The sequence below is a fragment of the Lysobacter sp. MMG2 genome (assembly GCF_016735495.2).
GTDB lineage: Bacteria > Pseudomonadota > Gammaproteobacteria > Xanthomonadales > Xanthomonadaceae > Lysobacter_J.
In genome coordinates, this window is sequence record NZ_JAERQY020000003.1 from 57,672 (window position 1) to 115,342 (window position 57,671).

The 57,671-nt window shown below is 69.4% G+C and carries 47 protein-coding genes (2 of these 47 cut by a window edge); 22 read left to right on the forward strand and 25 right to left on the reverse strand.

Features of this window, described 5'->3' with window-relative positions; all coding sequences use genetic code 11:
• Positions 1-1,411 carry the 3' portion of a PH domain-containing protein gene (locus tag JI752_RS12260; protein WP_216964448.1) on the forward strand. Its footprint begins 95 nt before the window's first position, so only the last 1,411 of its 1,506 coding nucleotides appear in the window; its start codon lies off the left edge, out of view; the stop codon is at positions 1,409-1,411.
• 4 nt (positions 1,412-1,415) lie between these two features.
• On the opposite strand, the gene JI752_RS12265 is transcribed toward JI752_RS12260, so the two are convergent.
• The gene (locus tag JI752_RS12265; RefSeq protein ID WP_254200808.1) at positions 1,416-2,477 is read right to left on the reverse strand and encodes a CDP-glycerol glycerophosphotransferase family protein; all 1,062 of its coding nucleotides are present in this window, start codon (positions 2,475-2,477) and stop codon (positions 1,416-1,418) included.
• Between the two features lie 40 nt (positions 2,478-2,517).
• Here JI752_RS12265 and JI752_RS12270 point away from each other — a divergent pair, with 40 nt between their 5' ends.
• Both JI752_RS12270 and JI752_RS12275 read left to right on the forward strand, forming a co-directional pair.
• The gene (locus JI752_RS12270) at positions 2,518-3,312 is read left to right on the forward strand and encodes a glycosyltransferase family 2 protein (protein ID WP_216964450.1); all 795 of its coding nucleotides are present in this window, start codon (positions 2,518-2,520) and stop codon (positions 3,310-3,312) included.
• Positions 3,309-4,184, forward strand: coding sequence for a glycosyltransferase family 2 protein (locus JI752_RS12275; protein WP_216964452.1), 876 nt, complete (start codon positions 3,309-3,311; stop codon positions 4,182-4,184). The genes JI752_RS12270 and JI752_RS12275 overlap by 4 nt, the downstream gene beginning before the upstream one ends.
• A 297-nt stretch (positions 4,185-4,481) precedes the next feature.
• Here the strand turns inward: JI752_RS12275 and JI752_RS12280 are convergent, their stop codons facing one another.
• The 4 genes from JI752_RS12280 to def form a co-directional block, all read right to left on the reverse strand.
• The gene (locus JI752_RS12280; RefSeq protein WP_216964454.1) at positions 4,482-6,167 is read right to left on the reverse strand and encodes a glycosyltransferase family 39 protein; all 1,686 of its coding nucleotides are present in this window, start codon (positions 6,165-6,167) and stop codon (positions 4,482-4,484) included.
• A gap of 62 nt (positions 6,168-6,229) precedes the next feature.
• The gene (gene rsmB / locus JI752_RS12285) at positions 6,230-7,537 is read right to left on the reverse strand and encodes a 16S rRNA (cytosine(967)-C(5))-methyltransferase RsmB (RefSeq protein ID WP_216964456.1); all 1,308 of its coding nucleotides are present in this window, start codon (positions 7,535-7,537) and stop codon (positions 6,230-6,232) included.
• Between the two features lie 7 nt (positions 7,538-7,544).
• Positions 7,545-8,462: a methionyl-tRNA formyltransferase gene (gene fmt / locus JI752_RS12290; protein WP_216964458.1), complete on the reverse strand. Its 918-nt coding sequence runs from the start codon at positions 8,460-8,462 to the stop codon at positions 7,545-7,547.
• Between the two features lie 104 nt (positions 8,463-8,566).
• A complete protein-coding gene (gene def / locus JI752_RS12295) occupies positions 8,567-9,082 on the reverse strand; it encodes a peptide deformylase (protein WP_216964460.1) in 516 nt (171 codons plus the stop codon).
• Between the two features lie 188 nt (positions 9,083-9,270).
• Here def and JI752_RS12300 point away from each other — a divergent pair, with 188 nt between their 5' ends.
• The 9 genes from JI752_RS12300 (at position 9,271) to JI752_RS12340 (ending at position 20,052) form a co-directional block, all read left to right on the forward strand.
• Positions 9,271-10,419, forward strand: coding sequence for a LysM domain-containing protein (locus tag JI752_RS12300; RefSeq protein ID WP_216965321.1), 1,149 nt, complete (start codon positions 9,271-9,273; stop codon positions 10,417-10,419).
• An 81-nt stretch (positions 10,420-10,500) separates the two neighbouring features.
• A complete protein-coding gene (gene dprA, locus JI752_RS12305; protein WP_216964461.1) occupies positions 10,501-11,640 on the forward strand; it encodes a DNA-processing protein DprA in 1,140 nt (379 codons plus the stop codon).
• Positions 11,641-11,727: 87 nt separating this feature from the next.
• Positions 11,728-12,216 carry a DUF494 family protein gene (locus JI752_RS12310; protein ID WP_216964463.1) on the forward strand — a complete coding sequence of 163 codons (489 nt, stop codon included), beginning with the start codon at positions 11,728-11,730 and terminating at the stop codon, positions 12,214-12,216.
• Between the two features lie 87 nt (positions 12,217-12,303).
• Entirely contained in the window at positions 12,304-13,236 is a 933-nt protein-coding gene (locus JI752_RS12315) for an RDD family protein (protein ID WP_216964465.1), read from the forward strand.
• Between the two features lie 199 nt (positions 13,237-13,435).
• Positions 13,436-15,934 (forward strand): DNA topoisomerase I, encoded by a 2,499-nt coding sequence (locus JI752_RS12320; RefSeq protein WP_216964467.1) that lies wholly within the window; start codon positions 13,436-13,438, stop codon positions 15,932-15,934.
• Between the two features lie 104 nt (positions 15,935-16,038).
• A complete protein-coding gene (locus JI752_RS12325) occupies positions 16,039-16,602 on the forward strand; it encodes a Sua5/YciO/YrdC/YwlC family protein (protein ID WP_216964469.1) in 564 nt (187 codons plus the stop codon).
• 55 nt (positions 16,603-16,657) lie between these two features.
• The gene (locus JI752_RS12330; RefSeq protein WP_216964471.1) at positions 16,658-17,392 is read left to right on the forward strand and encodes a DUF4124 domain-containing protein; all 735 of its coding nucleotides are present in this window, start codon (positions 16,658-16,660) and stop codon (positions 17,390-17,392) included.
• Entirely contained in the window at positions 17,392-18,030 is a 639-nt protein-coding gene (locus JI752_RS12335) for a DUF4124 domain-containing protein (protein WP_216964473.1), read from the forward strand. The genes JI752_RS12330 and JI752_RS12335 overlap by 1 nt, the downstream gene beginning before the upstream one ends.
• Positions 18,031-18,174: 144 nt before the next feature.
• On the forward strand, positions 18,175-20,052 hold the full coding sequence (locus tag JI752_RS12340; RefSeq protein ID WP_345777359.1) for a CocE/NonD family hydrolase: 1,878 nt from the start codon (positions 18,175-18,177) through the stop codon (positions 20,050-20,052).
• A 233-nt stretch (positions 20,053-20,285) separates the two neighbouring features.
• Here the strand turns inward: JI752_RS12340 and JI752_RS12345 are convergent, their stop codons facing one another.
• Positions 20,286-21,062 carry an SDR family oxidoreductase gene (locus tag JI752_RS12345; protein WP_216964477.1) on the reverse strand — a complete coding sequence of 259 codons (777 nt, stop codon included), beginning with the start codon at positions 21,060-21,062 and terminating at the stop codon, positions 20,286-20,288.
• A gap of 91 nt (positions 21,063-21,153) precedes the next feature.
• Between JI752_RS12345 and JI752_RS12350 the strand changes: the two genes are divergently transcribed.
• Positions 21,154-21,378, forward strand: coding sequence for a hypothetical protein (locus tag JI752_RS12350; RefSeq protein WP_216964479.1), 225 nt, complete (start codon positions 21,154-21,156; stop codon positions 21,376-21,378).
• A gap of 144 nt (positions 21,379-21,522) precedes the next feature.
• Here the strand turns inward: JI752_RS12350 and sppA are convergent, their stop codons facing one another.
• Together sppA and JI752_RS12360 are read right to left on the reverse strand one after the other, a co-directional pair.
• A complete protein-coding gene (gene sppA / locus JI752_RS12355) occupies positions 21,523-23,406 on the reverse strand; it encodes a signal peptide peptidase SppA (protein ID WP_216964481.1) in 1,884 nt (627 codons plus the stop codon).
• A 149-nt stretch (positions 23,407-23,555) separates the two neighbouring features.
• Complete coding sequence (locus JI752_RS12360; protein WP_216964483.1) at positions 23,556-24,932, reverse strand: MATE family efflux transporter; 1,377 nt, start codon at positions 24,930-24,932, stop codon at positions 23,556-23,558.
• A gap of 136 nt (positions 24,933-25,068) precedes the next feature.
• Here JI752_RS12360 and JI752_RS12365 point away from each other — a divergent pair, with 136 nt between their 5' ends.
• Together JI752_RS12365 and JI752_RS12370 are read left to right on the forward strand one after the other, a co-directional pair.
• Complete coding sequence (locus tag JI752_RS12365; protein WP_216964485.1) at positions 25,069-26,610, forward strand: DUF3667 domain-containing protein; 1,542 nt, start codon at positions 25,069-25,071, stop codon at positions 26,608-26,610.
• Positions 26,611-26,614: 4 nt separating this feature from the next.
• Positions 26,615-26,953 (forward strand): DUF4286 family protein, encoded by a 339-nt coding sequence (locus tag JI752_RS12370; RefSeq protein WP_216964487.1) that lies wholly within the window; start codon positions 26,615-26,617, stop codon positions 26,951-26,953.
• A 15-nt stretch (positions 26,954-26,968) separates the two neighbouring features.
• Here JI752_RS12370 and JI752_RS12375 read toward each other — a convergent pair whose 3' ends face one another.
• Together JI752_RS12375 and JI752_RS12380 are read right to left on the reverse strand one after the other, a co-directional pair.
• Positions 26,969-27,604, reverse strand: coding sequence for a DUF3106 domain-containing protein (locus JI752_RS12375; protein WP_216964489.1), 636 nt, complete (start codon positions 27,602-27,604; stop codon positions 26,969-26,971).
• Positions 27,594-28,583, reverse strand: coding sequence for a hypothetical protein (locus tag JI752_RS12380; protein ID WP_216964491.1), 990 nt, complete (start codon positions 28,581-28,583; stop codon positions 27,594-27,596). The genes JI752_RS12375 and JI752_RS12380 overlap by 11 nt, the downstream gene beginning before the upstream one ends.
• Before the next feature lie 444 nt (positions 28,584-29,027).
• On the opposite strand from JI752_RS12380, the gene JI752_RS12385 reads away from it, so the two are divergent.
• Positions 29,028-31,226 carry a primosomal protein N' gene (locus JI752_RS12385; RefSeq protein ID WP_216964493.1) on the forward strand — a complete coding sequence of 733 codons (2,199 nt, stop codon included), beginning with the start codon at positions 29,028-29,030 and terminating at the stop codon, positions 31,224-31,226.
• Positions 31,227-31,271: 45 nt separating this feature from the next.
• Here JI752_RS12385 and JI752_RS12390 read toward each other — a convergent pair whose 3' ends face one another.
• Genes JI752_RS12390 through JI752_RS12400 form a run of 3 tightly spaced genes read right to left on the reverse strand, consistent with a single transcriptional unit; the run spans position 31,272 to position 35,356 of the window.
• Positions 31,272-33,800: a hypothetical protein gene (locus JI752_RS12390; RefSeq protein ID WP_216964495.1), complete on the reverse strand. Its 2,529-nt coding sequence runs from the start codon at positions 33,798-33,800 to the stop codon at positions 31,272-31,274.
• A complete protein-coding gene (locus tag JI752_RS12395; protein WP_216964497.1) occupies positions 33,797-34,543 on the reverse strand; it encodes a protein-L-isoaspartate(D-aspartate) O-methyltransferase in 747 nt (248 codons plus the stop codon). The genes JI752_RS12390 and JI752_RS12395 overlap by 4 nt, the downstream gene beginning before the upstream one ends.
• Positions 34,544-34,594: 51 nt before the next feature.
• Complete coding sequence (locus JI752_RS12400) at positions 34,595-35,356, reverse strand: NYN domain-containing protein (protein WP_216964499.1); 762 nt, start codon at positions 35,354-35,356, stop codon at positions 34,595-34,597.
• Between the two features lie 167 nt (positions 35,357-35,523).
• Between JI752_RS12400 and tal the strand changes: the two genes are divergently transcribed.
• The 3 genes from tal to JI752_RS12415 all read left to right on the forward strand — a co-directional run bounded on the left by tal (position 35,524) and on the right by JI752_RS12415 (position 39,282).
• Positions 35,524-36,477 (forward strand): transaldolase, encoded by a 954-nt coding sequence (gene tal / locus JI752_RS12405; protein WP_216964501.1) that lies wholly within the window; start codon positions 35,524-35,526, stop codon positions 36,475-36,477.
• Positions 36,478-36,667: 190 nt separating this feature from the next.
• The gene (locus JI752_RS12410) at positions 36,668-38,014 is read left to right on the forward strand and encodes an MFS transporter (RefSeq protein ID WP_216964503.1); all 1,347 of its coding nucleotides are present in this window, start codon (positions 36,668-36,670) and stop codon (positions 38,012-38,014) included.
• Positions 38,011-39,282 (forward strand): NAD(P)/FAD-dependent oxidoreductase, encoded by a 1,272-nt coding sequence (locus JI752_RS12415; RefSeq protein WP_216964505.1) that lies wholly within the window; start codon positions 38,011-38,013, stop codon positions 39,280-39,282. The genes JI752_RS12410 and JI752_RS12415 overlap by 4 nt, the downstream gene beginning before the upstream one ends.
• Here JI752_RS12415 and JI752_RS12420 read toward each other — a convergent pair.
• The 7 genes from JI752_RS12420 to rhlB all read right to left on the reverse strand — a co-directional run bounded on the left by JI752_RS12420 (position 39,279) and on the right by rhlB (position 46,048).
• Complete coding sequence (locus tag JI752_RS12420) at positions 39,279-39,746, reverse strand: DUF1203 domain-containing protein (RefSeq protein ID WP_216964506.1); 468 nt, start codon at positions 39,744-39,746, stop codon at positions 39,279-39,281. The genes JI752_RS12415 and JI752_RS12420 overlap by 4 nt on opposite strands.
• Before the next feature lie 148 nt (positions 39,747-39,894).
• Positions 39,895-40,770, reverse strand: a complete 876-nt coding sequence (gene rpoH, locus JI752_RS12425) for an RNA polymerase sigma factor RpoH (RefSeq protein WP_216964515.1) — start codon at positions 40,768-40,770, stop codon at positions 39,895-39,897.
• A 226-nt stretch (positions 40,771-40,996) separates the two neighbouring features.
• Positions 40,997-41,716, reverse strand: coding sequence for a uracil-DNA glycosylase (ung, locus tag JI752_RS12430; RefSeq protein ID WP_216964517.1), 720 nt, complete (start codon positions 41,714-41,716; stop codon positions 40,997-40,999).
• Complete coding sequence (locus tag JI752_RS12435; RefSeq protein ID WP_216964519.1) at positions 41,713-42,552, reverse strand: response regulator; 840 nt, start codon at positions 42,550-42,552, stop codon at positions 41,713-41,715. The genes ung and JI752_RS12435 overlap by 4 nt, the downstream gene beginning before the upstream one ends.
• Complete coding sequence (gene ftsX / locus JI752_RS12440) at positions 42,549-43,502, reverse strand: permease-like cell division protein FtsX (protein ID WP_216964527.1); 954 nt, start codon at positions 43,500-43,502, stop codon at positions 42,549-42,551. The genes JI752_RS12435 and ftsX overlap by 4 nt, the downstream gene beginning before the upstream one ends.
• On the reverse strand, positions 43,499-44,185 hold the full coding sequence (ftsE, locus tag JI752_RS12445; RefSeq protein ID WP_216964529.1) for a cell division ATP-binding protein FtsE: 687 nt from the start codon (positions 44,183-44,185) through the stop codon (positions 43,499-43,501). Before ftsE ends, ftsX begins: the two co-directional genes overlap by 4 nt.
• Before the next feature lie 138 nt (positions 44,186-44,323).
• Complete coding sequence (rhlB, locus tag JI752_RS12450) at positions 44,324-46,048, reverse strand: ATP-dependent RNA helicase RhlB (RefSeq protein ID WP_216964532.1); 1,725 nt, start codon at positions 46,046-46,048, stop codon at positions 44,324-44,326.
• Between the two features lie 305 nt (positions 46,049-46,353).
• Here rhlB and trxA point away from each other — a divergent pair, with 305 nt between their 5' ends.
• Both trxA and rho read left to right on the forward strand, forming a co-directional pair.
• Positions 46,354-46,680 (forward strand): thioredoxin TrxA, encoded by a 327-nt coding sequence (gene trxA / locus JI752_RS12455; protein ID WP_216964534.1) that lies wholly within the window; start codon positions 46,354-46,356, stop codon positions 46,678-46,680.
• Between the two features lie 321 nt (positions 46,681-47,001).
• Positions 47,002-48,672 carry a transcription termination factor Rho gene (gene rho, locus JI752_RS12460; RefSeq protein WP_216964536.1) on the forward strand — a complete coding sequence of 557 codons (1,671 nt, stop codon included), beginning with the start codon at positions 47,002-47,004 and terminating at the stop codon, positions 48,670-48,672.
• A 127-nt stretch (positions 48,673-48,799) separates the two neighbouring features.
• Here rho and JI752_RS12465 read toward each other — a convergent pair whose 3' ends face one another.
• Positions 48,800-49,654 (reverse strand): energy transducer TonB, encoded by an 855-nt coding sequence (locus JI752_RS12465; protein ID WP_216964538.1) that lies wholly within the window; start codon positions 49,652-49,654, stop codon positions 48,800-48,802.
• 320 nt (positions 49,655-49,974) lie between these two features.
• Between JI752_RS12465 and JI752_RS12470 the strand changes: the two genes are divergently transcribed.
• Positions 49,975-51,810, forward strand: a complete 1,836-nt coding sequence (locus JI752_RS12470; RefSeq protein ID WP_216964541.1) for a monovalent cation:proton antiporter-2 (CPA2) family protein — start codon at positions 49,975-49,977, stop codon at positions 51,808-51,810.
• Positions 51,811-52,407: 597 nt separating this feature from the next.
• Here the strand turns inward: JI752_RS12470 and JI752_RS12475 are convergent.
• The 4 genes from JI752_RS12475 to JI752_RS12490 all read right to left on the reverse strand — a co-directional run.
• Positions 52,408-55,683: an ankyrin repeat domain-containing protein gene (locus JI752_RS12475; RefSeq protein ID WP_216965324.1), complete on the reverse strand. Its 3,276-nt coding sequence runs from the start codon at positions 55,681-55,683 to the stop codon at positions 52,408-52,410.
• 43 nt (positions 55,684-55,726) lie between these two features.
• Positions 55,727-55,996: a YcgL domain-containing protein gene (locus JI752_RS12480; protein WP_216964542.1), complete on the reverse strand. Its 270-nt coding sequence runs from the start codon at positions 55,994-55,996 to the stop codon at positions 55,727-55,729.
• A gap of 270 nt (positions 55,997-56,266) precedes the next feature.
• Positions 56,267-57,280: a cytochrome d ubiquinol oxidase subunit II gene (gene cydB, locus JI752_RS12485; protein WP_216964544.1), complete on the reverse strand. Its 1,014-nt coding sequence runs from the start codon at positions 57,278-57,280 to the stop codon at positions 56,267-56,269.
• Positions 57,280-57,671, reverse strand: partial view of a cytochrome ubiquinol oxidase subunit I gene (locus JI752_RS12490; RefSeq protein WP_216964546.1) — the 3' end only. Its footprint extends 1,012 nt past the window's final position; 392 of the gene's 1,404 nt are visible here — the last part of the coding sequence; its start codon lies beyond the right edge, outside the window — the gene reads right to left on this strand; the stop codon is at positions 57,280-57,282. The genes cydB and JI752_RS12490 overlap by 1 nt, the downstream gene beginning before the upstream one ends.

The window sequence follows — 57,671 nt, forward strand, 5'->3', positions numbered from 1 at the left end:
GGTGCAGCAGCTCAAGCAGTTCATCGTGCCGCTGGTCGTGCTGCTGGCCTTCGGCCGCGGCGACCGCAACGAACTGTGGCCGCTGATCGGCGTGGGCGTGCTGGTCGTGCTCTCGCTGTGGCAGTACTTCACCTACCGCTACGGCGTGGCCGGCGACCGGCTGGTGATCCGCAGCGGCCTGTTCGAGCGCAGCCTGCGGGTGATCCCGTTCGCGCGCATCCACAACGTCGCGCTGCAGCAGTCGGTGCTGCACCGCCTGTTCGGCGTGGCCGAAGTACGGCTGGAATCGGCCGGCGGGCAGAAGCCCGAAGCGCAGATGCGCGTGTTGAAGCTGGACGACGCGCTGGCCCTGGAAGCACTGGTGCGCCATCGCGGCGCCGCGCCCGGCGCGGCGGCGGTGGAGCCGGAAACCACCACGCTGTTGTCGTTGCCGTCCGGCGAAGTCCTGCGGCTGGGCCTGGTTTCCAATCGCGGCATGATCGTCGTCGGCGCGACCGCCGCGGCCGTCGCGCAGATCAGCCCGCGCGCCCTGCCCAACGCGTTCGAGACCGTCGGCAAGTGGCTGTTCGGCTACGCCGGCGAACACCAGTTCGGCCCGATGGAATACGGGGCGTCCGCGCTGACGCTGCTGGTGTTCGCCATCGGCCTGCTGCGCGCCTTCTCGATCCTGCTCGCCCTGCTGCAGTACCACGGCTTCCGCCTGAGCGAGATCGGCCGCCGCCTCACCGTCGAACGCGGCCTGCTGCAGCGTTGGCGCACCAGCGCTTCGCGCCGTCGCATCCAGGCCTGGACGCTGCGCGAGGGCATGCTGCACCGCCTGCTCAAGCGCCGCAGCCTCGAAGTCGACACCGCCGTCGCCGAGGAGAACCAACAGCAGCGGGCCCTGCGCGAGATCGCGCCGATCGCCACGCCCGCCGCCTGCGACGCGTTGATCGAACACCTGCTGCCGCAGGCGCAGTGGTCGACGCTCGAATGGCGTCCGGTGCCGGCGTCGAACTGGTGGCGGCTGGTGCTGCCTTCGCTCCCGTTCGTCCTGATCGCCACGGCCGTCGCGACGTGGCGCCTGGACGCATGGGGACTGCTCGTGCTGGCGTGGTTGCCATGGGCCGCGTTCGCCGCGCACCGCCGCGCGCAGCGCATGGCCTATGCGACGAGCGCCGAATTGATCGCCGTGCGCGAAGGCTGGTGGTCACGCCATTGGCGCTTCGCCGAACTCGACAAGCTGCAGGCGTTGCAGATCACGCGATCGCCGCTGGATCGCCGCTGCGGCACCGCCACGCTGTGGCTGGACACGGCCGGCGCCGGCGCGATGACGCCGCCGCTGCGCATGCGATTCCTGCCCGATGATCAGGCGCAGGCGTTGTACGGCGCGTTGTCGCGCACATTGGCGCAGCGACCGCTGCGCTGGTGACGGCTCAGCCGCCCGGACCCCAGTAGCCCAGGTCGCGGCGGATCTGCAGCCCACGCAGCCACGACGACAGCGGCTTGCGGCGCAGCGTTCCGAGCTCACCGCGCAACAGCGATTGCGTCGCAGCGATCACGCGCTCGGACGAATGCCCGTCGCGATACGGATGGATCGCATCGGCATACGCCGCGATCGCCGCCTTCAGTCCCTCGTCCGGCGCGAAGGCGCGCGCCAGCATGTCCGGCAGACGCGCGGGATCGTCGAAATCGATCATGTGCGGCTTGGGCGCACGGTTGCGCAACGTCACCACGGGCTTGCGCTGCACGACGAACTCCGACACCACCGACGTCGTGTCGGCCACCAGCACATCGGCGGCGCGCTGTGCGGTGACGAGCTGTTCGGTTTCGAAGAAGGTCGCATTCGGACCGGCCAGCGCGCGGTAGCGGGCGAACAATTCCGGCGGGCATTTGGGATGCAGCGTGAGCAGCCAGTAGCGGTCGCCGCGTGCGATGTCCGCGGCGATCGCGTCGTACAGGTGCGGGGCCGCGCTCAGGCGCTCGGTGAAGGTGGAGGCGAACATCACCACCGGACGCGCACCGGCCGGCGCGCGCATCGCCGCGGCGGCGCCGTGGTCGTCGCGGAACAGTGGATCGAGCTTGGGCCAGCCGGTTTCCACCACCGCGAAATGCCCGGCCTGCGCGGCCAGCGCCTGGAACGGGGCGGTCGTCGCCGGCCCCTGCGTGCAGTACAGGTCGAACAGGCCGCGCACGCGGAAGTGGCCGCGCTCGTCGGACCGCTTCTCGACGTTGAACCCGTGGAAAAGCTGGACCTTGGCGCCGGACACGAAGCCCGGCACCCAGTTGGCGGCGCTGAACACGGCGCTGGGCTTGAGCGCGACGGCGTCACGCGGCCGGCCTATCATGCGCACCGGCGACGGCAGCGCGGCGCCCGCGGCGCCATCGACGAACCACGCGTGAACACCGTGCCCCGCGGCTTGCAGCGCCTGCGCCAGCGGTTGCAGGATGGGCAGCGCGTACCGCTCGCTCGCGAACAACAGGTAGTCGGCCATCAACGCTTCCTCGAATCCATCGCTGCAGGGCAGGCCGCCGTCCGTGAACGGCGACGGCGCGGTCACGCCGATCTCGGCGTGCATTATCGCGTTCAACGAAGCCGACCGCATCGGTGAATGCATCGCCTCGCTGGCGTTTTGCGACGAAGTGGTCGTGGTGGACTCGTATTCCAGCGACGCCACCGTGCAGATCGCCACCGACCTGGGCGCGCGCGTGCTCCAGCGACCCTTCGACGGATTCCGCAGCCAGAAGCAGTTCGCCATCGAACAGGCCACGCACGACTGGGTGCTGTGCCTGGACGCCGATGAACGCGTCGGCGATGCACTGCGCACCGCCATCGAAACCGAACGGGCACGCGGATTCGCGCAAGCCGCCGGCTACCGTTTCGCGCGGCTGAGCGAGTACTTCGGCAAGTTCCTGCGCCACGGCAACGCCTACCCCGACCGCGTGCTGCGCCTGTTCGACCGCCGCCGCGGCGGCTGGCGCGGCAAGCGCGAAGTGCACGAAGCCGCCAGCGTCGACGGCCCGGTGCGCACGCTGGCAGGCGACCTCATCCATTACCCGTACCGCTCGCTCGAGCAGCAACTGCACAAGACACAGCGCTACGCGCGCATGATGGCCGAACACGATTTCGCCCGCGGCAAGCGCGCCACGCTCGCCAAACTGGTGCTGTCGCCGGCTTGGCGCTTCTGGCGCGGCTACGTCTTCCGCGGCGGCTTCCTCGACGGCTGGAACGGCCTGGTCTACGCCTACGTGCGCGCCAATTACGTGCGGCAGAAGACCATCATGCTGTGGCTGTTGCAGAACGGCCGTCCGATCACCACATCCGAGCCATGAACGCCTCCACGCCCACTTCCCCGAAGGCGCCGCGCGTCAGCGTCGTCATCTCCACCTACAACTGGCCCGAAGCGCTGGAGTTGGCGCTGGGGGCGCTGGCGCGACAGACGGTGCTGCCGCACGAAGTCATCGTCGCCGACGACGGCTCGCGCGAAGACACGCGGGTCATGCTCGAACGGCTCGCCCTCGACTACCCCGTGCCGCTGCGCCACAGCTGGATCGAGGACAAGGGTTTCCGCCTCGCGCTGGCGCGCAACCGCGCGATCGCGGCCACCACGGGCGACTACGTACTGATCCTCGACGGCGACATGCTGCCGCATCCGAAGTTCGTCGAAGACCAGGCGCGCGCCGCCGAACGCGGCAGTTTCGTGCAGGGCATGCGCGTGCTCACCGACGAGACCGGCCGCGACCGCCTGCTTTCGCGTGAAGTGCAGCAGCTGGGCTTCTTCGACCGCGGCCTGACGCGTCGTCGCCACACGCTTCGCATTCCCGCGCTGGCCGCGCTCTCGCTGCGCGTGACGCGCAACCAGAAAACCAGCTCCATCAAGGGTTGCAGCCAGGCCTGGTGGCGCGATGATCTGGTCGCGCTGAACGGCTTCGACGAACGCTTCGAGGGCTGGGGCCGCGAGGACAAGGACCTGGCGGTGCGCGCGTTCCACCACGGCCTGATGCGGCGCATGCTGCGCTTTGGCGGCCTGGCGACGCACCTGTACCACCGCGAACGTCACGAAGACGGCGCCAGCCCGAACGATCCGCTGCTGGCCGACACCAAGTCCACGCGCCGCGTGCGCAGCCCGCTGGGGCTGGATCGACATCTGGCGGAGTTCGCGTCGCAGCCGCTGCCGGATCTGAGGGAGCAGGTGCGGGCGTAACGGCACGCAGGCCGCGGTCATCCGCGTGTCAACAGCACCGTCATCCCGGCGACGGCCGGGACCCAGGCTGTCACGGCATCCGACATCTCACGTCATTGCAGCGGAAGCTGGGTCTTTTGGGCCGCCGTACGGGGGCACTATCCATTTTGCTGTTGCTGTTCACAGGTAGCCGGTAAAGCGTGAAACGCCCCTGGAGAGTGCCGCCGTGCGGCGGCCCAAAAGCCCCGCCTCCGCGGGAATGACAGTGAAATGGTTCACCGCTTAGGGAGTACACGTGCGCATCAGCCGCACGTCACCTCACCGACACCCCACCGCCGCCTCGCCCGGCACCAGCGTCCACCCGCGCCGGTTCGCATTTCCCAGGTGCTGCGTTCGCGCCACATCGACGCATCCCGCCAGCGCCACGTCCTGCACCAGCAACCACCGCGACTGCGGCGCCTCGCGCTGCCAGCGCAGGCCGTGCTGCATCTGTTCGTCGAAGTCGACCTTGAAGCCGAATTCCGCCACCGGGCGATCGGCCATCAGCAGGTTCTGCTCGCGCCACGCCACCAACCCCAGCTCTGCGTCCGGCCCGATGCGACGCCCGACCTCGGTCATCAGTCCGCGTGCCGAAGACGAATCGTTGAGCAGCGGCGTCAACATCAGACCAAACGCCACCCACAGCCCCGACAGCAGCGCGATCATGCCCGCGAACGGTCGCCGGCGACCGGTCCACAGCAGGCACAGCACGCCCCACACGCCGATCGCGGTGACGCACATCGCCAGTGCCGCGGCCTCGTTCTGCAGTCCGCGTTCGGCGACGAAACGGCGCTCGAAACCCGGATCGCCCAGCCACATCGCCAGCCCGCCCAGCAGCATCGCGAAGGCGAAGACGCAGGTGAAACCGAACGCCACCCACTGCACCGCGCGCTTGCGCATCAGCCCGGGCAGCAGCGGCCCCAGCGCCAGCGCCAGCATCGGCAGCGCCGGCAGGATGTACATGTCGCGCTTGCCGCTGGGCAGGGTGAAGAACAGCAGCACCAGCAGCCACCACGCCAGCGGCAGCAGGTAGCGCGGATCGCGACGACGCAGGCGACGGCGCCACGCCGGTATCGCCCACGGCAACGCCAGCACCGTCGGCAGCCACATCGTCGCCATCACTTCGAGGAAGTACCACACCGGTTGGCCGTGGTCCCACGACGCGCCGTAACGCTTGGCCGTCTGGCGCAGCAGGATGTCGTCCACGTACGCGCGGTACTCCGGCCCGGTGCTGCCGAGCGCGGCCACCAGCATCGGCACCAGCCACACGCACGCGGCGAGCACGAACGCCAGCGGCCCCAGCCAGAAGCGCGGATCGCGCACGTGCACCTTCACGCCCCAGCCGCGCAGCGAGGCGATGCCCGCCGGCACCAGCATCAGCAGCACCACGATGCCCACGCCCTTGGTGATGATGCCCAGCGCGGCGCAGGCCCAGCCGAGCATCCACATCGGCCAGTCCGGCCCGCCGGCTCCATTCGGGCCCGTCCGCGCGATCTGGAGGACGTGCCGCAGCAGGCCGTAATTGCCCAGCGTGATCCAGAACACCACGAGCGGATCGATCTGCGCCTTCTTCGCCTGCCAGGTGAACTGCAGCGCGAACAGCAGCGCATAGCCCGCGTAGAGGCCCACGCGCCGCGTCCACAGGCGCGAGCCCAGGTCCACGACGCACCACAGCGTTCCCAACGCGGCCAGCAGCGACGGCAGCAGGAAGGCGACGCGCCAGTTGCCGAACACCGTGTAGGCGATCGCCTGCAACCACATGAAGAGCGGCGGCTTGTCCGAGTACAGCTCCTGGCCGCGGTGCGGGAACAGCCAGTCGCCGCTTTCCACCATGTGCTTCGCCACCAGGGTGAAGCGCGGCTCGTCGGCAGGCCAGGGATCACGCAGTCCCAGTCCGGCGCCGAGCACGAGCAGGGCGAGGATCCAGAACAACCAGGTTTCGCGGGTGCGGGCGTTCGTCGGCATCGCGCGGATCATAGCCGCGCGATGTGCCCCCAATGTCAGAACGGAGTTAGCCGAAGACGGGACTAGCCCGTGACCCGCTTGCGCAGCCGTGCGTAGAAGAAGCCGTCGAATCCGCCCTCGCCCGGCAGGCGCTGCCGGCCTGGACCGGCGGCACGACCGAAGCGTTCGTCCAGCGACTCCGCGGCCGCATCGGGCGTACGCGCCAGGAACGCCTCGACCTGCGCCTCGTTCTCGGCCTTGAGGATCGAGCACGTGGCATACAGCAGCACGCCGCCCGGCGCGACCGTGGCCCACAGCGCGTCGAGCAATCGCGCCTGCGTGGCGATCAGCGCGTCCAGGTCGGAAGCGCGACGGTGCTGCAACACATCGGGCTGGCGTCGCACGATGCCCGTGGCCGAACACGGCGCGTCGAGCAGCACGGCATCGAACGGCGTGCCGTCCCACCATGCGGCGGTGTCGCCGGCATCGGCCGCGGCCAGCGTCACGCTCGCGCCGAGATCGAGCCGCGACAGGTTGGCGCGCACGCGCTCCAGGCGGTGCGCGTCGATGTCGATGGCGGTGAGGCGCACGCTGGCGTCGCGTTCGATCAGGTGCGCGGCCTTGCCGCCGGGTGCGACGCAGGCATCGAGCACGCGCGCGGCCGGCGCGGCCGAGAGCGCATCGGCGACGAGTTGCGCCGACGCGTCCTGCACCGACACATCGCCATCGGCGAAGCCCGGCAATGTGGCGACGGCGACGGGTACGTCCAGGCGCACGGCATCGGGCACGGCGGCATCGAGCTGCGCGGCGATGCCCGCTTCGTGCAGGCGTTCGAGGTACTGCGCGGGCGTGGTGCGGCGACGGTTCGCGCGCAGCCACATCGGCGGTTCGGCGGCGCTGGCGTCGAGGATCGCGCGCTCATCCTGCGGCCAGTCGGCGGCGATGCGATCGCGCAGCCAGCGCGGCCAATGCGCATGCGCTTCGCCGGCCGGAATGCCTTCGCGTTGCGCGCGACGCAGCAGCGCGTTCACCAGCCCGGCCTGATGCGTGCGACCCAGCGCGCGCGCCGCATCGACCGTCGCCGCCAGCGCCGCGTGCGCGGGCAGCGCGAGCGGATCGAGCTGGGCCATGCCGGCGAACAGCAGCGCCTTGAGCTCGCCGTCGCGGCGCGGCAATGGCTTGCTCATCCACGCCGACAGCGCCGACTCGTAGCGCGCCGGCTGGCGCAGCACGGCGAAACAGATCGCCTCCACCAGCGCGCGATCGCGCGGATCGGCGAGCGTGGGCAATGCCTGCGACAGTTCGGCCTTGAGCGAACGGCCGCGATGGAGCACCGCGTCGAGCACGCGCGCGGCGGTGACGCGGGTCTGCACGCCGGGGGAAGGTTTCATCACGGTCTCAGCGCACCAGGTCGCGACGACCGTTGAGGTAGTCGGCGGCGGTGATTGCCTTGCCGCCTTCGCGCTGCAGTACGCGGATGCGCAGCGCGCCTTCGCCACAGGCGATGTCCAGACCGTCGCGCGAGGCGCGCAGCAGCGTGCCCGGCGCGGCGCAATGCGCTTCGTCCAGCGCGACCACGCCGTGCAGACGCAGGCGCTCGCCGGCGACGTTGGCTTCGGCCATCGGCCAGGGGTTGAACGCACGCACCTTGTTCGCCAGCGCGCGCGCCGGCTGCGACCAGTCCAGGCGCGCCTCGCTCTTGTCGAGCTTGTGCGCGTAGGTGACGCCCTCTTCCGGCTGCGGCTGCGGCACGGGGCGGATGTCGGCGCGCAGCAGGCCCAGTCCGTCGGAGAGCACCTGCGCGCCGAGCGTGGAAAGGCGGTCGTGCAACTGTCCCCCGGTCTCGCTCTCGCCTATCTCGAGGGCCTGCGAGAGCAGCACCGGGCCGGTGTCCAGGCCCTTTTCCATCTGCATCAGGCACACGCCGCTGCGCGTGTCGCCGGCTTCGATCGCGCGCTGGATCGGCGCCGCGCCGCGCCAGCGCGGCAGCAGCGAGGCGTGCACGTTCCAGCAGCCGTAGGTGGGAATGTCGAGCACCGACTGCGGCAGGATCAGGCCGTAGGCGACCACGATCATCAGGTCCGGTTGCAGCGCGCGCAGCGCGTCCTTCGACACGGCGGACTTGAAGTTTTCCGGCTGCAGCACCGGAATGCCGCGCAGCAGCGCCTCGCGCTTGACCGGCGAAGGCGTGAGCTCGCGCCCGCGACCGGCGGGGCGATCAGGCTGGGTGTAGACCGCGACGATCTCGCCCCGCTGCGCAGCGGCGCGCAGGCACGGGACGGCAAAATCGGGGGTACCGGCGAAGACTAGGCGCATGAGGGGACCGGGATTCGGGATTGGGGATTCGAGATTCGGAAAGCCCACACCCGAGACGGGTCCGCTTCACGAATCCCGAATCACGAATCCCGAATCCCGGTTTCTCAGGCCGCGGCCTGGCGACGCGCCTTGGCGAGCTTCTTGCGCACCATCTCGCGCTTGAGCGGCGAGAGGTAATCGACGAACAGCTTGCCCGCGAGGTGGTCCATCTCGTGCTGGATGCACACGGCCAGCAGACCGTCGACGTCCAGCTCGCATTCCTTGGCGGCGCGATCGAGGAACTTCACCGTGATCCGGTTGGCGCGGGTGACGTCGGCGAAGATGCCCGGGACCGACAGGCAGCCTTCCTGGTACACCTGCTCGCCATCGCGCGCGACGATCTCCGGGTTGATGAAGACCATCGGCTGGTTCTTCTCCTCGCTGATGTCGATGACCATGAAGCGCTGGTGCACGTCGACCTGGCTGGCGGCCAGCCCGATGCCCGGGGCCTCGTACATGGTCTCGAACATGTCGTCGATCAGCTTCTGGAAGTCGGCATCGGCGACACGCGCGGGATCAACCTTCGCAGCGACGGTGCGCAGGCGCGGATCGGGGAATTCGAGGATGGGGAGCAGGGCCATGGCGTGGAAATGGGGGCTTGTGTCACAACCGCAAGAAGTAGCGTGATTGTAACCCCGTTATGGGCCCCGAACGCTTGCAACCCTGCGGTTCTTCTGGGCTATAGTGCCCCGGGGCCCCACCTTCACGGGTTGTGTTGGGGAAGCTGCTTGGGGCAGCGGGGCGGTAAGGGGATTGCCAGATGGCCACGATGCTTAAACCGTTGCGCACGGTGATGACCGCTGCGTTGCTCACGATTGCCACCTATGGTGTGGCCGCCGAGCTCACCGCCGATCACCCGGACACCTACGTGGTGAAGAAGGGTGACACCTTGTGGGACATCGCAGGGCGTTTCCTGAAGAAGCCGTGGCTGTGGCCGGAAATCTGGCAGGCCAACCCGCAGGTCAAGAACCCGCACCTGATCTTCCCGGGCGACGTGCTGTCGCTGGCCTACCTCGACCGCGTGGCGGTTCAGGAAGGTCCGCGCCAGGAAGCGCCGATCAACGCCATTCCGTTGTCCGAGGTGGAGGCCTTCCTGAAGGACCTGCGCGTCGTCGACGAGTTCGAACACCTGCCCTACGTGGTGGGCCTGGAAGAGGACCGCCTGCGCGCCAGCGGCAACCAGGTCGTCTACGTGAAGGGCCTGGCCGACGCTCAACCGGGCCAGCGCTACATGGTCGTTCGCCCGAGCCAGCGCTTCCAGACGCTGGATCCGCGCCGCTGCTGCGAGCCCTCGGGCCGCCGTCCGCAGACGCTGGATTTCCGCGGCCAGCGCAACTGGGGCACCGAGAGCCTGTGGGCCTACCAGCTGCCGCCGGGCGGCGGTGAGTTCCTGGGCTACGAACTGGCCAAGGTCACCAGCGGCACCATCAGCCGCGGCATCGTCGGCGACGCCGAAGCCGCCACGCTGCTGGTCGACGACAACGGCCGCGAAGTGCGCGCCGGCGACCGCCTGATCCCGGTCGAGGCGCAGTCCTTCGATCTGCAGTTCATCCCGCATCCGCCCGCACAGGAACCGGCCGTCGACCGGGCCCGCGTGATCGCCGTGACCGACATGGTCACCAACGGCGGCACCCGTGACGTCGTTGCCCTCTCCGTCGGCGCTGCCGATGGCGTGGACAACGGCACCGTGTTCTCGGTGTGGCGCCAGGGCAGCGTCGAGGTCGACCGCGTCAAGGCCGGCATCGACCGCAGCCCGGACGCGCACACCCGCGGCGAGAAGGTGAAGATGCCCGACGAGTTCACCAGCCACGTCATGGTGTTCCGCACCTTCGACAAGGTCAGCTACGCACTCGTGATGGACGGCATCCGCCCGACCCACCTGGGCTACCGCCTGAAGCATCCGGACGCGACGAACTGACATCCGGTTCCGGAGTCTTCCGATCCGAACACGCGACGGCGCCCTAGGGCGCCGTCGTCGTTTCCGGCCGATGCTGGTCGGATGACCGCGCCGTCCCAGGAAGAATCCGCCGCACTGCTCCGCCTCATCGCCGCCGGCGGGTCGCTGGAAGCGCGGCGTGCGTTGATCAAACGCCACGGTGGCGTGGCGGCCGCGCTGGCCGCCGGCCGCGACGCGTGGCGCGCGGCCGGCCTGACGGACGAGCACGTCGCGCAGCTGTCCCAGACCACGCCGCCACCGCGCGCAGTGGCCTGGCTGCAGGCACCGCAGCACCACCTGATCGGCTGGCTCGATCCGGACTACCCGCCCCTGCTGCGCGGCTCGCCAAGCCCGCCGTTGGCGTTGTTCGTCGCCGGCGATCCGGCGTTGTTGTGGCATCCGTCGGTGGCGCTGGTCGGCAGCCGCGCGCCGACGCCGGGCGGGCGCGACAACGCGCGCGGGTTCGCGCGGGCGCTGGCCGCCTCGGGCTTCGCGGTCACCAGCGGCCTCGCCGCGGGGATCGACACCGCCGCGCACCTGGCCACGCTGGAGGCGGACGGCCGCACGGTGGCGGTGCTGGGCACCGGCGTCGACGTCCCGTACCCGCGCTCGAACGCGGCGCTGCACGCCCGCATCGTCGAGCACGGCGCCGTCGTCAGCGAATACCTTCCCGGCACCGGGCCGGTGGCGTTCCACTTCCCCAGCCGCAACCGGATCCTCGCCGGGCTGGCGCTGGGGACGGTGGTGGTCGAGGCGGCCGAACGTTCCGGCGCGCTGATCACCGCCCGTCTCGCGGCGGAAGCCGGGCGGGATGTCTTCGCCCTGCCCGGCTCCATCCACAACCCGCTGGCCCGCGGCTGCCACCGCCTCATCCGCGACGGGGCCGGTCTGGTCGAGTCCGCGGGCGAGGTCGTGGCCGCTCTCGCCCCGCAGGCCGCATCCCTCGCGAGGGACTTGCGACTGCGCCTGGACGCCCCCATTCACCCTGTTCACGAGGTCCCGGCCGGGGCTCGCGCTGGACCGGGGAACAAAGACCCCGACTACCAGTTGTTGTGGAAAGCCCTGGGCCACGACCCAACCGCTATGGATCAGCTCGTGGAGCGAACCGGATTGACGGCCGCTGCAGTGTCCTCCATGCTGCTGCTCATGGAGCTTGATGGCCGTGTTTTTTCACAGCATGGCCGGTACTTCCGCAGTCGCTGAAGGCTCCCGTTCAGGGGAATCCGGACGCGCCGGCGGGCCACCCGCAAGTTCTGCCCACCGCGCCGCGAGCGGCGCAGGCCGAGGGAAATGAAAGAGAGCATCCTGGACGTCCTGCTGTACCTGTTCGAGCATTACTTCACCGACGATGCGGACCTCGTCCGCGACCGAGATTCGCTCCGTAGCGGTCCCCTCTTCGACGAACTCGGCAAGGCCGGCTTCAGCCCCGCCGAGATCAATAAAGCCTTCGAATGGCTCGACGCGCTGGCCCAGCAACGGCCGAGCGCCAGCGCCCCGCGCGCCAACGGGCCGGTGCGCGTGTTCTTCGGCCCCGAGCTCGACAAGCTCGACGTGGAATGCCGCGGCTTCCTGCTGTTCCTGGAGCAGCACGGCGTGCTCGATGCCGACCAGCGCGAGCTGGTGCTCGACCGCGCCATGGCGCTGGACCAGGACGAGCTCGACCTGGACGACCTGAAGTGGGTCGTGCTGATGGTGCTGTTCAACCAGCCCGGCTCCGAGGCGGCCTACGCCTGGATGGAAACCCAGATGTTCGAGGACGAACCCGAGCCGGTGCACTGAGCACCGCCGGGGGAGTCCTCAAGGCGCCTGGGGAGGCGCATGCGAGGCGGCATCGCAGCCGTCCGCCGAAACGCTAGGGGAAATCGCATGACCGATTGGTACTACCACCTCCCGGGGCAGGGCCGAGTCGGGCCGCTCGACGCCGATGACGTGCGCGAGGCCTACCGCGACGGACGCGTCCAGCGCGACACGCTGGCCTGGCATGTCGGCGCGCGCGACTGGCAGCCGCTGGACCGCTTCTCCGAAACGCTGGGGCTGGATGCAGTGGCGCCGCCCGTCATGGCGCCGCAGGTGCCAGCGACGCCCGCCGCCACTGCGTTCGAGTCGGTCGATCGCGCATCGCCCTACGCACCGCCGCGCGCAACGCTCAGCGAGGCCGGCGACTACCTCGGCGATGCCGGCGAGGTCGTGTACGCGGGCTTCTGGAAGCGCCTCGCCGCGCTGATGATCGACGCGCTGGTGGTCACGATCGCTTATTACATCGTGCTGTTCGCCGGGCTGATCGCATTCGGCGTCGGCGCGTCCGGGCTGTTCTCCGGCAACCCGTCCGGCTCGCCGGGCACGATCGCGCTCCTGATGGCCGTGATCTACCTGGCCTACCCGGTCATCAGCGGGCTGTACTACATCGGCATGGAGTCCTCCTCCACGCAGGCCACGCTGGGCAAGATGGCGGTGGGCATCAAGGTGGCCGACGACGCCGGCCGCCGCCTGGCCCCGGGCCGCGCGCTGGGCCGTTGGGCCGCGCACCTGCTGTGCTACCTCACGCTTTACATCGGCTACATCATGGCCGCCTTCACCCAGCGCAAGCGCGGCCTGCACGACATGGTCGCCGGCACCCTGGTGGTCGACCGCTGGGCGTATACGGCCCATCCGGAGCGCCAGCAGCGGGGCCTGGGCGTGGTGGCCATCGTGGTGCTGATCCTGGGCGCCCTGGCCACGCTGGCCTACATCGGCATCGTCGCGGCGATCGCCCTGCCGGCCTACCAGGACTACGTGAACCGGGCCGCCGGCGTGGGCTGACGGCGCGCCTGAACGGGGGCGTCGCGAGGGGCAGGGCGTCGCGGCTTCACGCCGCCGCGCTTGACAGTTCCGGCCAGCGCATGGCCTCAATAGAAAAAGAGAAGCCCCTCGACGCCCGCGACGCCACCGCGGGCGTAGTCTTCTCCCGCCTTCCTCCCGCCCCCCATCGCAGCACCGGATCAGGTCCTGCGGAGCCCCCATGGCCAAGAACCTCCTCATCGTCGAGTCGCCCGCCAAGGCCAAGACGATCAACAAGTACCTCGGCAAGGACTTCACCGTCCTGGCCTCCTACGGCCATGTCCGTGACCTCGTGCCCAAGGAAGGCGCGGTCGATCCCGACCGCGGCTTCGCCATGCGCTACGACCTGATCGACAAGAACGAGAAACACGTCGACGCCATCGCCAAGGCCGCCAAGAGCGCCGACGCGCTCTACCTGGCGACCGACCCGGACCGCGAAGGCGAGGCGATCAGCTGGCACATCGCGGAAATCCTGAAGGAACGCGGCCTGCTCGAAGGCAAGACCCTGCAGCGCGTGGTGTTCACCGAGATCACGCCGCGCGCGATCAAGGAAGCCATGACCCAGCCGCGCGCCATCGCCAGCGATCTGGTCGATGCGCAGCAGGCCCGGCGCGCGCTCGATTACCTGGTGGGCTTCAATCTTTCGCCCGTGCTGTGGCGCAAGGTGCAGCGCGGCCTGTCCGCCGGCCGCGTGCAGTCGCCGGCGCTGCGCATGATCGTGGAGCGCGAGGAGGAGATCGAAGCCTTCATCGCGCGCGAGTACTGGACCATCGAGGCCGAGTGCGCGCATCCGACGCAGGCCTTCACCGCCAAACTCATCAAGCTCGACGGCAAGAAGTTCGAGCAGTTCACCGTCACCGACGGCGACACCGCCGAGGCCGCGCGCAAGCGCATCGCCGATGCCGCCAAGGGCGCGCTGCACGTCACCGACGTCGCCAGCAAGGAGCGCAAGCGTCGCCCCGCCGCGCCGTTCACCACTTCCACGCTGCAGCAGGAAGCTTCGCGCAAGCTCGGCTTCACCACGCGCAAGGCCATGCAGGTCGCACAGAAGCTGTATGAAGGCGTGGCGATCGGCGAAGAAGGCACAGTCGGCCTGATCACCTACATGCGTACCGACTCGGTGACGCTGTCGGTGGATGCGATCGCGGAAATGCGCGACGTCATCGCCCGCGACTACGGCACGCGCGCACTGCCCGACAAGCCCAACACCTACCAGAACAAGTCCAAGAACGCGCAGGAAGCGCACGAAGCGGTGCGTCCGACCTCCGCGCTGCGCACGCCGTCCTCGGTGGCGCGCTACCTCAGCGACGACGAACGCAAGCTCTACGAGCTGATCTGGAAGCGCGCCGTCGCTTCGCAGATGGTGCCGGCCACGCTCAACACCGTGTCGGTCGATCTGGCCGCCGGCGCCGAACACGCCTTCCGTGCCTCGGGCACGACCGTCGTGGATCCGGGCTTCCTCGCCGTGTACGAGGAAGGCAAGGACACCAAGGGCGCCGAGGACGAGGACGAAGGCCGCAAGCTGCCGGCGATGAAGACCGGCGACCGCGTGCCGCTGGACCGCATCCACGCCGACCAGCATTTCACCCAGCCGCCGCCGCGCTTCACCGAAGCGGCGCTGGTGAAGGCGCTGGAGGAATACGGCATCGGCCGTCCGTCCACCTACGCCTCGATCATCCAGACGCTGCTGTTCCGCAAGTACGTGGAGATGGAAGGCCGCAGCTTCCGCCCGTCCGACGTGGGCCGCGCGGTGTCCAAGTTCCTGTCCTCGCACTTCACGCAGTACGTGGACTACGACTTCACCGCCAAGCTCGAGGACGAACTCGACGCCGTCTCGCGCGGCGAAGAGGAATGGGTCCCGCTGATGGAGAAGTTCTGGGGCCCGTTCAAGGAACTGGTCGAAGACAAGACCGAATCGGTCGATCGCTCCGAAGCCACCGGCGCGCGCGAGCTGGGCACCGATCCCAAGAGCGGCAAGCCGGTGAGCGTGCGCCTGGGCCGGTTCGGGCCGTACGCGCAGATCGGCGACAAGGACACCGACGAGAAGCTGGAGTTCGCCTCGCTGCGTCCCGGCCAGTCGATGCACACCATCACGCTGGAAGATGCGCTGGAGCTGTTCAAGCTGCCGCGCAAGCTCGGCCAGAGCGACGGCCATGAGGTCAGCGTCGGCATCGGCCGCTTCGGTCCGTTCGCCAAGCGCGGCACCACGTACGCCTCGCTGACCAAGGAAGACGATCCGTACACGATCGACCTGGCGCGTGCGGTGTTCCTGATCGAGCAGAAGGAAGAGATCGCCCGCAACCGCATCATCAAGCAGTGGGACGGCAGCGACATCCAGGTGCTCAACGGCCGCTTCGGCCCGTACATCAGCGACGGCAAGCTCAACGGCAAGATCCCGAAGGATCGCGAGCCGGCTTCGCTGACGCTGGAGGAAGTCACCCAGCTGCTGGCCGACACCGGCAAGCCGGTGCGCGGCCGCTTCGGCAAGAAGGCGGCGGCGAAGAAGGAACCGGCGGTCAAGGTGAAGAAGGAAGTCGCCAAGAAGGCGCCGGCGGCGAAGAAGGCCACCAAGAAGGCCGCGGCCAAGAAGACGGTGAAGAAGGCCGCCAAGAAGACCGCCGCCAAGGCAACGAAGAAGACCGCGGCGAAGAAGGTCGTGAAGAAGGCGGTCAAGGCGTAAGCGGACGCGCGCCGCGCCCTGGCGAACGGGGCGCGGACCACACGGGCAAGGTCCGCTCGAAGAGCGTGAGCGCCCCGGCGCGCAGCGCCCGGTATCCTCATGCGATGCCCAAGCCGCTCACTCCCGCCGAAGCCGCCCCGCTGCTCCGCGGCGGCGGCGTGATCGCCTACCCCACCGAAGCCGTCTGGGGCCTGGGCTGTGATCCCTTCAACGAAGCGGCCGTGATGCGGCTGCTGTCGATCAAGCAGCGGCCCGTCGACAAGGGCGTGATCCTGATCGCCGGCGCGCGTGCGCAATTGGACGGCCTGCTCGACTGGGACGCGCTGACCGCCGCCCAGCGCGAGGCGGTGTTCGCCAGCTGGCCCGGGCCGAACACCTGGATCGTGCCGACCACGCCGCGCGTGCCTCGCTGGATCACCGGCACGCACGACGGCGTCGCCGTGCGCGTGAGCGCGCATCCGGACGTGATCGCGCTGTGCGCGGAATTCGGCGGCCCGCTGGTCTCCACCAGCGCCAACCTCGCCGGCGAACCGCCGGCTTTCTCGCGCGACGCATTGGATCCGCGCGTGCTCGCGTTGCTCGACGGCGTGGGCACCGGGGAAACCGGCGGCCTGGCCTCCCCGACCGCGATCCGCGATGCCCGCAGCGGCGCGCAGATCCGCGCGTGAACGCACGCGGCGCTTCGTGCTTCCGTCGCCCCGCGCCGCAGCGCAAGATGCGCGCATGCGCCCGGCCCACCGCTTCGCCCTGACGACCGCCTTGCCGCTGATGCTGGCGATGTCGGGCGCGCTCGCCACCGACATCACCATCTACCGCTGCACCGATGCGCAGGGCCGCCTCAGCCTGCGCGACACGCCATGCAGGAAGGGCGAGACGCAGCAAACCGTGGAAATGCTGCGCCCCAAGGACGCACCGCCCGCCGCACGCGCGCCGGCCGCAACGCCCGCCGCCGCCCCCGCCGCGACGACGCCCGCGACGCGCACCGTCATGGTCACGCCCGTGCGGCCGATGTACGAATGCGTCACCCCCGACGGCAACCGCTACCTCAGCGACACCAGCGCCGGCAATCCGCGCTGGGTGCCGCTGTGGACGCTGGGCTATCCGACCTTGCTTCCGCATCGGCCGGGCTTCTACGACGGCGGCGTCCGCGCGGCCGTGAGCGGTCAGTTCCGCGGTGGCGATGGCCGCTTCGACGTGAGCGTGGGCGATCGCCCGCGCCCGCCGCGTCCGCCCGACGGCGTGCCCCCGCCCGGCTACGGCGTGGCGTACGGCGCCGGCACCTGGGTCTACGACGAATGCCACGCGCTGCCGCAGGCCGAAGTCTGCGCACGCCTGCGCGACGAACGCTGGACCCTGGGGCGCCGCTACAACAGCGCGCTGCAAAGCGAACGCGAGCAGATCGACCAGCAGCAGCGCGGCATCGACGCGCGCCTGGCCAGCGATTGCGCGGGCTCCTGATGCAGCGCCTGCTCGCGGCACGCGTGCGCAAGGCGATGCCCGCCATGCTGCTTGTGCTGCTCGCCATCGCGACGATGCCGACCTCGCGCGCGCAGATGGTCATCTACCGATGCACCGACGCCAGCGGCGCGGTAACGCTGCAGAACGGCACGCCCTGCCCGAAGGGCACCCGGCAGCAGAAGAAGGTGATGGAAACGCCGCCGCCCGCGCCGATCGCCGCCCCTGTTGCAGCGCCGCCCGTCTTGCCGGTTGCGGCGCCGGCGCCTCCGGTCATCGCGCCGGCACCCGAGCCCGAGCCGCCACCCATCGCAGCACCGAAGTCCCCACCGCCGGCGCTGTTCGAATGCCGCACCTGGAACCGCGAGCGCTACTTCTCCGACGACGCACGACCACCGCCGCGCTGCGTGCCCGTGCAGGTCACCGGCCTGGACGGCACCGGCGCCATGGCCGGCGGCACCGCGTGCCAGATGACGGAAGACCCGTGCCAGCCGGTTCCCGAGGCGGCCCTGTGCGACGCCTGGACGCAGCGCGTGCGCGAGTTCGAATCCGCCACGCTCTTCGCCGCGGCCTCGCGCCCCACGCCGGCCGAGGGCGAACGCATCCGCCGCGTCCTGGCCGACAGCACCTGCACGCCCTGACCGCGCCAGCGCGCCGCTGGCCGCCCGGCGGGCCTCCACACGTTTGAACACAAGCCGGAACGCGATCGCCGTTCCGACCCGGACGGCCGCCCAGCGGCCGCCACGAGCGCAAGGGAACGACTCTTGGAGATGGACTTGTCCGCAGTGCGTCCCGCGCTCTCCTGGTGGACGGTGCTGGCCGTGCTGGTGGCAGCGCTCCTGCTCGCCGCGGGCGCGCTGTTCGCCTTGCGCGAGCGCATCCCCGCGCATTGGCAGCAGCCGCTGCGCGCGCTGGTGTTCGGCGTGCGCATCGACGACGACGTGCAGGTCGTGATGCCCGACGGCACGCACCTGGCCGGCACGCTCTACCGGCCCCGCCAGGCCGACGGCCCCTTGCCCACCGTCTACGTGCGCCTGCCCTACAACCGGCGCCGTTACGGCGAGGCCATCGGCGAGGGTCTGTTCTTCGCGCGCAACGGCTACGCCGTGCTGGTGCAGGACGTGCGCGGCAAGTTCGAGTCCGGCGGCGACGACTTCCTGCCCTGGCGCCATGCCACCGCCGACGGCGTCGCCACGCTGGACTGGATCGTCCGCCAGCCCTGGTCGAACGGAAAGGTCGGCACGATCGGCTGTTCCGCGCTGGGCGAACTGCAATACGCCCTGGCCCGCGCGAACCATCCCGCGCACACGGCGATGATCCCCATCGCCGCCGGCGGCGCGGCGGGCGACGTGGACGGGCACGCCGGGTACTTCGGCGCATTCGAGGGCGGCGTGTTCCAGCTCGCGGGCGCGGCCGGCTGGTTCGCGCGGCACGGCATGAAGTCCGACCACGGTCCGTGGCCGGAGCAGCTCGACATGGCCCGCGCCCTGCCCACGCTGCCGGTGCTGGACGTCGTGCGGCAATTGCGCCCGGGCCCGAACGGATACGAGGACTTCCTGCAGACCCCGCTCGGCGATCCGCGCTGGGGCTCGCTGGATTACATCTCGCGCGACGACCGCCCGCGCGTCCCGGCGCTGGTGATCGACACCTGGGGCGACCCCAGCCTGTCCGGCACGCTGACGCTGGCCCGCTCGGTGCAGCGTCAATCGCCGCAGGCGGGACGGCAGCAGCACGTGGTCATCGCACCGGGCAATCATTGCGAGCAGGAGATCGTCATCGGCTCGGGCCGCTTCGGCGACCTGCCCGTGCGCAATGCCGACAAGCCGTATCGCCAGTGGTACCTGGCGTGGTTCGACTACTGGCTGCGTGGCCGCGGCGATGGATTGAAGGCACTGCCGCCGTACCAGTTCTTCGTGCTCAACGAACAACGCTGGCTCAGCTCGACGCAATGGCCACCCGCCGAAGCGCGCCCGCAGCCGTGGTACCTCTCCAGCAACGGCCACGCGAACGGTCGCGACGGCGACGGCGTGCTCGCGCTGGAAGCCGCACGCGAGGAACGCGCGGACGATTTCATCCACGACCCGGCCGAACCCGTGCCGTCGCGCGGTGGCCCGCTGTGCTGCACGGGCGACCCGAAGCAACGCTCGGGCCCCACCGATCAGGCCGATGTGGAGAAGCGCGGCGACGTCCTCGTCTACACCTCCGCACCGTTGCAGGAGCCGCTGCGCATCGTCGGCGAACTGCGCGCGCAACTGGTGGTGTCCTCGACGGCGCCGGACACCGACTTCATCGCACGACTCGTGCATGTGTGGCCCGACGGTCGCGCCACCAACATCCAGGAAGGCGCATTACGCGCGCGTTATCGCGACGGCGTCGAACGCCCCAGCCTGATGACGCCCGGCGCGCGTTACGTGCTCGACGTGCCGATGCGCTCCATCGCTTACCTCGTGCCGCGCGGGCACCGCATCCGCCTGGACATCAGCAGCAGCAGTTTCCCGCGCCTGGAGCGCAACCTCGGCACGGGTGGGCGCAATTACGACGAGTCGCTGCCGTCGAAAGCGCTCAACCGCATCTTCCACGGCGGCGATGCGGTGAGCTTCGTGGAGATCCCGGTGCTGGATCTTCCGGTGCCGGAGGATCGGCCGTTCGCGGGACCGCGTTGAGGCGATGTCGACCCGGTGTTACGTGCGGGTCATGCACGCGGCGCGATCCCTTCACCTGTTCCTACCGACGCGCGCGCTACGCTACGACCGCCTCGAGAGGAGCACCCACGAACGAAAGTTCTTGATCCTCGACAGGTAGAGGACAGGCGTTATGCCTGCCATCGGGCCGCCAGGCGATTCAGCACCGCCCGGCGGCCTTTTTTATTGCCCGGCGCCATGCGCATCGCGCGCATTCAGAAGCCGTAGCGCAGGAATCCGCCGTCCACCGCGATGCACTCGCCGGTGATGTAGCCCGATGCGGGCAGGCACAGGAACGCAACCGCCGCCGCCACTTCCTCCGGTTCGCCGATGCGGCCCAGCGGCGTGCGCAGCAGCACTTCGTCCAGGTAATCCGGATCGGCCAGCTTGTCCGACGTGCGGCGCGTGCGGATGTACCACGGCGCGACCGCATTCACCCGCACGCCGTCCTCGGCCCATTCCACCGCGAGGTTGCGCGTCATCTGGTGCATCGCCGCCTTGCTCATGCCGTAGGGTGCGCCGGTGCGCACGTGCGTGGTGCCCGAGACGCTGCCGACGTTGACGATCGACGAGGCCGCATGGCGCGTGAGCAGCGGGTACGCATAACGCGAGAGTTCGAACGCGGAGAACAGGTTCACTTCGAACACCTGCCGCCATTCGTCCTCGGTGTAGTCGGTGGTGGGCTTGGTGAGGTTGCCGCCGGCGTTGTTCACCAGGATGTGCAGGCCTTCGCCGAAGTCCTCCACCCAGTCGAGCAGTTCGCGACGCTGTTCCTCGTCGGCGACATCGGCGACGAAGCCCTGCACCTCGCGGTCGGGGAAATCCTCCAGCAGCTCGTTGCGCACCGTTTCCAGCGCGGCGGCATCGCGCGCGGCCAGCAGGACATCGGCGCCGAAGCCGAGCAGTTCACTCGCCACCGCACGGCCGATGCCGGCGCTGCCGCCGGTGATCAGGGCCAGTTGGCCGTCCAGACGCCAACGCTTGGGATCCATCGCCGTCTCCGTGATAGGGGGCACACGCCGGGCGCTTGCTGCGCCACGCGGCCGGCGTAGCATAGCCGGCGGACCATGCGAGGGGTGTGGGATGACGCGGACGCTGCTGTTTGCGATGACGATGTCGGCGCTGATCGTGGGCTGCTCCAAGCCCAAACCGCCGGAAAAGGAACGACCGGTCGAACCGCAGGCGACGCAGCTGCGCGATGCGATCAATGCGCCGCTGGAGAAGGCGAAGAACGTGCAGAAGGAGCTGCAGGAAGCGAACGAGCGCGAGCGCGCGGCGATCGATGCGCAGGAGAGCGACGGGACCTGAGTCGCGCGGTGCTGCCTGTGGAAATGAAAAACGCCCGGTTTTGGCCGGGCGTTTTCTTTTAGGCGCTTCGACTTCGTCGGCCCTCACCCCAACCCCTCTCCCGCCAGCGGGAGAGGGGCTCATTCGGTGAGGGGCGTGGTCAGCTCAGAAACCGCAGAAGCAGTACGCCAGCGCCTTCACCGGGACGCCACGCGTGGGCGTGATCGCACCCTGCAGGAACTGCAGGTCCTGCGCCGTCTGCGGGGATGCCTTTGCAAGCAGACCGCGCGCGAGGTCGGAATCCTGCAGCCACGCCGCGCCGATGCGGCTGCTGAGGAAACCGGTGAAAAGGCGTTCGAACGGCGAAGCGGCCTTCTCGATGTAGCGCACCTGGTAGTCGCCCGGCTTGCCGAGCTCGGCACGCGTTGCGGCGAAATCCACCGCCTGGCGCAGACCGCCGAGCTCGTCCACCAGCCCGCGTTCCTTCGCCTGCGCGCCGGTCCAGACGCGGCCGCGCGCGACGGCGTCGACCTGATCCACCGGCTTCTTGCGCGCGCTCGCGACGCGGCCGGTGAAATCGCGATAGCCCTTGTCGATCACCGACTGGATCACCTGACCCACTTCCGGCTGCAACGGCCGGGTGATGTCGAACGCACCGGCGAAGCGCGTGGTGCCCACGCCGTCGCTGCGCACGCCGATCTTCTCCAGCGCGCGCGGGATGGTCGGGATCAGGCCGAAGATGCCGATGGAACCGGTGATGGTGGAGGCGTCGGCGTAGATGCGGTCGGCGTCCATCGAGATCCAGTAACCGCCCGATGCGGCCAGATCGCCCATCGAAACCGCCACCGGCTTGCCGGCCTTCTTCAGCCCGACGATCTCGCGGCGGATCTGCTCGGACGCGAAGACTTCGCCGCCCGGCGAATCCACGCGCAGCACCACGGCCTTGACGTTGTCGTCGTCGCGCGCCTCGCGCAGCAGCGCCGCGGTCGACTCGCCGCCCACCGTGCCCGGCGGCTGCTCGCCACTGCGGATCTCGCCCTCGGCCACCACCACCGCCACCTGCGGACGCGGGTCCACGGGGCTGATGCCGCTGTCGATCTGGGTGAGGTATTCGTCGAGCGAAGACTGACGGAAGCCGCCCGGCGCATCGTCGTCGGCGATGCCGCGCTGCGCGAGCAGGTCATCCACTTCCTCGCGCGTCTTCAGGCCATCGATGAGCTTGGTCTGCAGCGCGAACTTCGCCAGGTCGCCCTGGACGCTTTCGATACCGGCGGGCATCTGGTCGATCTGCTGCGCCAGCGCGGCGGCGTCGATCTTGCGCGCCTTGCCGACGTCGGCCAGGTAGCGCTGCCAAACATCGTTCATCCAGTACAGGTCCGCTTCCTTCGCCTCGGGCGAAGCCGCGTCGAGCACGAACGGTTCGGCGGCGGATTTGTACTCGCCCACCTTGAACAGGTGCACGTCGACGCCGAGCTTGTCCTGCAGACCTTCGCGGTAATACGTGCGGTAGCGGCCCAGGCCTTCGAGCAGCATGCCGCCCATCGGGTCCAGATAGACCTCGCTGGCCTGCGCGGCGAGCAGGTACTGCTTCTGGTCCATCATCTCGGCGAACGCCACGACTTGCTTGCCGCTGGCCTTCACGCGAGCGATCGCGTCGGCCGCCTCGCGCAGCGACGCCATGCCGCCGGCTTCCAGCTTGTCCAGGTTGAGCACGACGCGTTCCACGCGCTTGTCGCGCGCGGCGGCGTCCAGCGCGCGCACCAGATCGCGCAATTGCAGCTCGCCGCCCTTCTGGCCCATCAGGCGTTCCAGCGCGCGGGTCGCCGGATCGCTGCTGAACTGCTCCACCAGCGCGCCTTCCGGCGCGATCACCAGCGTGGTGCGCTCCAGCAGCGGCTTGGTGCGCGGACCGGCGAGCATGACCGCCAGGAACACGAACAGCAGCAGGAGGAACAGCAGGTTGAGGATCAGACGGCGGGTGAAGTTCATCGCATCCCACAGCCCGACGAAGAAGCGGGCGATGGGACCACGACGGGGAATCTCGTTCATACGTTCTCCTGGCTACGCGACCAGCGTAATCGCCGGCGGGCGCGGAATCACCCGCCATTCGTAACACGGAGCGTATGGCGGAATCGTGATCCGCGGGGGCCTGAAAAAGCCGCCCGCACCCGGGCCCGGACGGCCCCGATCGCCCGGCCTCACGGCCCGCGCATCACCAGCCGATCGGGGTGACTGGATCGCACGAACCGCAGGCACAGCAGCACGGCGGCGAAGGTGAGGCCGGCGATCAGCCCGACCCACATCCCGCGCGGCCCCCAGCCCAGGCCGAGCCCAAGGCCGGCGCCCAGCGGCATGCCGATGCCCCAGTAGGCCACGGCCGCGAGCACCATCGGCACGCGCGTGTCCTTCAGGCCGCGCAGCGCGCCGGCCGACAGCACCTGCACGCCGTCCGGGAACTGGAACGCCGCCGCATACAGCAGCAGCGATGCCGCCAGCGTCGCCACCGCGGCATCGCGCGTGTAGAAGCTCACCAGCAGGTCGTTGCCCAGGAGCAGCACGATGCCCGACAACAGCTGCGTGCCCAGCACGATCGCGTAACCGGCCTTGGCCGCACGGCGCACGCCGTGGAAGTCCGCACGTCCCAGCGCATGGCCGACGCGCACGGTGGTCGCCTCGGCCAGTCCCATCGGCACCATGAAGCACAGCGCCGCCAGGTTGATGGCGATCTGGTGCGCCGCCGCCGGCACTTCGCCCAGCCGGCCCATCAGCAGTGCGGTGGTGATGAACAGCCCGCCTTCCATCAGCACGGTCACGCCGATCGGCAGGCCCGTGGCGAGCAGCCCGCGGATCGTCGGCCAATGCGGCAGATCCAGGCGTTCGAACAGCTTCAGGTCGGCGAACCGCTTCGACCGCCACAGCACGACGAAGAACCCGATCGCCTGCAGCCACAGCATGATCGCCGAGGCGACGCCGAGCCCGCCCGCACCCATCTGCGGGAATCCGAACTTGCCGAAGGTCAGCGTGTAACCCACCGGCAGCAGGATCAGCAGCCCACCCGCGCTGAGCAGCAGCGTGGGCAGCGTCCAGTGCAGGCCCTCGCTGAGATAACGCATGCAGAAGAACAGCGTCAGCGCGATCACGCCCCAGCGGATGCCGTGGAGGAAGTCCTTCGCGCCCGGGATGATCTCCGGCGCGATGCCCATCGGCCCCAGCGCATGCGGAATCAGCGTGAGGAACACGAACAGCACCAGCCCCAGGCCCAGCGCGAGCCACATCGCCTGGCGGAACAGCCCGCCGATGTCTTCACGGCGCCCGGCGCCGTCGAGCTGCGACACCGACGGCGGCACCGACAGCAGGGTGCCGATCGGCACCATCATCGGCAGCCACCACAACGCGGTGCCGATGGTGACGGAGGCCAGCGTGGTGGTGCTGTGGTGGCCGGCCAGCACGTTGTCGACGAAGCCGATCAGGCCCGTGGATACGTGCCCGCCCACGAGCGGCGCGGCGAGGACGGCGGTGGTGCGGATCTCGCCGAACAGGCCATTGCGGCCGGGCGATACAGAGGCAAGGGACATCGGAACAACCAGACGCACGACTGCGGCCGCGCGACCGCATCCAATGTCGGGCGCTGGCGCCGGGTCGCGGCGGCCCGCTATCTTAACCGCTTGCCATGAATCGACTGTGGTCGTGCGCCGGGGAGAGCGTTGACACATGAGTTCCAGCACTGCGAACGGCCACGATACGCACGGCGGCGAGTCGCCCCACGACGCGCCGACCCACTGCGAAAACTGCGGCGCGCCGCTGCAGGGCCACTACTGCCACGACTGCGGCCAGTCCATCGTCAACCCGATCCGCCACGCGGCCCATGCCGTGGAGGAAGTGTTCGAAGCGTTCTGGCACCTGGACGGCCGCATCTTCCGCACGCTGCGCGATCTCATTTCGCCCGGCCGCGTCGCCATCAACTACCTGTCCGGCCAGCGCGCGAAGTACGTCGCGCCGCTGCGCCTGTTCGTGGTGCTGAGCGTGCTGACATTCTTCGTCGCGCAGATGGTGATCCGCGTCGAGACGCAGGACGCGACGGTGCCATTGCTCGATGCGGGCGTGTCCAGCAACCCCAATCGCGCGCAGAACGTCAACCGCGAGAACAAGCGCTTCGCCACCGCCAACGACATCGAGGACGTCGAGCGCGTCCGCGCGACCGAGCTGGCCGAACTCGCCGAAGGCCGCGACGCCGTCACCACGATGCTGCCGCACGTGCGCAAGCCGTTCGAAATCGCGATGGCGGATGTGAACGCCGCCGCCGACCGCCGCGTCGCCGAGATCATCAAGGAGCAGAACCTCACGCCGCGCGAGGTCGAACGCGAGAAGGCCGCCGCGCTGCGCGAGATCAAGGCCGAATCCAAGAGCACGCAGGCCGTCCCGGAAATGGAGAAGGCCAAGACGCTGGCCGAGCTCGAGCAGCTGCGCAACACGCGCCTGCGCAAGCAGCAGGGCGAGCTGGCGGCGCTGCCGGCCGCCAAGGCCGCCGAGCGCCGGCGCATGCTCGGCGAGATCCGCGAGACCAACCACGCGTCCGCGTGCCGTGCGGCGCAGTTGCAGATCGCGGTGGCGCGCGGCAGCGAAGGCTCGCGTTCGCGCAAGGCCGCCGATGATGCGCGCATCTACGGCGACAGCAGTTGCGAGAGCCGCCTGACGCTGTTCGGCAGCGACGAGCCGTGGGACGAGGAACTCAATCCGCTCAAGCTGTCGTGGGCGCCGGCCTTCCTCAACAAGTGGCTCAATTCGCAGATCGCGCACGGCAAGGACAACTTCGCGCGCGTGCAGTACGACTACGGCCTGTGGGTGCGCGCGGCGCTGGGCGCGGTGCCCTCGGCGCTGTTCCTGCTGGTGCCGGTGTTCGCGCTGCTGCTCAAGCTCGCCTACCTGGGCTCGAAGCGTCTGTACATGGAGCACCTGGTCGTCGCGCTCTACAGCCACGCTTACCTGTGCCTGGCGATCCTCGCCTTCTTCCTGCTGTTCGCGCTGGACAAGGCGATCACGCCGCACTGGGCGGCATTCGGCTGGATCTCCGGGCTGCTGGAGTTCGCGCTGTGGCTGTGGATGCCGATCTACCTGTGGATCATGCAGAAGCGCGTGTACCGAAACGGCTGGCTGCTCACTTCGCTGCGCTACTTCGTGATCGGCAATCTGTACTTCGTGCTGCTCGGCTTCGCGGTGGCGTTCATCGCGCTGGCGAGCATCGTGCGGATGTAACGCGATGCACGATGCCGGCGCGCGCGTGGTGTACGAGGTGAACCTCGATGTGGAGGTCGCCATCGCGGGCGAGTTCCGCGCGTGGCTGGACGCGCATGTGCGCGAGATCCTCGCCCTGCCGGGCTTCCTCGGCGTGCGCGTGTGCGAGGTGCGCGATCCGCCTCCGGCCGACGATCGCCTCCACCTGTGCGTGCAGTACACGCTGCGCGACGCGGCCGCGCTCGATGCCTACCTGCGCGACCATGCGCCGCGCATGCGTGCGCAGGGTCTGGCGCGTTTCGATGGACACTTCACCGCACAGCGGCGGGTGATGGGGCTGGCGATGGAGTTGGGTCGCGCGTAACCGGCGTCGCCTGCGTCAGTGTTGCAGGCGTCGCCACAGCCAGTCCGCGCGCTCGCCCGCGCTCACCGACAGCAGTTCGCGCCGCAGCGCGGCCCGGCCGGCCGGTGGCGTGCGCTGGACGAGCACGCTCAGCTCACGCCGTTGCTGCGTCGGCATCGCCCGCAGGGTGCGCAACAGCGCCGCGTGCTCGCCCTCGGGCACCTGCGCCAGCAGCGGCTGCAAGGTGCCGTAGTCCGCACCGAGGTCGGGGCCGAACAGCCAGCCGCGGCGATCGCTGCGGTCCAGCGCATCGAACTGGGCCCGCCAGGCTGCCTGCAGGTCCGGCGGCATGGCCGCGTAGCGCGCGGCAGCGGCCTGGATCGGTTCGCGCTCGGTGGGCGACAGCGACTGCCAGGCGAGGTAGCGCTCGCGCCGCGCGTCGCGTTCGGCGCGCGGCAGGGCATCCCATTGCGCGGCGCGTTCGCCGAACTCGGCCTGCCGGGCCGGCGACCACGCCTCCCACTGCCGGGCGTTCTCGCGCAGCCGCTCCTGGGCGGCGGGCGGCAGGTGTTCGAGCAGGTCCGCCAGCTCGGGCGGCGTCGAACCGGCCCCGGCCGCGACCAGCACCAGCGCAAGCAGGGCCCAGCGACGACGCGTTCGTTCACGGCGCATCGGCGGTCTCCGCTTCGGTTTCGCTGACGATGCCGTGCTCGACTGGCGACGGCGCCACGTTCTCCTCGACCGGCGCGTCGGCCGGCGGGGTCGGCACGTTGATGCCCGCCGCCTGTTGCGCCGCCAGCCAGCTGTGGAACTCCAGGTCCTTGGCGGCGGCTTCGCCCTGCGGGTCGGCGAGCAGCGCGAAATCGCGGTGCGTGACCCGCGCCAGTTCCTCGCCGTAGCGGGAAGCGGGCGAATCGGCTTCCGGGAGCGGCTCGACCCGGACCGGGCCGTGCGCCGCCGTCCCTTCGAAACCCGTGCCCCACGGCCAGAACGTCGCCGCGAGCCCCAGCAGGCATAGCGCCAGCAGCGTCCACAGCAGCGGCAGGAGCCAGCGCGGCCGGGCCGAGGCGGTCGGCGCGCGGGCGGCCTGCGTGGGCTCCCCATCGCCGCGCAGGACGGCCTCGCGGGCGGAACTCAGGCGGACCAGGCGGTCCGGCGGCAGGGTCTTGATGCGACGGTGGATCTGCTCGCGGATCTGCTGCCAGGCCAGCGGATCGGCGCGGCCGTCGGCGTGATGTGGCAGGGCGCGCTGCAAGGCCAGCCGGTAGCTCGGCAGGCCGACCGCGAGCACCGCGGCCGCCTCTTCCTCGGACAGCCCCGCGGCGACGCGCAGCAGCAGCGCCGCGCGCGGGCCGCTGCCGAGCTCGCCCAGTCGATCCGTGGCCTCGATGGCCACCGCGACCGCGGTGCGGTGCTGGAGCTGAGGCTGGGCCAGCAAGAGCGCCCAGAAGCGCTGCGGCCAGACGGCCATGGGGGTGTCCCGGGCCTCGTCGCGGAAGCGGCGCATGGCGCCGACCAGGGCCGCGTCACCGGCAGCGGCATCGCCGGCCTGCAACTCCGCCAGGACGGCGCCGCGGCGTTCCACCCCACGCAGGAAAGCGGACAGGGCGGGCGGGGCGCCCGGGGCGGGGGCAGCGGGGGAAACGCTCATCGGGACTGCATCACCATGCACGGCATCATAGCGAGGCCGGACGCGTGAAAAACCGCTTGACAATACTGAGTGAGGCGCTCCTTCAAGCGTGGCGCGGCCTACGTCCGAAAAGCGGTTGTGCACAGCAGTAACCGTTCGGTCATGCCGTCGATCCTGAACGGCCGCTTCAGCCGAGTGACAACCATGTTTCACACTTAAAGCATTGATTTCAATGGCAATAAGTGCTTTGGCACTTTTTTCACCAACGTAGCGGGGAGGCTTGTTTCTACGTTGTCGCGTATCACTCGCAACCAGCAATGCACAGATTTATCCACAGCTCGTGTGGATAAGGAGCTTTTCGCTTTGCGGCCGGGCACTTGCGTGACTTTTGTCCCACAGCGGGCAGCAATGGCCTGCAAACTCCCCGGCCACTTCCGTGCCAGTCGGGCCCGGTAGACTGCGCCGATGCCCGACACGCCCGCGCCCTCGCCGCCCGTCTGGCGGCTGGCCCTGCCCGTGCCGCTGCCGCGCCTGTTCGACTACCGGCCACCGCCCGGTAAGACGGCCCTGCCGGGCGACATCGGCCTGCGCGTGCGAGTTCCCTTCGGAAGTCGCGAACTGGTCGGCATCGTCGCCGAAACCGGGCCCATCGAGCCTGGAGCGCCCGAGCTGAAACACGCGCTTGCCCGCCTCGACCCCGAACCCGTCCTGCAAGGCGAACTCCTGGAGTCCCTGCAATGGCTCGCCCGCTACACCCATGCGCCGCTGGGCGAAGTGTTGGCGACCGCCCTGCCGGCGGCCCTGCGCCGCGGCGACGCCCTGCCCGACACCCACGCCTGGGCCTGGCAGCTCACCGAAGCCGGCCACACCGCGCGTGAGCGCCTGCGCAACGGTAAGCCGCGCCGCCTCGCGGACCGGCTCCTGGCCGGGCCGTGCGACGAGGACACGCTGGACGGGGAGGACGACGACTGGCGCAGCGCCGCCCGCGCGCTCGCCAAGCGGGGGTTGGCGGAGCGCCTGGCCGTTCCGGCCGTCGCCCACGCCCCCCTCCCGCGTCCAGGCCCGGACCTCAACCCCGAACAGCAGGCGGCGGTCGACACGATCCTGGCCGCCCGCGCCGGCTTCGCGGCCATGCTGCTGGACGGCGTCACCGGCAGCGGCAAGACGGAGGTCTACCTGCACGCCATCGCCGACTGCCTGGCGCGAGGCAAGCAGGCGCTGGTGCTGGTGCCGGAGATCGGCCTGACCCCGCAGACCCTGGCGCGCTTCCGCGCCCGCCTGGGCGTTCCGGTGCACGCGCTGCACTCGGGCCTGAGCGACGGCGAGCGCGCCCGCACCTGGACCGCCTTCGCGCGGGGCGAGGCGCGGGTGGTGGTCGGGACCCGCTCGGCGGTGTTCCTGCCCTTGCCCGAAGCCGGGCTGATCGTGGTCGACGAGGAACACGACGGCAGCTTCAAGCAGCTCGACGGCATCCGCTACCACGCCCGCGACTTCGCCCTGGTGCGCGGCAAGGCGCTGGGCGTGCCGGTGCTGCTGGGCAGCGCCACGCCTTCGCTGGAATCGCTGCGCAACGCACAGGCCGGTCGCTATGCGCACCTGCGCCTGCAACAGCGCGCGGGCCAGGCGCAGCCGCCGTCGGTGCGCGTGTGCGACGTGCGCAAGCGGCCGCTGGAGGCCGGGCTGTCGCCGGAAATGCTGGACACCATCGCCGCCGCGCTCGACGCCGACGGACAGGTGCTGGTGTTCAAGAACCGGCGCGGCTACGCGCCCGTGCTGCTGTGCCACGACTGCGGCTGGAGCGCCCAGTGCCAGCGCTGCGACGCGCCGATGACGGTGCATGCCGGCGGTCGCCGCCTGCAATGCCATCACTGCGGCGCGCGCCGGCCCGTGCCGAACGCCTGCCCGGACTGCGGCGGGCTGGCGCTGCAACCGCAGGGCGCGGGCACAGAACGTATCGAGGAAGTGCTCGCGGCGCGCTTCGCCGACGTTCCCGTGCTGCGCATCGACCGCGGCACCACGCAACGCCGCGACGCACTGGAACAGGCGCTGGCGAAGTTCGGCACGCAGCGCGGCATCCTCGTCGGCACGCAGATGCTGGCCAAGGGACACGACCTGCCCCACCTGACGCTGGTCGCCGTGGTCGGCGTGGACGAAGGCCTGTTCTCGGCGGACTTCCGCGCGCCCGAGAAGCTCGCGCAACTGCTGATCCAGGTGGCCGGACGCGCCGGTCGCGCGCATCGCCGCGGCGAAGTGCTGCTGCAGACGCACCATCCGGACCACCCGCTGCTGGCGACGCTGCTCAGTGGCGGCTACCACGCTTTCGCCGAGGCCGAACTCGCGCAGCGCGAGCTGGCCGGCTTCCCTCCGTTCGCGCACATGGCGATGTTCCGCGCCGAGGCGCAGCAGGTGGAAGCCTGCGATGCTTTCCTGCGCATGGCGCGCGAGGCGCTGCGCGAGACGAACGCGCCCCTCGACCTGCACGGCCCACTCCCCGCCCCGATGCCGCGCCGGGCCGGCTTTCAGCGCATGCAACTGCTGCTGTCCGCCGCCGACCGCCGCAGCCTGCACGCCGCGCTCGAAGCGGCCCTGCCCGCGATCTACGCCGCAACGGAAACGCGCAAGGTGCGCTGGTCGCTGGATGTGGATCCGGTGGATTTGTACTGAGTGGCGGGATTCGGAATTCGAGATTCGCAGAGCAGGATCTCGCTCTTACGAATCTCCAATCCCCAATCCCGAATCCCGGCCTTCCCGCCACACCCACGCCGCAAACACATACAACGCCAGCGCCACGATCAGCGTCGCGCGCAACCCGATCGCGATCGACAGCAGCAGCGCCAGCAACGCGGCGATCACCGATGCGCAGCCATTGAGTCCCCACGCCCACGGCACGAACGCCGGTGCGCTTCGCGCCAGACGCGCCAGGCCCAGCGGAAACGGTATGCCCATCGCGAACGCCAGCGGCGCAATGCCGACGAATGCCAGCATCGCGCGTCCCCACACGGGCCACGAAGCCGCGAGCGCATGACCTGCCGCAAACACGACAAACTGCCAGAGCAATCCGAACACGATCGCGCGCACCGCCCAACCAACGCGGCGCGCGAGCATGCCATCGTCCGCGTCCGACACGAACCGCTGCGCATGCAGGCTGCCCAGGCCCGCGCACAGCAGGATCGCCGCCAGGCCCACGTTCGCCGCCAGCCACGGGTGGCCGATCAGCAGGGTCAGGCGCGACAGCGTGACGATCTCGACCAGCAGGAACGCCAGCCCCAGCGCGAGGAAGTACAGGCCCATGCGCGTGCGCGACAGCGGGACCTGCGCGCGCGGCGCCGGCAACGCACGCAGGGGCAGCAGCACGAGCAGCAGTGCGAGCGGAACCGCCTGCAGCAGCGCCGCCACCACCAGCAGATAACCTGAATCCAGCAGCACCGCACTGCCCTGCGCGCGCAGGCGCATCAGCTCGGGCAGGCTGCGCCAGCGGAAGGAATGCGCGAAGTAGGGCCGGTCGTCGCGCGCGGGCCCGATGTCGAAGCGATAGGCGCGGATGTACTCGCGCGCCTGCGGTCCGGGCGCGAGCAAGGTCTGCGTGCCGTCGTACAGCGTCGGTGGATCGAGAAGATGGAAACGCTCCTGCGCACGAACGCGCCAGCCCGGTGCGTGCACGACATCGAAGCCGTGTCGATCGGAAAACCGCAGCAGCGCGGTAACCGCTTGAGGCGGCAGCGCGGAACGCGCGACCAGCCAGGTGCTCGCGTCCCAGTTGCGGATCGCAGCGATGTGTTGCGCGGGTTCGGCCACGCCCTCGCCGCGCAGTGCGGCGACGGCGGTGGCGAACAGCTTGAGTTCGTCGCGCGGCGGCTGCTTGCTCCAGCGCGTGGCGACGATCAGGCCGTTCGGCGCAAGTCTGTCCAGATACTCGCGCATCGCCTCGACGGTGAGCGCGTACTGCTCGCTCGCCGATTGCACGCCGGCGCCGCCGCTGGCGAAGGATTCGCCGCCCGCGAGGACGATCAGGTCATAGCGATCACGGCTGGCGCGCACGAAGCTGCGCGGCTCGGCGACGAACATGCGCACGCGCCGGTCGTGCAGCAGTCCGCCCGTATAGGCGGCAAAGTCGTCCTGGACCCAGCGCAGTCGCCGCGCCGACTGCTCCACCGCGTCCACGTGGCGCGCGCCCAGGTTCAACGCCTGCAGCACGTCCATGCCGCCGCCCGCACCGAGCACCAGCACGGTGTCGGGCGTGCGCATGCGGTACGGCAGCGCCGATGTCATCGCTTCCAGCCATTGCCAGTCTCTGCGGCCATCGTCGCGCACGATCGGCGACAGTCCGTCTCCATCGGTGTAAAGCGCCAACTGCGGCGGCGGCTCTTCCGCATGCGACAAGCTCAGGCCCGGCGCGTGGCGCAATGGCACGCGCGGGCTGTCGACGATCGCGAAGCTTCCATAAGGATCGAAGCCCTGCGCAATCACGCGCGCCTGTGGAAGAAGCAGCGTCTTGCTCATTCCCTTGAACTCGTTCGCGTTCGGCGCAAGCACGTGGGTCGGCGCGAGTGCGAGCAGCGCCAGCGCCACGACGGCGGCGCCCACACGCGGCGCCCGCTCGCGCGCGACGATCCCCGCAGCGATGGGCCCGCACAATGCGGCCAGCAACAAACCGTGTTGCACCGGCATCAGGCTGGACGCCAGCGCGGCCAACGCACCGATGGCCGCGCCCAGCAGGTCCGCGCCGTACAACGCGGGAATCTGCGCCCCATGCCGCGCGAATGCGAGGCCGAAGCACGCCGCCGCGAAGAAGAACGGCACCGACAGGGTGAGGTAGAGCGCGCTGAGCCACAGCAGCTGGCGCGGATTCCACACCAGCTCCAGGCCGTTGAAGGGCAACGCGCGCGCGACCACCAGCGTGATCGCGGCGCTGGCGGCGAACAGCAATGCGCACCCCGCGAAGGCGTTGTTGAAGCGACGCGCCAGTCGCTCCCGGCCATCGCCCCGCAACCACAGGCTCAACCATGTGCCGCTGGCGCCGTGGCCGAGCAACGCAAGGCTGATGATCATCACCGCGAACGGATGCCAGTGCGCGATGGCAAGCCAGCGCATCAGCAGCAGTTGCCAGGCCAGTGCGGCGGCCGACAGGAGCGCGATGGCGACGATCAGTGAGGTGCCGGGCTTGGCCGCGTCACGTCCCGCGAGGTCCGCACGCGAGGTTCGCGTTTGCGCCTCGGCATCCACGCTCGCGCGGCTCACGGCCCACCCGTCAGCGGCACGAAACGCACGGGCAGGATCTGCCGCGTGCGCACGCGAGCGCGTTCGTCCTTCTCTACGAGCAGCAGCGTCTGGGTGAAGAAGCTGCTTCCGACCGGGATGACCATGCGGCCACCGGGCTTGAGCTGCTCCACCAGCGGCGGCGGAATCGACGACGCCGCGGCCGTCACGACGATCGCATCGAACGGCGCGTGTTCCTTCCATCCGTAGTAGCCGTCGGCGGTGCGCGTGGTGACGTTGGGATAGCGGCGCAGGCGCTGCGCGGCCTGCGTTGCCAGTGGCGCGACGATCTCGATCGTGTGGACCTTGGCGCCCGTTTCGGCGAGCACCGCGGCCTGATAGCCCGAGCCCGTGCCGATCTCCAGCACCGCCTGGCCCGCGCGCGGCTGCGCCAGCGTCGTCATGAGCGCGACGATGTACGGCTGCGAGATGGTCTGGCCGTAGCCGATGCCGAGCGGACGGTTTTCGTAGGCATCGCGTCGTTCCGAGGCCGGGACGTACTCGTGGCGCGGCACGCGGGCGAGGATGCGCAGCACGGCCGGATCGATCCGCGTCGCCGTGCCGGCATCGGCACGCGACTGTTCGCGCAGTTCGGCAATCAGCGCGGCGCGCGGTGCGGCATAGGGATCGGCCGGCTGCGCGAACGCAGCCTCCATCGCGAAGAACACCGCCGCCGCCATCGCGCAGCGATGCGCAACTCCGCCCAGGGCCATGCCGCCGTACATGGCGGCGAGTCTAGGCGTGCGGGCGTTAGTGCCCCGGCAAGGGGCGCCGAGCTACGTGGGGTCCTTCGAACCGACCGTCTTCGCCCGCGGCTTGCCCTTCTTCTTCTCGCGGATCCAGACGTTCAGCTGCTCCCGCCTGACTTCGAACAGGCCGATCGCCTCGATCAGGTTGATCAACTTTCCATAGCCGTAGTTGCGCGAATCGAACGAGGCCTGGTTGCCGATCTGGCTGCCGACCGTGCTCAGGCGCGCCCAGCCCTCTTCATCGCTCGCCGCATCGACCGCGCTTCGCAGCATCTGCAGCAGGCGGGTATCGCTTCGCAGCTCCTGCTTGTCCTTCGGCTTGGGCTCTGCACCGTTTCCCACCGCAGCAGGTATGCCCAGCGCTTCCAGATAGGTGAACTTGGAGCACGCGTTGACGAAGGCTTCGGGTGTCTTCTTCTCGCCGAAGCCATACACCTTCACGCCATCGGTGAGCAGGCGCATCACCAGCGGAGTGAAGTCGGCATCGCTGGACACGATGGCGAAGCCGTCGAGGTTGCGCGCGTACAGCAGGTCCATGGCGTCGATCACCATCGCCATGTCGGAAGCGTTCTTGCCGGTGCTGTAGGCGAACTGCTGGATCGGGCGGATCGCGTACTCGTGCAGCGTCGCCTCCCAGCTTTTGAGATGCGGACTCTTCCAGTTGCCGTAGGCGCGGCGGACGTTGGCCACGCCGTGCCGGGCGACCTCGCCCAGGATCACGTCGATCTTGGCCGCCGGCGCGTTGTCGGCGTCGATCAGCAGGGCGATGCGGCGCTCGGGTTCGGCCATGGCGCGGGGTTCCGGTGAGGGGCTGCGGGAGGCGGCGACGCAGGCCAGCCTAGCGCACGCTCCCCGTGTGCGGTGTCACGCTCCCCGGGGCCCTGGTAGCGCTACCCCGGCCCCGCCCCTTCGCGCACAATGGGGCGGCACTCATCGACTACCCCACGAACCACGCCATGACCAACCAGCTCGAACAGCTCCGCGCCCTGTCGGCGGTCGTCGCCGACACCGGCGACATCGACGCCATCGCCCGCTTCCACCCGCTCGACGCCACCACCAACCCGTCGCTGCTGCTCAAGGCGGCCTCCTCGTCGCGCTATGCGCCGCTGATCGACTCGGCGATCTCGCAGGCGCGCGGCACCGACCTGGCCGCCCGCGTCGCCGACGCCGCCGATCTGCTGGCGGTCACGGTGGGCGTGGAGATCCTCAAGCTCGTCCCCGGCCGCGTGTCCACCGAAGTGGACGCGCGCCACAGCTTCGACACGGCGGCCACGCTGGCGCAGGCGCGCAAGCTGGTCGCGCTGTACGAGCAGGTCGGCATCGGCCGCGAGCGGCTGCTGATCAAGATCGCCTCCACGTGGGAAGGCATCCGCGCGGCCGAGCAACTGGAGCGTGAAGGCGTCAACTGCAACCTCACCCTGCTGTTCTCCTTCGCCCAGGCCGTGGCCTGCGCCGAGGCGGGCGTGTTCCTGATCTCGCCCTTCGTCGGCCGCATCTACGACTGGTACCTGGCCAACGGCGCCGAAAAGCCCGCCACGCCCCAGGACGACCCGGGCGTGCAGTCGGTGACGCGCATCTGGCACCACTACAAGCGCCACGGCTTCAACACGGTGGTGATGGGCGCAAGCTTCCGCAACACCGGGCAGGTGCTCGCACTGGCCGGCTGCGACCGGCTGACGATCTCGCCTGACCTGCTCAACGACCTGGCCAACGGCAGCGGCGACGTGCCGCGTGCGCTAGTGGACAACGGCGAGCGTGCGCCGGCACCGGCGCGCATGGACGAGGCGGCCTTCCGCTGGCAGCACAACGAGGATGCGATGGCGACCGACAAGCTCGCCGACGGTATCCGCAAGTTCGCCGCCGACCAGCGCAAGCTGGAGGCGATGCTGGCGGAGCGGCTGGGCGGCTGAGGCCTTCCGGCGGTTGATCGAAAGCCCGGCTTCGGCCGGGCTTTTTTTTCGGCTGCCACGCATGCCGTCACTCCCGGAGCGCGGAATGAAATCGGCAGCATGGATTCCCGCCTTCGCGCGGGAATGGCAGCACACGTAACGCGATGGCGATGCCAAGCGCATGCACCGCGATTCAGGCAAACTTGGCCGCATGGATGCCACCGCCCCGATGACACCCACCCAGCGCCTGCGCAGCATCTTCAGCGGTTCGGTCGGCAATCTGGTGGAGTGGTACGACTGGTACGCCTACTCCGCTTTCGCGATCTACTTCGCGCCGCATTTCTTCCCCAAGGGCGACACCACCGCGCAGCTTCTGGACACGGCGGCGGTGTTCGCGGTCGGCTTCCTGATGCGCCCCGTCGGCGGCTGGCTGCTGGGCCTGTATGCCGATCGCCACGGGCGCAAGGCCGCGCTGATGCTGTCGGTCCTGCTGATGTGCGCCGGCTCGCTGCTGATCGCGATCGCACCGGGGCACGAGCGCATCGGCATCGCGGCGCCGGCGTTGCTGGTGTTCGCGCGATTGCTGCAGGGCCTGAGCGTCGGCGGCGAGTACGGCACGTCCGCGACCTACCTGAGCGAGATGGCGCAGTCGAAGCACCGCGGCTTCTGGTCCAGCTTCCAGTACGTGACGCTGGTGATGGGCCAGCTGATCGCGCTGGCGCTGCTCGTCGCGCTCCAGCGCGCGTTCCTCACCGAGGAGCAGCTCCACGACTGGGGCTGGCGCATTCCGTTCGTCGTCGGCGCGTTGTGCGCGGTGACGGCGCTGTGGCTGCGGCGCGGCATGCAGGAAACCGAGTCGTTCGCCGCCGCACGCTCACGTGACCACGCGCAGCGCGGAAGCCTTCGCGTGCTGATGCAGCATCCGCGCGAAGTGCTCACCGTCATCGGCCTGACGATGGGCGGCACGCTCTCGTTCTACACCTTCACCACGTACCCGCAGAAGTTCCTGGTCAACACCGGCGGCTTCAGCAAGGCCGATGCGACGCTGATCTCGGCGGCTTCGCTGTTCGTGTTCATGCTGTTGCAGCCGCTGGTGGGGGCCTTGTCGGATCGCACCGGACGACGGCCGATCCTGATCGCCTTCGGCGTGCTCGGCACCTTGTTCACCTACACCATCCTCAGCGGCATCGCACATGCGCGCACCGTGCTCGAAGCGTTCCTGTGGGTGATGTCGGGCTTGTTGATCGTGAGCGGCTACACCTCGATCAACGCAGTGGTGAAGGCGGAGTTGTTCCCCGCACACATCCGTGCGCTCGGCGTCGGACTGCCGTACGCACTCACGGTGTCGCTGTTCGGCGGCACCGCGGAGTACATCGCGCTGTGGTTCAAGCAGGCGGGGCACGAGTCGTGGTTCTACGTTTACGTGACGGCATGCGTCGCGGTTTCGCTCGGCGTTTATGCCCTGATGCGCGACACCAAGCTGCACTCGCGCATCGACCGCGACTACGACCTCACCGACCCCGTCGATACCGACACAAGACAACGGACAAGCGCATGACCGACACCTCGACGCAACCGCACGTCATCATCGTGGGCGGCGGCTTCGGCGGTCTCTGGGCGACGCGCGCGCTGGCTCGCAGCGACGTGCGCATCACGCTGATCGACCGCCGCAACCATCACCTCTTCCAGCCGCTGCTGTACCAGGTGGCGACGGCCGGCCTGTCCTCGCCCGACATCGCCGCACCGCTGCGCCACATCCTGCGCAACCAGCGCAACGTCGAAGTAAGGTTGGGCGAAGTGGTCGACATCGACACGCAGGCGCGTACGGTGTCGCTGGCCGACGGCGATGCCGAAACCTACGACTATCTGTTGCTCGCCAGCGGGGCGACGCATGCCTACTTCGGTCATGACGAATGGAGCCAGGATGCGCCGGGGCTGAAGACGCTGGACGACGCGCTGGCGATCCGCCGCAGGCTGCTGCTCGCCTTCGAACGCGCCGAAGTCTGTGAGGATCCCGCCGAGCGCGAAGCGTGGCTCAGTTTCGCGGTCGTCGGCGGCGGTCCGACCGGCGTCGAGCTGGCGGGCACGTTGGCGGAAATCGCGCGGCACACGCTCAAGCGCGAGTTCCGCAACATCGATCCCTCGCACGCGAAAGTGCGGCTGATCGAAGCGGGGCCGCGCGTGCTCGCCTCGTTCCCGGAATCGCTGTCCGAACGCGCACGCATGCAGCTGCACAAGCTCGGCGTCGAGGTCGTCACGGGCACGCCGGTCAGCGCGATCGATGCCAACGGCTACACGCTCGGCAACACGTTCGTTCCCGCGCGCACGGTACTGTGGGCCGCCGGCGTCGCAGCATCACCGCTGGGCGCGCTGCTCGACGTGCCGCGTGATCGCGCCGGTCGCGTGCCGCTGGAAGCGGACCTCAGCGTGCCGGGCCACCCGGAGATCTTCATCGCCGGCGATCTCGCCAGCGTGCAGCAGAACGGCAAGCCGGTGCCCGGCATCGCGCCGGCCGCGAAGCAGATGGGCGCGCATGTTGCGCAGGCGATCCAGGCGCGACTCGCCGGCAAACCCGCGCCGGCATTCCGCTATCGGGACTTCGGCAACCTCGCCACGATCGGCCGCATGGCGGCGGTCGTCGACCTGCACGGCTTCAAGCTCTCCGGCCTGCTTGCCTGGTGGTTCTGGCTGGCCGCGCACGTGTTCTTCCTGATCGGCTTCCGCAACCGGCTCATCGTCCTGCTCAACTGGGCGTGGTCTTACTGGAGCTACCAGCGGCATGCGCGGATCATCCTGGGTGGCGAGCGATCGCCACCGGCGCGCTAAACCTCGCGTGTGATGCGGCACGCGTAACAGCCATACCTGGCGTAGTGCACGTGCAGGTATTCGACGCCCGGCATGTCGAAGAAGCGGGCGATGAGCGTTTCGATCTGCTGCCCGTCGACGACATCGGCGATGCGCATCATGCCGTCGGCGCCGTAGGCGCGAACCGACAGCAATCGGCGACGCAACTGCTCCGGGACTTCATCGGCCGGCGGTGAGGCCTCCGCCGCGTGCTCGCGCACGTAGATCGCGCCCGAGCCCCGGTAGGGTGAAGCGACAGCATGGTGCTCGTACGGAAGCAGCAGCAGCCGCTCGCCGGGCTCGGCATCGCGCAGACCGACGCGACACGGGAAGCCGTTCGGTGCGTCGGCGGTGACGCGGACGATGTCGTGCGCGGCGAGTTCTTCGTCGGACAGGGAAAACAACGGCTGGAACTGCGCTGCGGGCAAGGCGTGGATGCGGAACATGGCGGGCTCCCGATGGATGCCGCCATGCTCGCGCCCCAGTGTGCGGGGCGATATCCGATCCTTGCGATCACATCCGTCGCCCGGACGCGGCGCAAACGAAAACGGCCCGGTTTCCCGGGCCGTTCCGTGCATCGCTTGAAGCGTCGCCTTACGCCGCGAACAGCGCGCGCATCTTCTTCAGCGCGTTGGCTTCGATCTGGCGGATGCGTTCGGCGCTGACGCCGTATTCGTCGGCCAGTTCCTGCAGCGTGATCTTGCTTTCCGAATCCAGCCAGCGGCGCTTGACGATATCGCGCGAGCGCTGATCCAGACCCGACAGGCCTTCGCGCAGCAGGGCGAGGTGGTTGTCCTCTTCGTCCTCGCGCTCGTAGGTCTGCGACGGATCCTCGGCGTCGGTGCGCAGGTACGCGACCGGCGACGGCGGAGCGTTGTCGTCGTCATCGTCCGGCGCATCGAAACCGATGTCGCGGCCCGACAGGCGCGATTCCATCTCGAGCACTTCGCGCTCGGAGACGTTCAGGTCCTGGGCGACGGCACGGACTTCCTCGGCATTCATCCAGCCCAGGCGGGTCTTGGACTTGCGCAGGTTGAAGAAGAGCTTGCGCTGCGCCTTGGTCGTGGCGACCTTCACGATGCGCCAGTTCTTGAGGATGAACTCGTGCATCTCGGCGCGGATCCAGTGGACCGCGAAGGACACCAGGCGCACGCCCTGTTCCGGGTCGAAGCGCTTGACCGCCTTCATCAGGCCGATGTTGCCTTCCTGGATCAGGTCGCCGATCTGCAGGCCGTAACCGTTATAGCCACGGGCGACATGCACGACGAAACGCAGGTGGGAATGCACCAGCTCGCGGGCGGCGTCGAGGTCCTGCTCGTCGCGGAAGCGACGCGCCAGCACCTGCTCGTTCTCGGCGGTAAGCACCGGGATGCGATGCACAGCGTTGACGTAGGCGTCCAGCGAACCGAGCGCACTCGGCACCGGGAGGTTGTTGGTAACCAGGGGGAGGGTCAGGCTGTTCTGGGTCATGGGGGCAATCTTAGCAGTCGATATGGGGCTCTGCTAAAGGTCGAAAGGGCCTCAGTGTTTCATGGGTGGGACAAACGGGGAGCCTCAGGATACGCCCAACATTCGGTATCGATCTTTACAGATCAATCACTTGGGAGCACCGGGGCGACCGGCCATCGGGGGTGTCGCCCTGAACCTTGGCGACCGTAGATAGACCCGGATCCGGGCCGAAAGTTCACCGGCCCGTTCAGCCCGGCAGGGCGGCCCGGGCGGGGAGCGACCAGTCGATGGGCGCCTGGTCGTGGCGGACGAGGTACTCGTTGGCGGCCGAGAAGTGCCCCGAGCCGATGAACCCCCGGTGCGCCGACAGCGGCGAGGGATGCGGCGCCTTGAGGACCTTGTGGCGGCGCGGGTCGATGACCTTGCCCTTGGCCTGGGCGTAGCTGCCCCAGAGCATGAACACCAGGCCCTCGCGCTCGCGGTTGAGCACGTCGACCACGTGGTCGGTGAAGCCTTCCCAGCCCTTGCCCTGATGCGCGCCGGCCCGGCCTTCTTCCACCGTCAGCACCGCGTTGAGCAGCAACACGCCGCGCTGCGCCCAGGGCAGCAGGCAGCCGTGGTCCGGCCGGGCGATGCCCAGGTCGCGCTGGATCTCCTTGAAGATGTTGTCCAGCGACGGCGGCACCGCCACGCCCGGCTGCACCGAGAAGCACAGGCCATGCGCCTGGCCGGCGCCGTGGTACGGGTCCTGGCCGAGGATGACGACCTTCACCCGGTCGAACGGCGTCGCATCGAAGGCGGCGAAGATGTCCGCACCGGCCGGGAAGATCCGCGCCCCAGCCGCCTTGCGATCACGCAGGAAGGCCGACAGCTGCTGCATCTGCGGCAGTTGCAGGTAATCGCCGACTTTCGCCTTCCACGACGGCTCGAGCCGGACCTTGTCCTTCGCGTCGGCCGCGTCGTTCATGCGTCCAGTGCCGTCGGCTCCGGCAACCGCGCCAGGCGCAGCTGGAACAGCGTCTTGGTCACCAGCAGGCGCTCTTCGATCGGCTTGAGCACCAGATCGTTCGCACCCGCGCGAATGAGCGCGCTCTGATTGTCCGCGTTACCGTCGCCGGTCATGACCAGCACGGGCAGCCGGCGTTTGCCGAAGCCGAAATCCTCGCGCAGGCGCGCGAGCAGGTCGTTTCCGCTCAGCGCACCCTTCAAATAGACGTCGGTGAGCACGAGGTCGCAGCCGATGTCGTCCTGGCCGCGGCGGGCTTCCAGGAACTCCAGCGCTTCTTCCACGCCGACGAAATGCAGCACGGTGAGGCCGTGGCGTTCGAGCATGCGCTTGGTCGCCAGCGCGACGACCTTGCTGTCTTCCACGTACAGCACGCGCGCGCCGGGGATCGGCTGCGGCTGCACATAGCCGCGGATGAACGCGGCCAGCGCGCTGTGGCCCAGCGCCTTGTCGAAGTAGTCGGTGACGTCCTCGGTGAAGCGGCGCGATTCCAGATGCGACTGCGCATCACCGGAGACGACGATGATCGGCACGTACGCCTGCCCCGCCGATTCGCGCACGACGCGGGCGAGCGCGATGCCGTCACCGTCGGGCAGGACGAGCGACGTGGTCACCAAGTCGACCGCACCGCCAGCCAGCGCGGCACGCGCCTCGGCGATGCCGGCGCAGGGCACGACGACCGCGTCGCTCAACTCGCGCGCAAGCACGTCGCCGATGAGCTTGCGCACCAGCTTGGAGCCATCGACCACCATGATGCGTGGGGCGGCGTTGGCGAGGTGGCGGAGATCCTGGCTCATGTCGTCGATCGCGTCTGGCGCAGGTAATGGCCGGTCACCAGGCCGGCGCCGAGCCAGCCCAGCACGCCCGCGCCCACCACGATGGCGATCGCGCTGCGAAGGTCGAAGCCTTCCAGGGCGAAATGGCTGCCGTAGCTGCGCGCCAGTTCGGCCAGCGGCTCGCGCAGCGCGTGGTCGGCGGCGGTGAGCAGGCCCAGCGCGATCAGGCCTGCAGCCAGTCCATAGCTCAGGCCCAGATACAGGAACGGCCGGCGAATGAAGCCGTCGGTGGCGCCGAGCTGCTGCAGCACTGCGATTTCCTCGCGACGCGACTGGATGTCCAGCCGCACGGTGTTGCCCACCACCAGCAGCGCGCCCAGACCGAGCAGCGCCGCCAGCACCCACGCCAGCCGCACGCCGAATCGCAGCCAGTGATCCAGGCGCTGGCGCCAGGCGGCGTCGTGCTGGACGACGTCGACGTCCGGCAGCGTGCGCAGCGATTCGGCGAGCATCGTCTCGTCGCCCTTCGGCGTCACGATCAGCACGCTCGGCAGCGGATTGCCGTCGACGGCGCTGATCGCCTCGCCCAGACCGCTGCTGCGGCGCAGTTCTTCCATGCCCTGCTCGGGCGTGCGCAGGTCGAGCGAGGCGACGTCGCCGCGGCCGCGCAATTCATCGGCCAGCACCCGGGCGCGGTCGAGCGACACCTGCGGCTTCAGGAACAGGCTGATCTGCCGCGACTGCTGCACCGTCCCGGTGAAGCGCTCGACATTGCCCAGCGCCGCCCACAGGCCCAGCGGCAGCGTGATCGCCACCGCCATTACGCCGATCGTCAGCGCGGTCGCCCACGGCTTGTGCAGCATGCGCCCGACGCTGGCGACCAGACTGTAGACGTGATGGTCGAACCAGGTGCCCAGGCGCGAATTCGGGCGCGCGGGACGCGTGGAACCGTTGGCGGCGGGCGCGCTCACTGGGCCAGGTCCTGCGGCGAGATGTCATCGACCAGGCGTCCCTGGTTCAACACCAGCACACGCTTCTTCATGCGCTTGACCAGCGCCAGGTCGTGGCTGGCGACGAGCACGCTGGTGCCGCGCTCGGGCAGCGATTCGAACAACGCCATGATCTCCGCCGACAGCGTGGGATCCAGGTTGCCCGTGGGCTCGTCGGCGACCAGCAGGCGCGGCTCGCCGACGATGGCGCGGGCAATGCCCACGCGCTGCTGTTCACCGGCGGAAAGCTGCGTCGGCAGCGCGTTCGCGCGCGCACCCAGGCCGACCTTGTCGAGCACGTTGCGCACGCGCTTGCCGATATCGCCACGGCGCATGCCGCGCAGGATCAACGGCAGGGCAACGTTGTCGGCGACGCTGCGGTCGGCGAGCAGACGATGGTCCTGGAACACCACGCCCACCTCGCGCCGGTGCAGGGCGATGCGGCGGCCGCGCACCTTCAGCAGGTTGCGGTCGCCGAACAGCACGGCGCCGCGGCTGGGACGCTCGGACAGATGGATGAGTTTGAGCAGCGTGCTCTTGCCCGCCCCGGAATGGCCGGTGACGAACAGCATCTCGCCCTGCGCGACGTCGAAGCTCACTTCGCTCAGCGCGTCGTGGCCACCCTCGTATCGCTTGCTGACGTTGTCGAAGCGCAGGACGCTCATCGCTCACCGGTGACCCACATGTGCCGCCCAGTATCGGCGGCACGGGCGGCGATGGCTAGGGCGAACAACGATCGCCGCGCGCAAATCGCGACGCGGTTCGCGTGGCCGGCGCCGAATGGGAATCGGCGCCGGGGCGGATCAGTGCTGGCTGCGCGGCGAGCGCGAGATCAACGACTTCAGGCCGCGACCGATGCGGTGAAGCAAGCCGAGCTTGTCGCCGTCCTTCGCGGCCGCCTTGGGCGACACCTTCTGGGCGTGCACCTGGGTCGGCGACTTCGGACCGGCATGCGCGGGTGCGGCCGAGGCGGCCTGCACGGCACCATCGGCGCCCTCGATGCGACGACCGCCGCGACGACGACGACGCTTGCGCGGGGCGCGCTCGGTGTCGGGTGTCGGGATGGTCGAGGCTTCGGCGGCCACCGGCGCGGCGACGGCTTCCGGCTGCGGACGCGGCTTGCGCTCGCCGCGCGGGGCGCCGTCGCGGCGTTCGCCACGACCGCCTTCGCGCCGGCCTTCGCCGCGGCCGCCACCCTTGTGGCCCGGGCCGCCCTTGCGACCACCGCCACGACGTTCCTCGTCGGCGGCGCGCTGTTCACGCGCCTCCTTGAAAATCGCGCCGATGCTTTCCTGCTCGCCGTCGGCCTCGCCCTCGGCGCCTTCCGGCAGCTCGCGCGGTGCGCGCGGAATCGCGATCAGCAGGTCCGGCTCGACCGCCGCCACCGGCAGCTTCTGCTCGATGTAGGCCTCGATGTCCGGCAGGCTCATGGCGTAGCGCTCGCAGGCGAAGCTGATCGCATCGCCCTCGGCGCCCAGTCGCGCGGTGCGGCCGATGCGGTGGACGTAGTCCTCCGCGTCGAACGGCAGGTCGTAGTTGTAGACGTGCGAGACGCCGTCGATGTGCAGGCCGCGCGCGGCCACGTCGGTGGCGACGAGGATTTCGAGCTGGCCCTTCTGGAACTTGTTGAGCAGCGACTCGCGCTTCTTCTGCGGCACATCGCCCGACAGCACGCCGACGCGGTAACCACCGCGCTCCAGCGCCCGCGCGACGCGTTCGACGAATGCCTTGGTGTTGACGAACACCATCGTGCGCGCGCCTTCGCTGCGCGAGAGCAGGCCCAGCAGCAGCGGGATCTTCTCGTCGTCGGCCGGGAAGTAGACCTTCTGACGGACCTTGGCCGCGGTGATGAACTCGGTCTCGACGACGACCTTCTCGGGTTCGTTCATGTGCTCGTACGCGAGTTCCAGCACGCGGTGGCTCAGCGTGGCGCTGAACAGCAGCGTCTGGCGCTCGGTGCGGATCGGCATGCGGCGCAGCAGGAAGCGGATGTCCTTGATGAAGCCCAGGTCGAACATGCGGTCGGCTTCGTCGAGCACGCAGATCTCGCAGGCGTGCAGCGACACGACCTTGTGCTGCTTGACGTAGTCGATCAGGCGGCCGGGCGTGGCGATGATGACGTCGGCGCCCTTCTGCAGCAGCTCGCGCTGCTTGTCGTAGTCGACGCCGCCGTAGACGAGGGCGAACTTCAGGCCCAGGTCGGAACCGAACTTCACGGCGTCCTTGTGGATCTGGATCGCCAGCTCGCGCGTCGGCGCCAGGATCAGCGCGCGCGGGTCTTCCGGCTTGCGCTCGGCCAGCGCCGGGCGGGTCAGCAGGCGGTTCATCACCGCCACCAGGAAGGCCAGCGTCTTGCCGGTGCCGGTCTGCGCCTGGCCGGCGACGTCACGCCCGGTCAGGGCGATCGGCAGGGTCAGCGCCTGGATCGGCGTGCAGCGGGTGAAGCCTGCGGCCTCCAACCCGGCCAGCAGGCTCGGATGCAGGTCGAAGGAAGAAAAGGAAATGTCGGTTAAAGGCTTGTCGCTCATCAGATTCGAAGTCCACGCGCGCCGTGCAGTTGCGGCATGCAATGTTGCGTTGGCGTGCTTGCTTGGGTGGCGTCCGCAACGCAGACTGCCAAGGCCGGGCCCGGTCGGGCGCCGGCTCGGGAAGTATCGGTGACGGGGTCCGGAATCGTCTGGACGGACGGCTCGGCTGGACTTGAAGTCGCCGCGAAACGCCCCAGTTTACCGTAACGACCGATCCGGCACGCCCGTCGGGCAAGCCGGGCCGACCTTTTCGTCGGCGGGGCGGCCCCGGGCCGTCCGCCATGCCCCATCCGCAGGAGAGTCCCGTGAGCGAGAAAATTTTGCACGTTGGCGATGCCGACTTCGATGCCGCCGTGCTGCAGTCGTCCGAACCCGTTCTGGTCGATTTCTGGGCCGAATGGTGCGGCCCCTGCAAGATGATCGCCCCGGCCCTGGACGAGCTCGCCCAGGCCTACGACGGCAAGGTCAAGATCGCCAAGGTCAATGTCGACCACAACCGCGCGACGGCCATGAAGTACCACGTCCGCTCGATCCCGATGCTGCTTCTGTTCAAGAACGGCCAGGTCCAGGCGACCCAGATCGGCGCCGTCGGCAAGGCCCAGCTGACCCAGATGATCGACAAGGCCATCTGACGCTTTTTCGCAGCACCCCCTCTCCCCCGCGGGGAGAGGGTCGGGGCCAGGGCCATCCAGCGCCTTGCCCCGCCGCGTTCTCCGGGCCCGTCGCCCCACTGATGCAAGGCCTGCGCGGCCACCGCACGGAAGTGAACGAGCCCTGTCCCCGGCGCTTGCCGCCGCGCTTGGGCAGTGCTAGTTTCATTCCACCCGGCGTACCTGATCGTCCGTGACCTCACCGTCCAGACCCGTCTCGCGCCGCACCCCACTTTCGAAACCATCGTCCCTGACGTTCCGCTCGCCGCTGCGAGCGCTCGCCGCTTAGCGAGGATTCCCTGCTTGTCCGATAACACCCCTGACGCCGGCGAAGTCGCCGAGAAGCGCGTGCGCAAGGCGCGCGTGAGCAAGGCCGCCGACAACGCGCCGGCCGTCGCCGACTCCACGCCCGCTCCCGCGCCCGCCTCCGAAGCGCCCGCGCCGCGCGCCGAAGCGCCGGCCCCGGCCGCCGACGGCGGCGGTCCGTCCGAATCCCGCGCCGACGGTGGCTCCGGCCAGGGCGGCGAAGGCGGCCAGCGCGAAAACTTCGAAGGCGGCAACCGCGGCAACAACCGCCGCGACCGCTTCCGCAACCGCCGCGATCGCCAGCGCGAGCGCTACCGCGACCAGAACGGCGGCATGCAGGATGAAGGCGGCAACGGCGAGAACTTCGTCCCGCGCCCGCACCCGCAGGTGCCGGAAGGCTTCCCGCAGTACTCGCTGGGCGACCTCAAGCGCATGCCCACGCCGAAGCTGCTGGACGTGGCCGACCAGCTCCAGATCCAGGAAGGCGTCGCGCGCGCCCGCAAACAGGACGTCATCTTCGCCGTCCTGAAGGTCCTGACCCGCCACGGCGAAGGCGTCGCCGCCGACGGCGTGCTGGAAATCCTCCCGGACGGCTTCGGCTTCCTGCGCGCCGCCGAGGCCAGCTACCTGGCCGGCCCGGACGACGTCTACATCTCGCCCAGCCAGATCCGCCGCTTCAACCTGCGCACCGGCGACCACCTGTCCGGCCGCATCCGCTGGCCGAAGGACGGCGAACGCTACTTCGCCCTGGCCGTGGTCGACACGATCAACGGCGAGCCGCTGGAAGCGTCGAAGAACAAGGTCCTGTTCGAGAACCTCACGCCGCTGTTCCCGCGCCGCAAGTTCCGCCTGGAACGCGGCGATGGCAGCACCGAGGACATCACCGGCCGCATCCTCGACCTGATGGCGCCGCAGGGCAAAGGCCAGCGCGCGCTGATCGTCTCGCCGCCCAAGGCCGGTAAGACGATGATGATGCAGCAGGTGGCCACGGCCATCACCAGCAATCATCCCGACGTGCACCTGATCGTGCTGCTCGTCGACGAGCGCCCGGAAGAAGTGACCGAAATGCAGCGCACCGTGCGCGGCGAAGTCGTCTCCTCCACGTTCGACGAACCGGCCGGCCGCCACGTGCAGGTCGCCGAAATGGTGATCGAGCGCGCCAAGCGCCTGGTCGAGCACAAGAAGGACGTCGTGATCCTGCTCGACTCCATCACCCGACTGGCGCGTGCGTACAACAACGTCGTGCCGTCCTCGGGCAAGGTGCTCACCGGCGGCGTCGACGCCAACGCGCTGCATCGTCCGAAGCGTTTCTTCGGCGCCGCGCGTAACGTGGAAGAAGGCGGCTCGCTGACCATCATCGCCACCGCGCTGATCGACACCGGCAGCAAGATGGACGAGGTGATCTACGAAGAGTTCAAGGGCACCGGCAACTCCGAAGTGCACCTGGACCGTCGCATCGCCGAGAAGCGCGTCTACCCGGCCATCAACATCAACCGCTCCGGCACGCGTCGCGAAGACCTGCTGATCGAGCCGGAACTGCTCCAGAAGATCTGGATCCTGCGCAAGCTGCTGCACGGCATGGATGAGATCGGCGCGATGGAGTTCCTGCTCGACAAGATGAAGACGACCAAGTCCAACGACGAGTTCTTCAGTTCGATGAAGCGCTGATCGTTACCGATCGCCTTCAACAGAAAACGCCCCGGTTTCCGGGGCGTTTTTCTTTGCGCGAGGGTCGCGGGCGCTCCCCTCGCGTGTCGCGATTCAGCGGTCCACCGCTTCGCGCGCGCACCGTCTCTCAACTCCCCTCCAGCGGCGTCAGCAGTCTCGGCCCCTTGCCGATCGGCTGGATTCCGCCTGCGGCCAAGGCGTCCGCGCCCACCGACGCATCGGCCTCGGCGAGCCAGGGCGCCTTGGCGCGGGGACCGGGAATGTACGTTTCCCAGCGGCCGTATTCGGTGTGCTTCTCCTCGGGCGAGGCAAAGTCGAATGCCACGCGGACGAGCCACGCCGGATCGTCGGCGTCCTCACCGTGCGTGGGCGTGACGAACTTCCACCTGCGCGCGGTGGCGAGTGCGGATTCGCCCAGCAGGCGACGCCAGTTGGCCATGTCCTTCAGGCTGTCGACGACGCGCAGGTTGACCTGCTCTACGAAGGCGTCCTCCACATCGCCGCTGCGGCCGACGCGCATGACCACGTACGCCGCACCACGAACACCGTAGAAGTACGCATCCTTCGGATACTTGGGCCTGATCCGCTCCTTGGCGACCACCCACTCCTCGTCATTCGGCGATCCGCCGAATCCGGCGCCGACGATGCGCACGGCAACGCCACCGTCGGCTGCCTGGCGTGCGCTCAGTCGCACCCGCATGGGCGTGCGCACCTTCGCCGCCTTGCCGTCCACCAGCACCGGTTCGAACTTCCACGCGCCGCGCGCACGGTCCATCACGCGCAACGCGAACGGCACCTTCTCCGGCTCGTCGATGGCATAGCCGCTGACGCTGCCGTCGGGTTCGATGTCGATCGTGCCGGTGAACATCACGCTGGTTTCGACCTGGTCGACCAACGGCGTCTGCTTCGGCGTGGCGGCCGAGGCCGTGCCGAATACGGCGCAAAGCGCCAGCGCCATCACGGCGATATCCGTTCGCTTCATGAAATCTCTCCGCATGGAATTCCCCTGGAATCGTGTGCGATGCCGTCGGTCAGCAATCGGGCGACCGCGAGATCGGACTGTCGCGCGCAATGGTGCGCTCGTCCGTTCACTCTGGATCGCAGTGCCATGACGCCTCCGTGTCGTGCCCCCTTGCGGCACGCCATCCCGCGCCTTGCGCCCCCCGGATGGCCCCGTGCCGAGCCTACCGGCCATGCGCGCGGTCCACAACGATTCGCGCCGAACACGGCTTGCAGCGTTGCCCATCCGGCAACGCCTGGACCACATGTCGGCGTGCATAATCCCGGAACGGAGGCGTTTACATGCATGGCGGCGGACTAGAACTGGCACTGGTGTTCCTGCTGGCCGCGGTGATCGCGGTGCCGGTGTTCCGCCGGTTCGGGCTGGGCGCGGTGCTGGGCTATCTGGCAGCCGGCGTGATACTGGGGCCATACGGGCTGCGCTTCGTCGCCAATGCCGAGCCGGTACTGACCGCCGCCGAGATCGGCGTGGTGATGCTGTTGTTCGTGATCGGCCTGGAACTCTCCCCCGCGCGCCTGCGCGTGATGCGCAAGCCGATCTTCGGCGCCGGCGGAGCGCAGGTGGTGCTGAGCACGCTCGCCATCGGCGGCGTGACGATGCTCACCGGGATGTCATGGCAGGCGGCGCTGGTGATCGGCATGGGCCTGGCGTTCTCGTCCACGGCCATCGGCCTGCAGTTGCTGTCCGAACGCAAGGCGATGACCACCGACCACGGCCGCCTCGCCTTCGCCGTCCTGCTGTTCCAGGACCTTGCAGCGATCCCGCTGCTGGCGGCGATCCCGCTGCTCGGCCGCGCCGGCGCGGTGGACGCGGAACTGGGCTGGGACGAAATCGTCAAAGCGCTGGGCGCGATCGCCGCGGTGGTGATCGGCGGACGCGTTCTGCTGCGGCATGTGTTCCGCATCGTCGCGCGCGCGCAGATGCCGGAAGTGTTCACCGGCGCAGCGCTGCTGGTGGTGCTGGGCACCGCATGGATCATGCAGGGCGCGGGCCTGTCGGCGGGCCTGGGCGCGTTCCTGGCCGGCGTGCTGCTGGCCGATTCGGAATACCGCCACGAACTCGAAGCGCAGATCGACCCGTTCAAGGGCCTGCTGCTGGGTCTGTTCTTCATGGCCGTGGGCATGAGCATCGACCTCACGCGCGTGCTGTCCGAGCCCGTGCTCATCGCCAGCATGACCGTTGCGCTGCTCACGGCGAAGTTCGCGATCCTGTTTACCGTCGGCCGCTCTGCCGGCGGCCTGGACACGCGTGAATCGTTGCGCCTGGGCGCGGTGCTCGCGCTGGGCGGCGAGTTCGCCTTCGTGATCTTCAACGAAGCGGTGAAGTCCGGTCTGATCGATGACCCCACGCGCGACCGACTCGTTGCCGCAGTGGGCATGTCGATGGCGCTCACGCCGCTGCTGGTGATCGCCGTCTCGCGCGTGCTCTCCGTCGCCGCGCGGCGCACGCAGCCGCGCGCGTTCGACGCCATTCCCAACGACCAGCCGGAAGTGCTGATCGCCGGCTTCGGTCGCTTCGGCCAGATCGTCGCACGCATGCTGCTGGCGCAACGCACGCGCTTCATCGCCATCGAGCACAGCGCCGACCAGGTGGACTTCGTTCGCCGCTTCGGCAATCCGGTGTACTACGGCGATCCGGCCAAGCCGGACCTGCTTCGCTCCTGCGGCGCGGACCAGGTGAAAGTGTTCGTCATCGCCATCGACAGCGTCGAGGAAAACCTGCGCACGGTGGAGACGATACGTCGGCTGTATCCGGACGCGACGGTGTTCGCGCGCGCCCGTGACCGCCGCCACGCGTGGGAACTGATGGACCTGGGCGCGCGCGCCATTCGCGAGACCTTCTACAGCAGCCTGAAGATGGGCGAGAAGGTGCTGGTGGAACTCGGCGTCGCCGAAGACGTCGCCCGCGTCCACGCCGAACAGTTCCGCGACCACGACGCACGACTGCTGCGCGCGCAGTACCTCATCCGCGACGACGAGGACGCCCTGCTGCAATCCACGCAGGATGCACGCCGCGAGCTTGAAGAGTTGTTCAACGCCGACAGCGGCGCGGGCGTGCTCAACGAACTTGCCGATGCGACGCGCAATGATCTGGCATCGGTGGACGAAGAGGAGTGAGGAGAACGTCCTCATCCTGTTGCACTGTCCCACCCTGACACACCGTCATCCGAAATACCTTCATCCCGACGAAGGATTTCTGTTGCTGTTGCTGTTGCTGTTGCTGTCGAACAGCCTTTCAGGCCCCTAGCCCCGAAGGGCGCCGCACATGGATGTGCGGCGGTGAGCGCTGAGCCATGGATGGCGAATCGCGAACGCGCCTACTCGCTGTCCGGTCGTGGGATTGGTTTGGGCAAATGGAAGGCCCTTTCTTTTGGTTACTTTTCTTTGGGCAAGCAAAGAAAAGTGACCCGAGCGGCGTAGCCGATCGGAAGCTTTGCTATTGCTCCTTCTTTGAGAAGCCTGAGAAAGCCAAATCAAAATGGATTCCAGCTTTCGCTGGAATGACGGTGACAAGGTTCGCCGTCATCGGATTGCCCGCGCGCTGCGGGCCTGGATCCCGGCCTTCGCCGGGATGACGGTGAGGTGGTTCACCGCAGAGGGAGTGCCCTTGCGTTACGGGCCTGGATCCCGACCTTCGCCGGGATAACGGTACGAACAGCATGACCTCCACCGGCATCGCGTCGTAGCGACCCAGCGCCGCCCAGAGCGAGCCACTCACCGCGGCTCGCGCAGGAACCTCGCCATCGACATGTTCTGCCCCGACGCCGGCGGAGCAAATTCCGCCGCGATATCGATGAACCCGCGCATCACCGCGATCTCGCGCGGCGTGCGGTTGAGCGAATCGCGCAGGTCCGGATCGGCCCCCGCGCGCAGCAAGAACTGCACCACGCGCAGCAGGCCATGCAGCGCCGCCAGATGCAGCGGGCCGAAGCCACGCGGATCCTTCGCGTCAAGCGAAGCGTCGTGATCGACCAGCAACTGCAGGCCCGCGATCAGCACGTCTTCATCGGCCGCGGTGCCCGGCTCGGCGCGCGCACCGAGCAGCAGCAGCAACGGCGTCGCACCTGCCGCCGGCTGGTCGGCATCCACGCCCGCCAGCAGCAGCGTGTCGAACATGGCCACCAGGCGCGAACGCTCGCGCGCGTTGAAGCCATACATCGCGGCGCAATGCAGCGCCTGACGGCCCTGCGCGTCGCTGGCCTGCACGTCCGCGCCCGCGGCGAGCAGGCGCGCGGCCAGATCGGTCAGGCCCAGTGCGCAGGCGACCATGAGCACGGTCAGGTCGCCCGGCAGGCGCTGTTCCAGCGGCGCGCCCGCCGCGAGCAGGCGGTCCACGATTTCGGCGTGACGCATGCTCACGGCGGCCGAAAGCGGCGTCGCGCCGGAGTTCGCCGTGCGTTCCGGATCGGCGCCACGCGCCAGCAGCAGGTCGACCACCGCGCGATGACCGCCGCCGGCCGCGCGCAGCAGCGCGGTGCAGCCCTGTGCGTCGGCGGCGTCGACCGGCAGGCCGAGGTCGAGCAGGCGACGGACCGCATCCGCGTCACCGACGATGGCGGCGGCGGGCACGTCCTGCGCCTGCAGCGGACGCTTCGGCAGCGGCCAGCCGCGCCAATCGAGCCAGTCGGCCAGGTCGCGTCGGCCGGAAGAGAGCGCGACACCGAGCGGCGTCTGACCGTCGGCCGCGAGCAGGTCCGGCGCGGCGCCGTGCGCGACGAGCCGCTTGAGCATGCCGTCGCGGCCGAGCGCGGCGGCCAAGTGCAGCGCACTCATGCCGTGGCTGTCGCGCGCATTGAGGTCGACACCGATGGCGAGCAGGCGATCGAGCAGGCGCGCCCAGCCCTGGCGCACCGCGAGCGCCAGCGGCGGATCGCCCGCCGGCGAGCGCGCGAACGGGTCGGCGCCGCGTTCGAGCAGTTCCAGTGCGAGGTCCTCCAGCGAGGCCGCATCGGCCGCGCCCTGCGAAGCCGCGAGGAAGCGCGCCAGTCCACCTGCGCCGGCGGGCGACACCGCGTGCTGCAGCAGCGCGCGCACCGACGGTTCGGCCTCCGCACCGCGCGCGAGCAGCGCCTGCATGGGCGTGTCGCCTTGCGGATCACGCACCTCCGGGTCCGCGCCCTGCGCGAGCAGCCAGCGCACGCGCGCGGCCGAACCCACGGCGTCCTCGTCGTGCAGGAGCGCGCCGCGTTCCTTCGCACTGAGCAGTTGGGCGAGGCCACCGAGTTCCTCGGCACGGCCGTCGCGCAGGCCATCGCGCAACAGCACGGTCGGCGCGCGATCGGGCAACGGCGCCTCTTCGTCGGCGTCTTCGCTCAGCGCGGCCGGCAGCGGGTAGGCGCGATCGAGCGCGGCGACCAGCGACCAGCGTCCGGCCTCGGCGGCACGATCGATGGCACGCTTGCCGTCGGCGTCGCGGTGTTCGGCCTCGCTTCCCAGGTCGAGCAGCGTCTGCACCAGCGATGGCGAAGGCGCATCGGCCATGCACGCCAGGATCAGCGCGGTACGGCCGCGTGCATCGGCGGTGGTCGCGGCCTCGGCACCGCCACGCGGGAGGTGCTGGAGCAGGCGGCCGAGCAGCGCTTCGCGCGAGGCGCGTGCGGCGTCCAGGAACGGGGTGCGACCGTCGTGGTCGCGGATAGTCGGATCGGCGTGGGCACCGAGCAGCGTGGCGGCGATGTCCTCGTGTCCGGCGAAGGCGGCCTCGTGCAGCGCGGTGCGGCCACGCCGGTCGCGCGCGTCGACCTTCGCCTTGTGCTTGAGCAGCAATGCGACGCCCGCCGGGTCGTCTTCCTCGCCGCCCGCCGCGGCGAGCAGCGCCGGCTGGCCGTCCGCCGGCTCCGGACGCGCACCGCGCTCGAGCAGGAACTTCGCCAATCTCCAGTTGCCCACCGCGCACGCCACGCCCAGCGGCGAGAGGCCATCGCGATTGAGCGGGTCGAGTTCGGCCGCGGCATCGCGCAGCAGTGCCGCCACGCCCGGATCGGAACTGCGCGCGGCGTGATGCAGCGGCGTGTTGCCTTCGTTGTCGGTCAGGCGCGGATCGGCGCCGTTGGCGAGCAGGGTCATCACCGCGTCGGGGCGACCGTGCCAGCTGTCGCGCGTGGCGGCGAGCAGCGGCGTCATGCCGGCGTGGCTGGCATTGAGATTGGCGCCGTTGGCGATCAACGCGCGCAGCAGGCGCAGGTCCGGCAGCACCGCGGCGAGGACGGCGAGGTTGCGCTGGTCGCGGTCGTCGGGCGGCGGACCCGCACCGACATCGGCGCCCAGTTCGATCAGTTCCAGCGCGCGTTCGACACGTCCGGCACGCGCAGCGGCATAGAGCAGCGGGGCCAGCGGCTCGCCTTCGGCCAGCGCGATGGGCGCTTCGGGTTCCTCGTCTTCGTCGTCTTCGTCGAAGGCGAATCCGGGCAGGGGATCGGCCGGCTCGATCTGCTGCAGCAAGGCGTGCAGCGCCGGCGCACCCACGGCCAGCACGGCCGCGACGGCCCAGCGCGCACCGCCGCCGAGCAGCCCCGGCCACGCGAGCAGGACCACGCCCACGGCCAGTGCCAGCACGATCGCGGCGACGCCCAGGCCACGCCAGGCGCCCAGCTCGAGTTCGCCCAGCGCATGCCAGTGTTCGCGCAGCGGGCCGCCGTCGCGCTCCAGGCCGAGCCACAACGGCCACAGCCGCCACAGGCCGAGCAGGACGAGGCCGACGACCGCACTCAGCCCGAGGGCCGAGGCCAGCGAGCCGTTCTCGCGCAGGGAAGACAGCGGCCAGGCAACGATCGCCGCCAGCACGGCGACCGCGCCGGCCCAGGCCAGCGCAAGGGCGAGCGCATCGCGCAGGGCCTCACGACGCGCGGGCAGGCCGCCGTCGCGCCAGGCGCGCACGGCCAGCGCATTCAGCGGCTGCGCAAGCGTGCCCGCGAGGGCGGCCACGACGCCGCCGAATCCGGCCAGAAGGCCCAGCGCCACACCACCGGCGAGCACGCCGCCAATGCGCATCGGCCAGGACACGGTGCGCGGAGCGCGGGAGGTCGGCGTCTGCTCAGGCATCGGTGCCCCAGTCCTCCCGCATCGGGTCTTCCACGCTGGGCGGGAATTGCAGGTGGAAGCCGCGCATGACGAGGTTTTCGCGCACGACGGCGACGTCCTCGCGGGCCAGCCTGCGTTCCGGGGTCAGTGCCAATTCCAGCACGAACTGCAGCGAACCCAGCTGCGTGCGCAACGGTTCGGGCAGGCGCGCGAAGTCGTCGCGCGCCGCGAAATAAACATAAGTGTCGGCCTTGCGGAGGCTCTTGTAGACGTAGGCTTGCATCGTTTCGGCAGCGTGGCGCGCTGGGGGACGGCGCGGCGAGAATTTCGCCACAGCATACCGTTGGAAGGCCGGGATTCGGGATTCGAGATTCGGGATTCGTAAAGCGCTTGTGTGAAGGGCGCCGCTCCCGGGCGAGCCAACGCTCCATTGCGCCAGCGGTGGCCCCTCGGAAAACCCATCGCCGAGCCCCCACCCTTCCGCCGTCATTCCCGCGAAGCCGGGAATGACGTGCTCCTGCGAATCCCGAATCCCGAATCCCGAATCCCGAATTCAGTGATACCCCGAGTCCGCCGCGACCTTCCCCTTGAACACGCTGTACGACCAGTACGTGTAGCCCAGGATCGCCGGCAACAGCACGATCAGGCCCACCAGCACGAAGCCCTGCGACGACGGTGGCGAGGCCGCATCCCAGATGGTCAGGCCCGGCGGCACGATGTTCGGCCAGATGCCCAGCACCAGGCCGATGAAGCCCAGCACGAAGAAGCACAGCGTCAGCACGAACGGGGTCGCGTCGCGGCCCCGCTGCATGGCCGCGCGCCACAAGCCGAACGCGTTCACCAGCGCCAGCAGCGGCACCGGCGCCAGCCACCAGAAGTTTCCGCCGTCGAACCAGCGCGCCATGATCCGCGAGTCCAGGAACGGCAACCACGCGCTCACCAGCCCCATGAACGCCACCACGACCAGCACGAGCGGCCGCGCGAGATTGCGCGCGATGTCCTGCATGCGGCCTTCGGTCTTCAGGATCAGCCAGGTCGAACCCAGCAATGCGTAGCCGAACAGCACCGCGACGCCGGTCAGCATCGAGAACGGGCTGAACCAGCCGAACGCGCCGGCCATGTACTTGCCGTCCTGCAGCGGCATGCCTTCCACCAGCGCGCCCAGGATCACGCCCTGCGCGAACGCGCACACCATCGAACCCAGCGAGAACGCCACGCCCCACGCGGGCTTGCTGCGCTGCGCCTTGAAGCGGAACTCGAACGCGACGCCGCGGAACACCAGCGCGATCAGCATCATCAGCACCGGCAGGTACAACGCCGATAGCACCACGGCGTAGGCCTTCGGGAACGCGGCCAGCAGGCCCGCGCCGCCCAGCACGAGCCAGGTTTCGTTGCCGTCCCAGATGGGCGCGGCGGTGTTCATCATGTGATCGAGCTGGTGTTCGTCCTCGGCGAAGGGCGCGAGGATGCCGAGCCCGAGCACGAAGCCGTCGAGCACGACGTACATCAGCACGCCGAAGCCGATCACGCCGAACCAGATCACGGGAAGCACGGTGGCCATGTCCATCACACGCCCTCCTCGAGGTTCTCGCCCGCGGCAGACAGCGGACGCGCCGGCGTCTTGTCGCCGCCCTGCGTGTGCTGCGGCGGTTCGTGCGGCAGTGGGCCCTTCTTCACCAGCCGGCTGAGGTACCAGATGCCGGCGCCGAACACGATGCTGTACACCACCGCGTAGACGATCAGCGAGGTCAGCACGCTGGCCGCGGCGAGGATCGGGCTCACCGCATCGGCGGTGCGCAGCAGGCCGTAGACGACGTACGGCTGGCGGCCGATCTCGGCCACGTACCAGCCCGCGAGGATGCACACGAAGCCCGACAGCATCATCGCGCGCCAACCGTGCAGCACGACGCGCGACTGATACAGGCGGCCGCGCCAGAACAACCACAGCGACGCCAGCG

Bases quoted from the DNA above. Each gene is read 5' to 3' on its own strand.
- JI752_RS12275 (WP_216964452.1), top strand. From the start codon at position 3,309: ATGAACGCCTCCACGCCCACTTCCCCGAAGGCGCCGCGCGTCAGCGTC.
- JI752_RS12280 (WP_216964454.1), bottom strand. From the start codon at position 6,167: ATGCCGACGAACGCCCGCACCCGCGAAACCTGGTTGTTCTGGATCCTC.
- rsmB (WP_216964456.1), bottom strand. From the start codon at position 7,537: ATGAAACCTTCCCCCGGCGTGCAGACCCGCGTCACCGCCGCGCGCGTG.
- fmt (WP_216964458.1), bottom strand. From the start codon at position 8,462: ATGCGCCTAGTCTTCGCCGGTACCCCCGATTTTGCCGTCCCGTGCCTG.
- def (WP_216964460.1), bottom strand. From the start codon at position 9,082: ATGGCCCTGCTCCCCATCCTCGAATTCCCCGATCCGCGCCTGCGCACC.
- JI752_RS12300 (WP_216965321.1), top strand. From the start codon at position 9,271: ATGCTTAAACCGTTGCGCACGGTGATGACCGCTGCGTTGCTCACGATT.
- dprA (WP_216964461.1), top strand. From the start codon at position 10,501: ATGACCGCGCCGTCCCAGGAAGAATCCGCCGCACTGCTCCGCCTCATC.
- JI752_RS12310 (WP_216964463.1), top strand. From the start codon at position 11,728: ATGAAAGAGAGCATCCTGGACGTCCTGCTGTACCTGTTCGAGCATTAC.
- JI752_RS12315 (WP_216964465.1), top strand. From the start codon at position 12,304: ATGACCGATTGGTACTACCACCTCCCGGGGCAGGGCCGAGTCGGGCCG.
- JI752_RS12320 (WP_216964467.1), top strand. From the start codon at position 13,436: ATGGCCAAGAACCTCCTCATCGTCGAGTCGCCCGCCAAGGCCAAGACG.
- JI752_RS12325 (WP_216964469.1), top strand. From the start codon at position 16,039: ATGCCCAAGCCGCTCACTCCCGCCGAAGCCGCCCCGCTGCTCCGCGGC.
- JI752_RS12330 (WP_216964471.1), top strand. From the start codon at position 16,658: ATGCGCCCGGCCCACCGCTTCGCCCTGACGACCGCCTTGCCGCTGATG.
- JI752_RS12335 (WP_216964473.1), top strand. From the start codon at position 17,392: ATGCAGCGCCTGCTCGCGGCACGCGTGCGCAAGGCGATGCCCGCCATG.
- JI752_RS12345 (WP_216964477.1), bottom strand. From the start codon at position 21,062: ATGGATCCCAAGCGTTGGCGTCTGGACGGCCAACTGGCCCTGATCACC.
- JI752_RS12350 (WP_216964479.1), top strand. From the start codon at position 21,154: ATGACGCGGACGCTGCTGTTTGCGATGACGATGTCGGCGCTGATCGTG.
- sppA (WP_216964481.1), bottom strand. From the start codon at position 23,406: ATGAACGAGATTCCCCGTCGTGGTCCCATCGCCCGCTTCTTCGTCGGG.
- JI752_RS12360 (WP_216964483.1), bottom strand. From the start codon at position 24,932: ATGTCCCTTGCCTCTGTATCGCCCGGCCGCAATGGCCTGTTCGGCGAG.
- JI752_RS12365 (WP_216964485.1), top strand. From the start codon at position 25,069: ATGAGTTCCAGCACTGCGAACGGCCACGATACGCACGGCGGCGAGTCG.
- JI752_RS12370 (WP_216964487.1), top strand. From the start codon at position 26,615: ATGCACGATGCCGGCGCGCGCGTGGTGTACGAGGTGAACCTCGATGTG.
- JI752_RS12375 (WP_216964489.1), bottom strand. From the start codon at position 27,604: ATGCGCCGTGAACGAACGCGTCGTCGCTGGGCCCTGCTTGCGCTGGTG.
- JI752_RS12380 (WP_216964491.1), bottom strand. From the start codon at position 28,583: ATGAGCGTTTCCCCCGCTGCCCCCGCCCCGGGCGCCCCGCCCGCCCTG.
- JI752_RS12385 (WP_216964493.1), top strand. From the start codon at position 29,028: ATGCCCGACACGCCCGCGCCCTCGCCGCCCGTCTGGCGGCTGGCCCTG.
- JI752_RS12395 (WP_216964497.1), bottom strand. From the start codon at position 34,543: ATGTACGGCGGCATGGCCCTGGGCGGAGTTGCGCATCGCTGCGCGATG.
- JI752_RS12400 (WP_216964499.1), bottom strand. From the start codon at position 35,356: ATGGCCGAACCCGAGCGCCGCATCGCCCTGCTGATCGACGCCGACAAC.
- tal (WP_216964501.1), top strand. From the start codon at position 35,524: ATGACCAACCAGCTCGAACAGCTCCGCGCCCTGTCGGCGGTCGTCGCC.
- JI752_RS12410 (WP_216964503.1), top strand. From the start codon at position 36,668: ATGGATGCCACCGCCCCGATGACACCCACCCAGCGCCTGCGCAGCATC.
- JI752_RS12415 (WP_216964505.1), top strand. From the start codon at position 38,011: ATGACCGACACCTCGACGCAACCGCACGTCATCATCGTGGGCGGCGGC.
- JI752_RS12420 (WP_216964506.1), bottom strand. From the start codon at position 39,746: ATGTTCCGCATCCACGCCTTGCCCGCAGCGCAGTTCCAGCCGTTGTTT.
- rpoH (WP_216964515.1), bottom strand. From the start codon at position 40,770: ATGACCCAGAACAGCCTGACCCTCCCCCTGGTTACCAACAACCTCCCG.
- ung (WP_216964517.1), bottom strand. From the start codon at position 41,716: ATGAACGACGCGGCCGACGCGAAGGACAAGGTCCGGCTCGAGCCGTCG.
- JI752_RS12435 (WP_216964519.1), bottom strand. From the start codon at position 42,552: ATGAGCCAGGATCTCCGCCACCTCGCCAACGCCGCCCCACGCATCATG.
- ftsE (WP_216964529.1), bottom strand. From the start codon at position 44,185: ATGAGCGTCCTGCGCTTCGACAACGTCAGCAAGCGATACGAGGGTGGC.
- rhlB (WP_216964532.1), bottom strand. From the start codon at position 46,048: ATGAGCGACAAGCCTTTAACCGACATTTCCTTTTCTTCCTTCGACCTG.
- JI752_RS12465 (WP_216964538.1), bottom strand. From the start codon at position 49,654: ATGAAGCGAACGGATATCGCCGTGATGGCGCTGGCGCTTTGCGCCGTA.
- JI752_RS12470 (WP_216964541.1), top strand. From the start codon at position 49,975: ATGCATGGCGGCGGACTAGAACTGGCACTGGTGTTCCTGCTGGCCGCG.
- JI752_RS12475 (WP_216965324.1), bottom strand. From the start codon at position 55,683: ATGCGCATTGGCGGCGTGCTCGCCGGTGGTGTGGCGCTGGGCCTTCTG.
- JI752_RS12480 (WP_216964542.1), bottom strand. From the start codon at position 55,996: ATGCAAGCCTACGTCTACAAGAGCCTCCGCAAGGCCGACACTTATGTT.
- cydB (WP_216964544.1), bottom strand. From the start codon at position 57,280: ATGGACATGGCCACCGTGCTTCCCGTGATCTGGTTCGGCGTGATCGGC.